Here is a 56588-nt window from a genome sequence, read left to right as displayed (position 1 = left end):
TCAACAACCTTCAAGCGGCCATGGCGTCCGCCGAGCGCATCTTCGGGGTACTCGACACCGACGAGAAGATCAAGGACAAGCCCGACGCGAAGAAGCTCGAACACTTCCAGGGCCGCGTGGACCTCGAGCACGTGTGGTTCGCGTACGACCAGGACGTGACGGCGGACACGCCCGACAAGGACGACCGCTGGATTCTACGCGGCATCGATTTGCACATTCAGCCCGGTGAAAGCGTCGCCCTCGTCGGAGCGACGGGCGCGGGCAAGACGAGCATCACGAGTCTCGTGTCACGCTTCTACGACGTGCAGCGTGGAATCGTGAGGGTCGACGGCGTCGACGTGCGCGACCTCGCGCAGCACGACTTGCGCCGCCATATCGGCGTGGTGCTGCAAGACGTCTTCTTGTTCGCCGGGACCATGGAAAGCAACTTGACGCTCGGCAACGCCGCCATTGCGCACGAGCGCGTCGTGCAGGCGTGCAAGTACGTCGGCGTGCACGACTTCATCATGAGCTTGCCCGACGGCTACCAAACGGAGGTGCGCGAGCGCGGCGCGACGCTTTCCACCGGCCAAAAGCAACTCATCGCCTTCGCGCGGGCCCTCATTCAAAATCCCGACATCCTGCTCGTCCTCGACGAAGCCACCGCCTCCATCGACACGGAGACGGAACTGCAAATTCAAGACGCCCTCGCCAAGGTCATGCACGGCCGCACGAGCATCATCATCGCGCACCGCCTGTCCACCATCGAGCACTGCGACCGCATCGTCGTGATGCGCAAGGGCAAGATCGTCGAGATGGGTCGGCATGCCGAACTCCTGGCGAAGAACGGCTACTACGCCAAGCTGTACAACCTGCAGTACGCGGGCAGCATGGCCGCCGACTGAGTGCCTTCGAAAGCACAGCAACCACGAGGGGGCCGGGTTCGATACCCGGCCCCCCTCGCGCTTTCACTTCACGTCCGACCCCAACTCCCGCTCGACCGCCTTGCGCATCTGATTTTGCGTCGTCTCGACCTCGACGGAAAGCCGACTGCCGTCCTCGAGATCCATCACGAAGTGGTCGCCCTCGAGGCGCACCTTCGACAAGATGCGCTCCTCGTCGCCGTCGCGCATGCGGGCGCGCAGCGTCACGTACCTCCCGAGGGGGGAGCGAATGACCTTCGGCGCGAGGATCTCCTCGACTTGAAAGATGCCCGCCGTGTTGTTCATCGTGACGTGAATCGCGACCGGCTTGTCGTCGCCCTTCTGGATCGTCACGAAGTCCACGGCGAGCGCGCTGATGGAATGAATGTCGACACTGCCAAGGGCGAACGCTTTACGCCCGCGTCCCTTCGTGATGTCGATGCCGTCCGCGACGGCGGTCACGCCCCCTTCGATCGTGAGCGGCACGGGATTCAGATCGTGGCAGTCGATGCAGTGCAAGATGAACGCACGAATCTTCGTGCGCTTGAAGCCGTCCGAGTAGATCGGTCCGAGAATTCGCTCCAGGATCGGCAAGGCGAGCGACACGCCGATCTGCTCGTGGGCGACGCGGTGAACGCCGTTGCCGATGTCGTGCAGCATCGTTCCGAGGATCACGGCGAGGTACGCGTCGTCGAGGTCGCCCAGACCGCTCTCGACGAGGTCGGGGCGCACGCCGCCCGCGACGAGCAAGTCGAGGATCGCCATGCTCGCCGCGCCCGTGACGAACGCGTGCACGCGCCCGTGATCGTTGTAGCCGAGCTTGCGCATCGTGATGTAATTGGCCATGTCCCAGCTCGCGAGCGCCTCGGGGTCGTGCGTGAGCGCGTCGTACGCGGCGAGCGCTTTGGGAAAGCTCACGAGATCGCGGCGAATCGCGCCGTCGGCTTCTTCGATGAGCTTTTGCCTTGGCGTCGCGAACTCGACGGGACGGTCCACCGAGGCGCGTTCTTGAGATTGAGACGGCCGCTCGCCTTCGACGTCGAGGATGACGCCTCCGGCGACGGTCACCGTGAGTTTCTCGTTGGATGCGTCCATACCGTCATTACGCACCTTTCGGTGGGCGCGTTGCCACGCATTCCTTCACGCGAAGTTTGTTCTTAAGCGTCACTCGCCTTGAAAGCTGGCAGGACGCTTCTCCAAGAAGGCGCGCGTGCCTTCCTTGAAGTCCTTCGTGGTGACGGTCATTCCGAACAAGTCCGCCTCGATTTCCAACGCGTGGTCGAGCGGTGCGTCGAGGCCGCGCCGCACCGCTTCCTTCACGAGCCCGAGGCTCATCGGGGCGTTCTTGAGCATTTGCTGCGCGAGTTCGCGCGAGCGCGACAAGACGTCCTCGGCAACGTAGTTCACGAGGCCCATCACAAGCGCTTCTTGAGCCCCCACCTGCCGTCCCGTCAGCATGAGGTCGAGAGCGCGGCCCGCGCCGATCAGCCGGGGAAGCCGTTGCGTGCCGCCGAAGCCGGGAATGAGGCCGAGGCCGACTTCGGGCAAGCCGAGCTTCGCCGTGGGAGACGCCACGCGCACGTCGCACGCCAAAGCGAGTTCGAGTCCGCCGCCGAGCGCGAAGCCGTTGATCGCCGCGATCGTGGGGAACGGCAAGTTGGCGACCGTCGCCATGACGTCTTGCCCGGCGAGGCTGAGTTCTCGTCCCGCGAACGTCGAGTCGAGATCGGCGAGCTCCGAGATGTCCGCGCCCGCCACGAAGGCGCGCTCGCCCGATCCCGTGACGATCATGGCGCCGATCTCCGCTTCATCGATGATGAGCTCTACCGCTTGGGCGATTTCGCTGAGAGTGTCGCCGTTGAGGGCGTTGAGCGCCTTGGGCCGGTTGATCGTCAGAACAGCGATGGGACCGTGCTGATCGAGTTGCAAATGGTCGAATTCCGCTTCGAGCAAAGTCATGGCCGATCTCCTTGACGGGGTGTTGCACCGTCGTGAATGCGAACGAAGGTTTCGAGGGCGGTGCGGGTCATGGAATCGACGCCATGGGCGAGCACCTCGTCGGGCACGAGTTGCGGATCGCCGATGTCGTTGCTGACCGTGACGAGGCATCCCGCTTTGATGCCGCGCATCGCGGCGACGAGAAAGAGCGCCGAGGCTTCCATCTCGAAGCCGAGCACGCCATACGACGCCCAGTGCCTCGCGTGCTGCGGCGTGGAAGCGTAGAAGGCGTCCTCGGTCATCAGCAGGCCGACGTGGTGAGGCACGCTGAGCGTGCGAGCGGCCGACACGCTCGCCTCGACGAGTTCGAAGCTCGCCGTCGGCGCGTACGGAGCGCCCCCGAGAAATTGGCGGGTGGTGCCGTCGTTCGGAACGCTCGCCATGGCGATCACGAGGTCGGCGGGCGCGAGGTGTGGCGTGGCCGCGCCGCACGTGCCGACGCGAAGCAGGTGCGTGGCGCCGAGGCGAGCGAGTTCCTCGGCGACGATCGACGCGCTCGGGCACCCCATCCCGGTCGTCTGAACGCTGATGGGCACGCTTTGATACGTGCCGGTGAAGCCAAGCAGGCCGCGGTGGCCGGCGTATTGACGTACGTCTTCCAAGTACGTCTCGGCAATGAAGCGCGCTCGCCCCGGATCGCCCGGCAGCAGGACGTACGGCGCGACGTCCCCGGAGTTCGCTCGAACATGGATCTGACTCATGGAGAGCAGTATAAGGTGACCCTTTCCGCTCTCACCTACCCGCCGCTGTTTTGAGCATTCCGAGGAGCTTCTCATCCGAGCTCTCATTAGTCATGTCGTCGACAAATGTAAAAACGCGGTCTAGCGCGTAAAGAACGCTTCGGAACGGTTCCAATCTGATGACAGGGCGTGAAGGCGACGGGTCGCCTCGAAACTGTCGATTTTTTGCTTCACGGCGCCCTCACGGCATCTTCCTACGGTGTGGTCATGCGCCGGACGGGTGTCCGCCGCAAATCCGCTTTCTCATTCGGAAGGAGATCAATGCGTCATCTATCGCTCGCCCTCACGGTGGCCCTCGGACTCGGCGTGGCCGGCGCTCAAACGAGCACCAACACGACCACCCAAACGCAGACCACGACCCAGACGACTTCAACGACCACCCAGGCTCCCGTGCAATTCACGGACGTGCCTGCCGGTCACTGGGCGCGTGACGCCGTGAACTTCATCGTGCAGCGAGGGCTGATTCAAGGATTCCCCGACGGCACCTTCCGCGGCAGCCAAAACCTCACGCGCTACGAGGCGGCCCTGATTTTCTTCCGGCTGCTGCAAAGCGGCAACCTGAATCAGCTCAATCCCGACGAGCTTGCCACCATCACGCGGGGCATGCAGGAAGTGTCGACGGAGCTCGCCGCCGTCTCGGCGCGCGTGACCGACCTGGAGCGCGCCTCCACCGAGCAGCAAGCGCGCATCGCCGCCTTGGAGCAACAAATCCAGGCGCTGTCGCAGTCGTCCAACACCGCCGCGCTGCAAGACCGAATCGCGGCGCTCGAAGCTCAAGTGCGCGCCTTGCCGACGACCGCTCCAGCCGGTCCCGCGGGCGCTCAAGGACCGGCGGGCCCCGCCGGTGCTCAAGGTCCGGCCGGCCCTGCCGGGGATGTCGGCCCCGCGGGCGCTCAAGGTCCTGCCGGTCCCGCTGGTCCCGCGGGCGCTCAAGGTCCGGCTGGCCCCGCCGGTCCCGCGGGCGCTCAAGGTCCGGCTGGCCCGGCGGGCGCCGCGGCGAATACCACGGCGCTCGAAGCGCGCATCGCCGCCCTCGAAGCGCGCGTGAACCAGACGGCCACCACGCCTGCCGCTCCCAGCACGTCGACGACCACGGCCACGACGCCTCCCGCGCCGAGCACGTCGACCACCATGGCCACCACGCCGAGCACGACGACCACGACGACGACACCCGCGACTCCCAGCACCGCGACGACTCCCACGACGCCGTCCACGGGCGTCGCCGTGAATCCCGGGACGGGCACCACGGTCGTCGTCACCGAGGCCCCCGGTCGAGACTTCGGTGTCGCCGCTCGGCCGACCACGTTCGTCGGCATCAACGCCTCTTCGGGCGGCCTCCTCGCGGGCAACGTGCCGATCGGGTACGGCATCCTCGTCGGGAACACGCAAGTGTTCGGCGGTCTCGGCTTGCGTCTCGGCGTGAACTACCAACCGGACACGAACGCTCTCGAAGGAGAGCTCGGCACCACCTTCACCCTCGGCAGCGGCTTTTTGTCACCGTACGTCGGCGCGGGCGCCGGAATCTCCTACTCCAGCGCGCGTTCCAACGCGAACAACGCGGGCGCGACCGATCAAGCGACCGACATTTTCGTGCAGGGCATCGCGGGCGTCGACTTGCGCTTCACGGACACCATCGGCGCTTTCGCCGAAGCGACGCCCCGCTACTACCTCAGCAACGCGGGCGTCGGCACGAACCTCGCTTCGACCGCCACGGGCGGCTTCGGTCTCGGCGCGAAGGCGGGCCTCAAGATCTTCTTCTAAGTGGAATTGCGCGCAAAAGGGCTCCCGGTTCCGACCGGGAGCCCTTTTACCGAGGAGATTTTCGAGCTTCTTGAGCGGGCCTTGAAGCTCCGCCGTCGGTTCCTGAACGCGTGCGATCCTACCTTTGTGACGGACGTCGTCAGCCCCCTGTTCACCGACCTCTATCAACTTACGATGCTCGCCGGGTACTTGCGTCACGGTCTGCACGAGCAGGAAGCGACCTTCGACTTGTACATCCGCCGCGCCCCCTTCGAAGGCGGCTACGCCGTGTGGGCCGGGTTGGAGACGGCGTTGTCGATGCTGGAGAGCTGGCGCTTCGAGGACGTACACCTCGCCTACCTGCGCGGCTTGGGCTTGTTCGACGAGACGTTTTTGGCGTACCTGCGCGATTGGCGCTTTCGCGCGACCGTCACGACCTTTCCCGAAGGCCGCGTGGTCTTTCCGAACGAGCCGTTGCTGACCGTCACGGGCGCTCTCGGTGAAGGGCAACTCGTGGAGACGGCGTTGTTGAACGTCTTGAACTTCCAGACACTCGTCGCGACGAAAGCGAGCCGAGCCGTCCTCACCGCCGCGAACGGAGAGCGGGCGGGAAGCGTCGTGGAGTTCGGTGCTCGCCGCGCTCAGGGACCCGATGGCGCGGACTCGGCGACGCGGGCCGCCTTCGTGGGAGGCGCGACGGGCACTTCGAACGTCGAGGCGGGCATGGCCTTCGGAATTCCCGTGGTGGGCACGCACGCGCACGCTTGGGTGGAAGCCTTCGCGTCCGAACTCGACGCCTTTCGCGCTTACGCCGCCGCTTTTCCGAACGATTGCACCTTGCTGATCGACACCTTCGACACCTTGGCGAGCGGCCTGCCCAACGCCATTCGCGTCGGGCTGGAGATGAAGGCCAGGGGACAGCGACTTCGAGGGGTACGGCTCGACTCGGGCGACCTCGCGTACCTCAGTCGCAAGTGCCGCGAAGCGCTCGACGCGGCAGGCTTGGCGGACGTACGCGTCGTCGCGTCGAACGACCTCGACGAGTTCGTCATCGACTCGGTCATTCGCGAAGGTGGACGCGTGGACGTGTTCGGAGTCGGCACTCGCCTCGTGACGGGCGGCGGGCCGGGCGGAGGCGCGCTCGGAGGCGTGTACAAGCTCGTGGACCTCGCCGGAACGCCGAAGATGAAACTTACGGCGGACCGAGCGAAGAGTACCGTGCCGGGCCGCAAGCGCGTCTTGCGCGTGCGGCGCGACGGCCGCGCCTTGCTGGACGTCGTCGCCCTCGAAGGTGAGGATGTGCGTCCGAGCCAGCTCGTCACGGATCCGCAAAATCCTCTCAATCGCACGCGCATTCCCTCGAACGTCGAAGTCGAGGACGCACGCCAAGTCGTGATGAGAGACGGGCAGCGCACGCACGACCGTGAGGAGCTCGCCGTCCTACGTGACCGCGCGGCGAACGACCTCGCCAATCTTCCCGAGGGAACCACGCGTCTGCTCAATCCGCACGTCTACCGCGTCGGGCTCAGCGAGAAGCTGCAAGACTTGCGTTCGCGCAAAATCGCCGAGCTCGAGGCCTCCTTGCACTCGTGACGTCCGCGTTCTCGCACGGCGTGTTCGTCGGGCGCTTTCAACCGCCGCACACCACGCACCTCGCCGTGATGCTTGAAGCCCTCGCGCGCGTCGACGTCCTCGTGATCGTCTTGGGGTCCACGAGGAGCGCGCGAACCCCGAAGAACCCCTTCACCGACGAGGAACGACGGGAAATGATCGCGGTGGCGCTGGACTACGCGGGGGTGCCGCGCGAGCGTTTCGTGTTCGGCGGGGTGCGCGACTTGTACGACATGCGGCTCTGGGCACGCGCCGTGCGTGAAGAGGTCGCGCGTCGGGCGCTCGGCGCGACGCGCGTCGCCTTGATCGGGCACGAGAAGGACGCGAGCAGCACGTACCTGCGGGAATTCCCCGACTGGCCGTACTTGCCGACGCGGGTGAAGTCGGACCTCAGCGCGACGCGCGTGCGCCGAGCCCTGTTCGATCTCGACTTCGGCACGATCGAACGGCTCGTCCCGCCGCCCGTCGCGACGTTCCTTAAAGTCTTTAGCGAGCAAAGCGCCTTCGCGGAGTTGCGTGACGACGACGCCTTTGTGCGCCGTTGGCACGCCGCGTTCGTGAACGCGCCGGTTCCGCCGACGTTCCTGAGTGTGCACGCCCTCGTACGCCGAGGGGACCGCGTGTGGTTGAAACGCCGTGACGAACGCCCGAACTCGGGGCTGTGGACTTTGCCGGGAGGTCGGCTGTTCGAACGCCTGGGCGCCGAGGCGTCCTTACGGCGGTACTTGAACGTGGACGTCGATGTGTCGCTTTGCCGCATCTTCGATCATCCCGACCGGAGCCTGCTCGGCCGGGAGGTGATGCTCGCGTACGAAGTCGACGCCGAGCCGACGAACGGCGGCGAGTGGTGGAACTTGTCGGACGCTCTCGCCGCGCCCGAGTCGTTCTACGCCGATCACCACCGCGCGTTGGAGGTGCTGACGAACACCTCGCGGGGGACGTAGCGAAGGATCGTGGCGTCGAAACAAAAAAGCTCCCCGGGAGGGGAGCTTTCGCGCATCGGCGCGTCACTCTTGCAAGTAGTCGTACAGCTTTTGGGATTCTTGCTCCAGCGCGCGCAACTTCTTGATCGCCTTCGCTTCGAGTTGGCGAACGCGTTCACGCGTGAGGCCCAGCTGGTTGCCGACTTCCTCCAACGTGTGCTCGTGTCCGTCCATGAGGCCCGAGCGCAACTTGAGGATGAGCGCTTCGCGTTCGGACAAGGTGCCGAGGGCGGCTTCGAGCTCCTCGGAGAGCATCGCGCGGTCGCTGCGTTCGGCGGGCGTGCCGAAATTATCGTCCGCGATGAAGTCCCCGACGAAGGTGTCGCCTTCACTGCCGACGGGCGCTTCGAGCGAGACGGGATCCCACGCGATGCGCTGAACTTCTTGCACCTTCGCGGCGTCCCAGCCCGGACCGAGCGCCTCGGCGACTTCCTCGGTGCTGGGCTCGCGCGACAGTTCCTGCTCCAGCATCCGCGTGATACGCGCGGCGCGCGTCATCGTCTCGACCATGTGCACGGGCACGCGGATGGTGCGCGACTGGTCGGCGAGGGCGCGGTTGACGGATTGGCGAATCCACCACGTGGCGTACGTGGAGAACTTGAAGCCGCGACGGTACTCGTACTTCTCCACAGCGCGAATGAGGCCGGAGTTGCCTTCTTGAATAAGGTCCGAGAGGCTCAAGCCGCGGTTGGCGGACTTCTTGGCGATGGACACGACGAGGCGCAAGTTCGCCTCCACGAGGCCCGCCTTGGCCGCTTCGCCGTCGATGACGAGGGCGCGCAGACGGCGACGCTCGCGGTCGTCAAGGTCGGGCGTCACGTCGAGTTGCTTGCGGGCGAGCTCGCCTTCCTCGTAACGACGCGCGAGGTTGATTTCCTCCTCGTACGTGAGCAGGGGCACGCGGGCGATGTCGGCGAAGTACTGACGCAGCGGGTCGTCGCTCAGGACGGCGCTCGCCGCGACTTCCTCCTCTTCCTCGGACGTGTCGGCGTCGAGCTCGGCGGCTTCGAGTTCGAGAAAGTCGAGGTCGGGCTCGGTGGCAGGGTCCACGACCGCCGCGAACGAGGATTCACCCGCGCGGGTCGTCTTGGTGGAGCGGGCGGCCGTCTTCGCGGCCGTGCTCTTGGCCGTCGAGGTTTTCGTTCCCGTGCTCTTCGCCGCCGCCTTCTTGGCGGTCGTCGTGGAGCTTTTCGAGGTGGTGCGCTTCGGCGTGGGAACGGCGCCCGTGCTGGGCGGAGTCGCGGCGGGCGCCTCGGTGACGGAGGCGGGCGCCGGAAGGGTCGTCGGAGAGGTTTGAACGCGTTCGGACGCCACGGGAGCGCCGGCGCGAACTCGTTTTCGAATCGCGGGTTGGGTCATGGATGCACTCGCTTGTCAGGACAATTGAGAAAGGACGACTTCGACGGTCTTGCGGGGCGTCCAGGACGTTTGCTGTTGGGAGTTCGTGTCGGTGATGAAGGCGCCCACCGAATCGGGGACGCCTTCAGACAGGATGTTCAGTTTACTCGTTTCCCCGTGAGTTTCAAGGGTCTGCCGTCACTTGTAATTCCCATGTGAAGACGCTCCACGGTGAAGATGCGACTTACTCCACCTTCGTCTGGGTGGCGGCGGGAGTACAACGTCGGCATGCACAAACGCACCCTCGGACGAACGGGTTTGCAAGTCTCGGAAATCGGATTCGGTGCCTGGGGCATCGGCGGAGCGCAATGGATCGGCGCCAAGGACGACGAAAGCTTGCGCGCCCTGGACCGCTTTTTGGAGCTTGGCGGTACCTTCATCGACACGGCGCTCGCTTACAATGAGGGGCATTCGGAGACGCTCGTGGGACAGGCGGCGAGCAGGCATCCCGGAACGATCGTCGCCACGAAGGTGCCGCCGAAAAACCGCGTGTGGCCTGCGCGCGAGGGCTCGAAGGTCGAGGACGTCTTTCCGGGCGAGTACGTGATCGAGTGTACCGAGCGGAGTTTGCGCCACCTTGGTCTCGACTCGATCGACGTGCAGCAGTTTCACGTGTGGAACGACGATTGGGTCGGGCAAGGCGATTGGCAGGACGCCGTCGCGCAGCTCAAGCGCGACGGCAAGATCAAGTTTTGGGGCGTGTCCATCAACGACCATCAACCTGAAAACGCCATTCGACTTCTCGAGACGGGGCTGTGCGATACCGTGCAGGTCATCTACAACGTCTTCGATCAAGGGCCGAGGAATCGTCTGCTGGACGCGTGCCGTGAACTCGACGTCGGTGTGATCGTACGCGTGGCGCTCGACGAGGGAAGCCTCACCGGGACGATCACGCCGGAAACGTCGTTTCCCGAGGGTGACTTTCGCCGTTCGTACTTCGGAGGCAACCGTAAAGCGGAGCTTCAAGAGCACTTGCGTGCCATCGAGGCCGACCTCGGAATCACGACCGAGCAACTGCCCGAGACGGCGCTTCGGTTCACCCTCGCCCATCCTGCCGTCAGCACGGTGATCGTCGGAATGCGAAGCGTGCGAAACGTGGAGCGCAACGTGAAGCTCGCCGACGGGCAAGCGTTGCCCGCCGAGCAAGTCGAGAAGCTGTACGCGCACGGCTGGGACAAGAACTGGTACCTACCGGCCGACTGAAATCCGAACCGACCCTCTCAGTGTCTGACCGACGTCGAGGCGCTGGAATCCGACGCCTTCGACGCCGCGCTCGTGAAGGTTGAAGGCGTTCGAGGCGTGGGTCATGGGCTCCACGGCGGTCGAGCCGTCGGGCGCGGCGAACACGACGAGGTGCGTGAAGACAGGATCGGCGGCGATCTCGACCGTGTGCGCCGGATACGAGAGCGTCGCCGTCCCGCCAAAGCTCGCGAAGACGTGATTGACGCCGTCCAGAACGGGTCGGGAGGAGGAAAAGTCGAGTTCGGGCGGAACGGGCGCCATGCCCTTCGTGGGAATGAGCTCGTCGTAGAAGCCTTGGGCATCGAAGCGCAAGTCCGCTCCGCCCACGAAGTACGGATGCAGGCCGAGTCCGGCGGGCATGGCTCGGTCGCCGACGTTCGTGAGTTCCAACGTCTGGACGAGGGCGTTGTCGTCCACCTCGAAGGTCGTGCGAAGGAAGATCGGGAAGGGGAAGTTGAAGTCGGGGACGGAGCGCGAGTCGAATTGGCACAAGAGACGCGTCTCCGATGCCTCCACGACCGTATGCGGTCGGTTGCGGACGTCGCCGTGCTGCGTCGTGCCGTCGGATGACGTCGCGCGAAGCTGGAATGTCTCGCCTTCGAAGGTGAACCGCGCATTCTCGAGGCGATTGCCGAAGGGCGCGAGGGTGAAGCTCGACAGGGGAGAGGCCGTGTGCCCGGTCAAGGCGTCGCGAGGTGCGTCTCTCAGGACGGGGAGGGTCTCGTCGCCGATCGTGGCGTGAAAGGACGCGAGGCTCGCGCCGATTTCGGGAGCGACGGTGACTCGAAGGCGGTCGGTTCGCAAAACGTGCGGCATGAGTTCTTATACACTGCTTTATGGAAGCTATGGACGTCGCCGCTCGTCAGCGCCTCGTGCGCGTCGCCAGCGGCCGGGAGGAAGCGGACGTCGTGGTGCGCGGCGCGCGGGTCGTGCTGGTGCAGACGGGGGAGATCGTGGAAGGCGACGTCGCGATCGCCGAGGGGCGGTTCGCGGGAATCGGACGCTTTCACGGGCGTGAGACGCTGCAGGCCAAGGGGCGCTTTCTCGTCCCGGGCTTCGTGGACGCGCACGTGCACATCGAGAGTTCGATGTTGACGCCGCGCCGCTTCGCGCAGGTGGTGCGACCGCACGGAACGACGAGCGTCGTGTGCGAGCCGCACGAGATCGTCAACGTCCTCGGCGAGGCGGGCCTCGCGTGGATGCTGTCGGCAGGCGAGCGCAGCGGCATTCGGGTCTTCGCGAGCGTACCTTCCAGCGTGCCCGCGAGCGACTTCGAGGACGGCGCGCATGTCATGGACGCGGCGGCCGTGCGGCGCGGCTTGCAGCGGGCGGGCGCGCTGGGGCTCGCCGAGGTGATGAACGCGAAGGGCGTGCTGAGCGGCGACCCTCGCGTGTGGTCGATCTTGGAGGCGGCGCGCGGGCGGCGGATCGACGGGCACGGCGCGGGACTGGCGGGCTCGGCCCTGGCGGGATTCGCGGCGGCGGGCGTGCACAGCGACCACGAGGCGGTGACGCCGAGCGAAGCGCGTGAGCGTCTGCGGGCGGGCTTGTGGCTGATGGTTCGCGACGGCTCCGGCGCGCGCAACCTCGCCGACCTCGCCGAGGTGCTGCTCGAAAAGCCGCGCCGCGTGATGTTCGTGACGGACGACGCGGACGCCCGCGAACTGTTGGAGGACGGGCACGTGGACCGCTTGCTGCGGCTCGCCGTTTCGTGCGGCGTGGATCCGATCTACGCCCTCTCGTGCGTGACGATGCATCCGTGCGAGTACTGGGGACTGCACGACCTCGGCCTCGTCGCGCCCGGCTACCGCGCGGACTTCGCGCTCGTGGAGGATCTCACGTCGTGGCGCGTGACGGAGGCGGTCGTTTCGACGCCGCCTTCCGAAGTCGTCGAACTGCCGACGGGAGGCGGGGTGATCCTCGGGAGAGGCTGGGAGACGTTGCCCTTGACGGTCTCGGAGAACGCGCCCGTGATCGGCGTGCAGGCCACGCAAATCACGACGCATCGCTTGTCCTTCGACGCGGCGGGCACGGTGAAGCTCGCGTCGTTCGAACGTCACTGCGACGATGCCCGCGTGGGCGTCGCGCGCGCGCAGGGCCTGGGGTTGACGCGCGGCGCGGTAGGTTCGAGCGTGTCGCACGACGCGCACCACGTCATCGTGGCGGGCGTGTCCGATGACGACGTGCGAGCGTGCGCGGCGACCATCGAGCGGATGGGTGGAGGCGTGGCGGTCGTGGCGGACGGAGAGGTACTCGCGACGTTGCCGCTGGAAGTCGCGGGCCTCATGAGCGACGCGCCGCCCGGGGAGGTCGTGCGAGGTCAGCGAGCGGTCGAGGAGGCGGCCCGTTTCTTGGGCTGCCGATTGCCGAATCCGCTCGTGACGCTGAGCTTTCTGGGCCTCACGGTGATTCCGAGTTTGAAGGTGACGCCGAGCGGTCTGTTCGATGTGGATGCTTGGCAGGTGTGGACGCCGCCTCTTACCTCGAACGAACCCGAAATTGTCTAGAAAGCAATGAAGGTCGCTATTTGTCACGCGTCGAAACGCGTGGTACGATTCGCCCAATTTCAAAGCGGTCAGGAGAACGTCCCGAAATGGGGCTTTCGACGTCGTGTCGCACCTTCTGGAACGAACGTTCGTTCCAGAAGGTGCTGAGACGTCCAAGACCGTCTTGAAAGATCGAAAGGTGAATACATGCGCAAACTATGGTCTCTCGTCGGTCTCGGTCTCCTGCTGGCTTCTTGCAACCAACACACGGCCGTCGCTCCCTCCGATGCCTCCGCCGACGTCAACGTCGGCCAACGTCCCCTTCAAAGCGCTCGGCAAGTGCAAGTCGTTCCCGGCGAATTGATCGTGAAGCTTCAAGACGGCGCGACCCTCGAAGGCGTGTCGGCGGCGAGCGGACTGGCGTTGCAGGCCGTGCGTACCCTCTCGGGAGGCGAATACCTCGCCAACTTCACCTCGCTGCGCGCTCAAAGCGGTGACCTGACCGCCCAGACGCTCGCCGCCGTCGTCGCGCTCTCGAAGACCTCGGGCGTCGAGTACGCCCAGCCGAATTTCATCTACGAAGCGCAAGCCGTACCGAACGACACCTACTACAACCTCCAGTGGCACTACCGAAACATGAACCTGCCCGCCGCGTGGGACGTGACGAAGGGCGCGGGCAGCCCCGTCGTGGCCGTCATCGACACGGGCAAGACGAACCACCCCGACCTCTCGGGCCGCTGGGTCGGCGGATACGACTTCATCTCCAGCAGCACGGTCGCCGCGGACGGCGGCGGTCGCGACTCGGACGCGACGGACGTCGGCGACGCCTCGAACGGCCAGCCGAACTCCTGGCACGGCACGCACGTCGCCGGAACGATCGGAGCCAACACCAACAACGGCTCGGGCGTCGCGGGCGTCAATTGGAGCGCGCGCGTCCTGCCCGTCCGCGTGCTCGGCAAGGGTGGCGGCTCGACCGCCGACATCATCGACGCCATTCGCTGGTCGGCGGGCATCGCCGTGGCGAACGTTCCCTCGAACGCCTATCCCGCCAAGGTCATCAACATGAGCCTCGGCGGTTACCTCGGGCAGTCGTGCGCCACGGGCGACCCCGCCACCCAGTCGGCCATCAACGACGCCGTCGCGCGCGGCACCACCGTCGTCGTGGCGGCGGGCAACTCGAACGACAACACCTCGCTGTACACGCCCGCGTCGTGCAACAACACCGTCACGGTCGCCGCGACGGACACGCGCAACTACCGCGCGCCCTACTCGAACTATGGCACGGCGGTCGATCTGGCCGCTCCCGGCGGCGACACCTCAGTCGACCGCAACGGCGACGGGTACGCCGACGGCGTGCTGTCCACCTTGCCCAACTCCACGGGCTCGAGCTACTCGTACTCGTTCTACCAAGGCACCAGCATGGCCACTCCGCACGTGGCGGGTCTCGTGAGCCTCATGTACGCCGTGAAGTCCACCATCACGCCCGCGCAAGTGCTCACAGCCCTCAAGAACGCCTCCACGCCGCTGTCCTCCACGGCCTGCTCGGGCGGTTGCGGCGCGGGCCTCGTCGACGCCTTGAAGGCCGTCAACAACGCCAAAGCGTTGCCGTAATCCTCGTCTTCCAAGAAGACCGCACCTCGTTTCGAGGTGCGGTCTTCAACGCCTCTTGTAGAAGATCAACGCGAGCGGCAGCGACGACGCGTTGGAGGGCACGAAGCTCAGGCGAAACACGTCCGAGCGAACGTTCCAAAGGACCTCCGGTACGGCCGAATCCTTCAAGGCCTGCCCGTCGCCGACGAGCAATTGAGAGCGGCGTTCGCCGTCCACGACGAACACGCTTCCTCGGTACGCTCCGCCCCTCGCCGACGCGGCCAGCACGAGGTCGCTCGCGCCCGCAAATTCGAACTCGTACGACAGGCCGTAATTCCCGGCGAGCCGCTGGACTTCGCCCGTCAAAGCGTCCACGCCGACGAGCACCGGATCGGGACCGCCGCCGATCACGAGACGCGACGGCACGCTGGAGACATTCACCCGAAGCGTCCTCACCGCGTTCGGAAACGTTCCTCGTTGATGGTTGGCGTCCCGTGGCAACACCGGAAGGGTCGGCAGAAGCGCGGCGGCGTTTCGAGCGTCTCTCGCCGAAAGCAGGACGACGCTGAGCTCCAGCGGCGCTTGCGTCTCGACGTCCAGCATAACGCTCGCCACGCCGCTCGGAGCGACGATGCCAGAGTCGAACAACACCGCCGTCGCGCTCGGCGGCACGACGCGGCTCGGAAGCGGACCGGACGCGAAAAAGCGAAGCAAAGTCTGCTGCCCGATGACGGGATCGGCTCCCCGCGTGATCGCGCTGCCTCGCCGCAGCGTCGTGAACGTCACGTCCTGCGCGCCCGAAGGACGCGCGAGGATCAGCACGCGGGCGTCCTCCCGCAGTCCGTTCGCGTGGTACGCGACGACGCGCGCCTTTCCCGTCACGACGTCTCGGTACAACACGCCGGGCGACCTCGGCGTTTCCGGAGAATCCGAGAACAGCAGGGGAAACGACTCGCTCGCTTGCGGCTCGGGCGTCAGGAGGGGATACGACAAGATCCCCGGCGCGCGCGGCGACGTCTGCGCGAGCGAAACTCCACCGAACGCGAGCGTGCCGAGCGACGCGGCCACGAGGACGAAACGGCGAAGCATACGCCGGAAGGATACGCCGTTTGCACGAGCGCGCCCTTCATGACGTCTTGCTAGACTTGGGCGTTATGCTGCTCGCCCTGCAAGACGTCCACAAGGAGTACGGCCATCACGTCGTTCTGAACGGCGCGACCCTCACGATTCGAGCGGGAGACCGCGTCGCCCTCGTCGGTCGCAACGGGGCGGGCAAGACGACGCTGTTGCGCCTGCTCACGGGCGAGGACCACCCGGACTCGGGAGACGTGCGGCGAGCGGCGGACGTGCGCGTCGCTTCCTTGCGCCAAGACCCCGTCTTCCCGGCGGGCGCCATCGTGCAAGACGTCTTGGAGGCGGCTTTTCACGAACTCGACGCCCTCGAAGCCGAGTTGAACGAAGCGTCCGCCGCCATGGCGACGGGCAGTGACGAGGCCATTCACCGACACGAGGAGCTGCTGGAGCACTTCATGCGCCGCGGCGGCTTCGAGCGTCGCTCGCGGCGAGACGCCGCCGCCCTCGCGTTCGGCTTTCGCGGACGCGAGCACGAGAAGGTCGACGGACTCAGTGGCGGCGAGCGAACGCGCCTCGGTCTCGCCGCGCTCGTCATCACGAGTCCCGACGTTCTGCTGCTCGACGAGCCGACCAACCACCTCGACATCGTGATGATCGAGTGGCTCGAAGGCTTCTTGAGTCGCTACCAAGGCGCGGTGCTGCTCGTGTCGCACGATCGCGCCTTCCTCGATGCCGTCGCGACGAGCACCGCTTACCTGCGTGGCGGCGAACTCAAGCTCTATCCCGGCAATTACTCGAAGTTTCGCGAGCTCGTCGAGGCGGAAGCCGAGCAGCAAGCGGCGCGTTACGAGCAAGAGCAGGCGGCGATCGGCGACCTCGAGAAGTCGGCGGCGAGAATGAAGATTTGGGGTCTGGGCATGGCGAAGCTCGCTCGCCGCGCCCGCGCCATGGAGTCGCGCTTGGAGCGGATGAAGGCCGCCGCCACGGGGGCCCCGCCCCCCGAGGAGCGGACCGCGCGCATCACCTTCTATGCCCCTGAAAGCGGCGAACTGGTCCTCGACGCGTCGCACCTCACGAAGTCCCTCGGCGGACGCACCCTTTTCCGCGACGTTCGCGCGACGATTCGGCGCGGTGAGCGCGTCGCTCTCATCGGACGAAATGGAGCGGGCAAGACGACCTTCTTGCGCGGTCTGCTCGGCTTGACCGCCTCCGACGATCCGAGAAGCGAGGTTCGCACCGGAGCGCGCGTCAAAGTCGGGTACTACGATCAGCAACTGCGCGGCGTCGATCCTGACCGGACGCTGTACGAGGAGGCGCGCGAGTACACCCACAAGGACACCGAGGCGCACAACCTCCTGGGAACCTTCCTGTTTCCGTACGACGCGCACGACAAGAAAGTGCGCGTCTTGTCGGGCGGTGAGCGGGCGCGACTCGCGCTTCTGAAACTCGCGCAGGAAGACAACAACCTGCTCGTGCTGGACGAGCCGAGCAACCACCTCGACATGGAGATGCTCGAAAGCCTCGAAGCGGCCCTCGACGACTACAGCGGCACCCTCCTGATGGTCAGTCACGACCGCCGTCTCATCGAGAATCTCGCCGATCGCATTTGGCTGCTCGAAGACGGGCGCTTCTACGAGTACCCCGGCGGGTACGGATACTACAAGCAAAAGCACGTCGTGGCAGGTCAGGGAGACGTGAAGGCGAAGGTGGACACGCGCGAGAAGCGCAGCGGTCCGAGCTTGTGGCACCTCAAGCGCAAAGCCGAGACGCTGGAGGCGGAAGTGAACGCCGCCGAGCACAAGCTCTCGGCGGCGCAAGCGGCGTTGGATTCGGCGGGAGAAGGAGCGGACTGGGCGGCGCTCGGGGAAAACGTCGCTGCGGCCGAGGCGGCCTTGCTCGCGAAGATGGAAGAGTGGGAAGCGGCCGTGGGGGACATCGAGCAGCGCGAACGGTCGAACGCTTGAAGTTCGGCTCAGTTCACGATGCGCAGCAGCAGGACTTGTTGATCCTCGACGATGTCCGAGGCACCGTGCAAGGCGAATTGGTACGCGTGTCCGTCGTGGCGAACCCAGATGCTTCCGTTTTGCGCCACTTGGCATGAAATGGGATCGCCCGCCTTCATCCATCCCAGCGAGCCCCCGGCGACGTGACCGACAACACCCTGCTCGAAATTGCCCGCTTCGCACAGAATCACAACTTCCATGGGCGAAGTTTACGAAGCGCCCGTGCCGATCCGACGAGACTTTTCTAAAGTTGGGCGCCCGCGGCGTCCATTATTCATTCGCATAATTTTGAGGAACAAAGCGGGAGGATCGCGCCTGTGCTACCCTCCCGCCTTCAAGCACCTCAGGCGCCGAGTTCGCGCGTCAGGACGACGTCGAGCACGCCCGGGTTGGCCGCGCCTCCGCTCGCCTTCATCACCTGCCCCACGAAAAAGCCCTTCAGGCCCAACCTTCCGCCACGAAACGCCTCGACCTTGTCGGGATTCGCCGCCAGCACCTCGCGCACGAGGCGGACGAGCTCGCCTTCGTCGCTCACTTGACGCAGACCCTCGCGCTCCACGATGACGCCGGGATCCTCGCCGCTTTCTTGGGCTTTGGCGAGGACGTCCTTGGCGATGCGGGCCGTGATGACGCCTTCCTCGATCAACTTCACGAGGCCCGCGAGGCCCTCGGGCGTCACGCGGTTGGTGTCCTCGCGAATGGCCGACCCGAGGTCGTTCACGACCCAACTCGCGAACTTGTCGAGCTCCCCGACGTTCGCGGCGAGCTCCAGAAACGCGGCGAGCTTCGGTTCGCGGGCCAACACGCGCGCTTCCGCCTCGCCGACGCCGCCCGCCACGAAGCGCTCGAACTCCGCTTGCTGCTCGGCGCCGAGCGCCACCTCGACCTTCGCGGGTTTGACTTCCTTGGCCTTCTTGGCGTCGGGCTTCTTGGCTTCCGCCTTTGCCGCCCTGGCTTCGACTTCCTTGCTCCACGTGTCCTTGAGCGTCACGATGCGGTCGAACACGAGCGCGTCCTCACGGCTGTCCACGGGGTCGCGCCAAAAGTAGCCTTGCCGCTCGAACTGGTACCGCGTGTCGGCGGGATGCCAACGAACGCTCGGCTCCACGAAACCTCGCGTCACGACGAGACTGTCGGGATTCACGAGCGTCAGGAAGTCGATCTCCTCGCCTTCCTCGTCCTCTTCGTTCTCGGGATGCGCCACGGTGAACAGGCGGTCGTACAAGCGGAACTCGGCGGGCACACCGTGCTCGGCGCTCACCCAATGGATGACGCCCTTGGCCGACGCGTCCTTTCCGAGCAGGGTGCAGCGCAAGGCGACCACTTCGCCGCTTTCGTCACGCTCCACGTCGTCGCAGCGAATCACGCCCGCCTCGCGCAAGCGTACCGTTCCGCCGAGCGTGAGACGCTTGAAGCCCTTCGGCGGGTCGAGAGAGAAGTCGTCGCGTTCAATGTAGACCTCGCGTCCGAACGGTACGTCGCGCACGGCGCTTTCCGGCGCGGCCCGCTCGCCGCTCGGCGTGGGCACGAGTCCGTCGGGCGAGTCGCGCACGACGTCGAACGGCCAGAAGGGGACGCTCAGGACTGTCGTCTCCTCGACGTTCGACAGCACGACCTTCAACGGCTTTGCGACCGCCATGACGCGCGGCGCGCGGTGGTTGAGGTCGTCACGAACCGCGTGCTCCAGCAGCGCGATGTCCACCGTGCGGTTCGTGCGGCTCACCCCGATTTGCGAAGCGAAGGTGCGAATGGCGTCGGGGGTCACGCCCCTGCGGCGCTGAGCGGCGATGGTGGGCATGCGAGGATCGTCCCAACCGCTCACGAGGCCGCCTTCCACGAGGCGTCGCAACTTTCGCTTGCTCACCACCGTGTACTCGAGGCTGCGACGCCCGAACTCGTACTGATGCGGCCTCGGCTTGCCCGCGAACAACTGCTCCATAAGCCAGTCGTAAATCGCGCGGTTGTCGACGTACTCCAAGCTGCACAGCGAGTGCGTCACGCCTTCCAGCGCGTCTTGCAGCGGATGCTGAAAGTCGTACATCGGGTAGATGCACCACGCGTTTCCCGCGCGGTAGTGCTCGGCGTACATGATGCGGTACAGCACGGGGTCGCGCAGCTTCATGTTGGGCGAGCTCAAGTCGATCTTCGCCCGCAAGACGTGCTCGCCTTCCTTGAACTCTCCGGCGCGCATGCGCGCGAAAAGGCCGAGGTTCTCCTCGACGGAGCGCTCTCGGTACGGACTCGCCGTGCCCGGCGTGTCCACCGTACCGCGCAAACGCTGCATCTCCTCTTGAGGCACCGAGTCGACGTACGCCAAGCCACGGCGAATGAGTTCGCGCGCGTACTCGTAGTACGTCTCGAAGTAATCCGAGGCGAAGAAGAGCTTGTCGTTCCAGTCCCATCCCAACCACTTCACGTCGCGCTGCAAACCCTCGGCGAACTCCATGCTTTCCGCCTCGGGGTTGGTGTCGTCCATGCGCAAGTGACAACGACCGCCGAAATCGACGGCCATGCCGAAATCCAGCGAGCACGCGAAGGCGTGCCCGAGGTGCATGTACCCGTTCGGTTCGGGTGGAAACCGCGTGACGATGCTCTTGACCTTGCCGCTGGCGAGATCGTCGTGCATGACGTCCGTGATGAAGTTCGGACTCACGAGGTGACGGGGAAGGGTCGGGGAAGTCATGACGGGAGGATACCGCATCCCCCCGACGTCAAATCTCGAAGTCCTTGCCCTTCGGTCCTTCGAAGCGGTCCTTCAAGAAGCGGCCGTTCGCGAGCAGATCTTGGCCTTCGGCTTTCGCGGCGGCGGCGAGGATGTCGGTCACGCCGCGCTCCAGCAAGTCGAGTTGCTCCAGCAGGAGGTCTTTGCCCGTCTTGCCTTCGTCGAGGGGCGTGGTGTCGGCGAGCGAACGCGGCAGGCGCGCGTAGGCGGCCACCACGCCCGGCAGATAGTCGTCGATCGTTTGGCGCAACAAGAAGGCGTGCTCGCCCTCGGTACGGCCTCGGGCCTTGAGATAAGCGTTCGTCTCGTCGACGCGGGCGCCGAGCGTACGAATCTTGGCGGCCGCTTCGGGAGGCAGAAGCGCGCCGTGGGCGCGTAGAACGCCTTCCACGCTGGGCGAGACGGGCACGGACACCGCGCCGACTTCGCCGGAGTGCGGCGCGAAATCCGGCAGAACGGCCGCCGTGGACGCGCGCTTGCCCGGTCGCTCGGTCGGTTGTTCGACGCGGACGGGCGCGCCTTCGCGCGTGGCGCTGCGAACGTCACGCAAAAACGATTCGAGTTGCGCGGAGAATTCGCGCGACGCCTGCCCGAACTCCATGCGCGGCTCGACGGCGTGGGGCAATCCGGGAACTTGCGGCGCTCGGGGCGGCAGGGACGGCGGCTTGGGAATTTGAACGGTGGCGCGGCGAATGCTGCGGGCGGTGGTACGTCCCACAAGGCGCACGAGGAAGAACGCGAGCACCAAGGCGAAGATGCCCGCCTTCGAAAAGGTCAGCAAGATCATGAAGGGGACGCTGAGGGCGATGACGGCAGGGTGCCAGGGTCGTCCTCGCTTGGCATCCTTGTCGACGAGGGACATCAGGATGATGAAGACGATCAGCAGGGTGATGAGCATCAACATTCTCGGCGAACTCCTTGAAGCGAGTACCCGAGTCGAAGGAAAAAAAAGCGTCGCTCGGGAAACGGCGCGGGACGGTCCCGCTTGTCTCTACGATACGACGTGGCACTGCGAGAAGTTTCAGCCGAAAGGACGAGACGAGCAGACCTTCAGGACGCGGCGGCTTCGGGAAGCCACGCCGAGCGCTCGGGCGCCGCGATCGGTTCCCACAGCAAGCCGAGCACCTCGGCGCGTTCGTGCAGCAAGGCGTTCAAGAACGTGTCGAAGCCGCGCGCGCCCCCGTCGATCACGCGCCGCACCTCGTCACCCGTGAGGTCGCGGCCCGCGAGCTGGACGCACACGCCTTGCAAGGCCGCTCGCACCGCCGACGTGTCGACATGGCGAGCGGTCAAGAGAGGTTCGAGGGTCGTCTTCGCTTCTTCGCACACCGTCCGTAGCCACATATATAAACGCTACTCGCCGAGCGGGCTTCTTCTGCAAGAAATCGCTTGCAGTTCATATACATGACGTTCTGGAAGACTTGAAACGTAAAGATCGCTCGAAGCTCGGCCTGACGAGCTTGACTTTCAAGGTGTCTCGAGGACGGCGGGAACGTGAGGGTCGTGGTGGTGGCGACGCGTCGATCCCGCTACCGTGTCGCCATGACGACATCGACGCGTTCCTCGCAGGAGACGCCCGACGTCACGGTTCGCCGCGTCACGAGCGCGTCGGACGCGGCGATCGAGGCGTTCGGCGAGCTGCAAAACCGCGTGTACTTCGAGCCTGACGCCCTCATTCCCGCACGCTACATCGGCTTCATGCTGCAAGGGCGAGGAGGCGAGCGAGAGAACTTCTTGATCGTGGCGGAACGCGCGGGCCGCGTGGTCGGCGGAACGCTCTTCCACTTTCTCGGCGCGGCGGACACCGGGTTTTCGAGCTTCATGGCCGTCGCGCCCGAAGCGCGCGGCGCCGGCGTCGCGCGCGCGCTTCACGACGCGCGCTTCGCCGCTTTGCGCGAGGCGTCCGCGACGATTCGCGGCGTGTTCATCGACGTCGTCGCGCCCGAGCGCCTCGGCGACGAGGAGCGAGCGGCGGAAGCGCGCGTCGGCATGGACCCGCGTGCGCGACGTGCGATTTTCGCTCGGCTGGGCTTTCGGCGAGTGGACGTGCGTTACGAACAGCCCGTCGGCGGAGAGGACGGCGGACCCGTGACGAACATGGACTTGCTGTTCTGCCCGGCCGAGCCAGCCGAGGAGGTCGACGTGGAGCTCGTGGTGGCCACCATGCGCGCCTACTGGTCGCCTTGGCTGGGCGCGCCTGCCGCAGAGCGGCACGCGGACGAGCTGCGGCGGCGCGCCGAGGGGCGTTCGCGCTTCATGCTGTCCACGCCGTGACGCTTCAAGCTTTCAGTGGCCGACGCCAACGCGTCCCCGCCCTGCCCGCTTGGCCTCGTACAACGCCTCGTCGGCCCGCGCGAACAGGGACTCCGCCGTGTCGCCGGGACGCGACACCGCGATGCCGAAACTCGCCGTGACGACGCCGATGCCGGGATGTGCGTGCGCCGCGAGCGCGCGTCTGAGCGCCTCGGCGGCTTGCATAGCGCTTCGCTCGTCGCCGTGAGGCAGTAGCACCATGAACTCCTCGCCGCCCCAGCGGCCCAGGCGTGCGCCGTACGAGAGGGTGACGCTCATGACGTCGGCCGTTTGGCGCAAGACCGCGTCACCCGCCGCGTGGCCGTGGCGGTCGTTGACGTCCTTGAAGTGATCGAGGTCGAGCAGCAGGGCCGCGACGCGGTCGCCCTCCGAGAGGTGTTGCGACAGCCACACGGCGAGCTGGCGGCGGTTGGGCAACTCGGTGAGGGCGTCGCGAAAGGCGTCTTGCGCCGCCAGGGACGCGGCGCGCATGGCGACGAGGTACTCGCGGTGCAGGCGCCCGAGAAGCGCGAACAGCGTGACGTACGTCGCGTGCGAAAGCAGAATCTGCACGAGCGGGCTGAGGGCGGCGGCCCGCTCGCTCGGAGAGGACACGGCGACGTACACGCCGCACACGACGATGGTCGCGGCGTACACGCCGAGCGAGGCGAGCAAGGCCTTGCGGCCCGTGAAGACCAGAAAAGCCGCGACGTACGCCAACGGCAGCCACGGTACGTACGATCCCATGCCGAACACCGGATCACGGTCGAGCAGCAGACCGTCGGCGAGCGTGGCGATGCTGCTCGTCGAACTCAAGGCGAAGTACGTGATGGCGACGGCCGTCGTGTGCCGCGGGCGACTTCTCAACCACAGGCACAGCCCGGTCGTCCACGAGCTCAAGAAGGCCAGGCCCGTCAAATCGGACGTTTCCCATTGCTGGACGATGCCCACCAGCAAGGTGGCGAGGGCGGCGACGACCGATACCGAGAGGATGCCGAGCAGGGTCGCGCGCCGGAAACGCGCTTCCAAGGTGAGGCTGTCCTCGTGAAAGGTCACACTCCAAACTAGCTGCCCTTCTCTTACAGTTTTCTCACATCAGCGAGGAATGCCCGCCTCCGCGAACGTTCGCATTTCACGAAGAGTCGCTGCGGCCGCCCGCAACAACGGCACGGCCAAGGCCCCGCCCGTTCCTTCGCCGAGCCGCAGTCCGAGGTCGAACATCGGCGAGAGGGTCAGGGCGTTCAGTTGAGCGCGGTGGCCGCGCTCCGCGCACAGCCCAGCCGCGAACAAGAACGCCTGGAAGTTCGGCGCGAGCCGAGCGGCGACGAGGGCCGCCGCGCCCTCCACGAATCCGTCGAGGATCACCGCCTTGCGGCACGCCGCGCCTTGCAACATCACGCCGACCATCGCCGCGATCTCGAAACCGCCGAGGTCCGCCAGCACTTCCATCGGATCGTCCGCCGAACTCGCGCCACGCGACAACGCCGCCTCCACCACCTCGACCTTGCGTGTCCAGCGCTCGTCGTCGATGCCCGTGCCGCGTCCCGTCACGGCTTCCGGCGAAAGACGCAGCAAGCGCGCCGTCACCGCCGCGGCGGGCGTCGTGTTCCCGATGCCCATTTCGCCCGCTACGAGAAGGTCCGCGCCTCCTTCGACCGCGCTTCGCGCGACGTCCGCTCCCAAAAGGACGGCGCGCAACGTCTCGCTTCGCGTCATCGCGCTTTCCACGCGAATGTTGCGCGCACCGAGCCGCACGGGCGCGTTCACGAGCGACGGATGAGGCGCGAGCGTTGTGGCGACCCCGACGTTCAAGATCGTCACGGAGGCGTTCACGCTGCGAGCGATCGCGTTGACGGCCGCGTGACCGCTCAGGAACGCGTTGACCATGGCGGGAGTGACCTCGCTGGGATAAGCGCTCACGCCTTCACGCGTCACTTCGTGGTCGCCCACGCACACGATGACCGCCGCGCCTCTCGGATCGGGCGTCGGTTCGCCGAAGACGCCCGCCAAGCGCGCGGAAATGTCCTCCAACTGCCCGAGCGCCCCGGCGGGCTTCGTCAGTTCGGCTTGCCGAGCGTACGCGGCCCGCGACGCGGCTTCGTCGAAGGCGGGAATGGAGGAGAGGAGACGCTCGAACGACGATTCGAGCGCGTCGGAAGCAACATCGATCACCTCGGCATGGTCGTGCATCGCCCGTGCCCGCTTCAAGAGGCGGCCACGAGGGCGAGCAACACGGAGATCTCCGTCACCTCGACGATCGCCCCGTACACGTCTCCGCCGATGCCGCCACCGAGACGACCGGCGCAAAACCGCGCGACGACGAGGGCGGCGCCGAGGGCCACGCTCGCCGCCGTGATCGCCTGCCACCAACCGCCCGCCAACAACGCGGCGGGCGCGGCGACGATCACCGCGACGGGCCACCACCCCTCACGTGACCGCGCTCCCAGCGACTCGGCGCGCGCCGCCGGAAAAAAGTTCATCGGAGCGAGCAGCGCGGCCCGCGCGAACACGGCCGCCACGACGATCCACCCTGGATGCGGCGACGCTCCCAGCAAGCTCCACTTCATCAACAGCGAGGTGACGCCCGCCGCGAGTCCGAACGCGCCGACGTGCACGTCCGACAGGATTTCTACGCGCCGACGCGGCGTCTTCATCGCGAACACCGCATCGGAGGCGTCCACGAGTCCGTCGAAGTGCAACATGCCCGTGACGGTCAGCCACGCGATCAGCGCGAGCGCCGCGCCGACGCCGCTCGGCAGCGTCGACGTGACGAGCAGCGCGAGCGCCACGCCGCCCCCCACGACGTACCCCGCCAGCGGATAAAAGCCGCTCGCCCGCGCGAACTCGCCGTCGCGCACCTCGCCGACGTGCGGCAAGGGCAACGTCGTCAGGAACGTCAAGGCGAGGTGCGCGGCGCGCGACACGGTCCGCAAAGTAGAAAGCACGCCCAGCATCCTAGACGATCGATTCGTCTCGTCTGCACTTTTCACCCACGTCGCCCGCGAGCCGAGTACACTCGAAGTGTCCGTTCGACTTCAATTCGCGGCCCTTTCGACGTCCCGAGGGACGACGTGCTCGTTTCGTGTTCGCGGCTCGGTGGCTCTTTTTTTGGGAGGTGACGATGATGCGGTGGGTTCGACATCAAATGAAGGCATTTCTGCATTGGCTGTTGCGAGACGGTTCCTTGGGCGACTCCGAAGGCTTTTGGGACTTCGACCAACCTGACCTCGACCCGGCGCTCGTAGAACGCGTGCGCCGCGAACAGACGATGCGTCACGCCTGAACGCGAATCAAAGCTCCAAGTCGAGCAAGAGGGGCGGCGGCGCGTCCGTCTCGCGCCGCGTCTCTTCCTCGGGTGCGAGCACCGCCCGCGCCTCTTCGCGCACGGCGTTGGAAGTCGAGCTCGCCACGGCGCTGCGGCGCGCCGCCCCGATGATCACGGCGACGTCCTGCTCGCTCAGGATATTCTTGTCTTGAAGAACGCTCATCAAGGCGAGGGCGAGCTTGCGGGCGAACACGGCGTCTTGCAAAATCGCCTCGAGGTCGGGAGTGGGCGTCGTCATGCGATCACCCTAAGGGATGCGGGCGCCTCCGAACGTGAGGGGCGCCCGTGGGCGTCACTTCTTTTGAGCCAACCCCGGAATGCGCAGGCCGCCCTTGCCGTCCCAACCTTTGAAGGCGTAGAAGCGGCCCGGCTGACTCGTCGCGAGGTAATCCGAGAGAGGGTCGCGCATCGGCGGCGACTCGAGGCGCGCGAGGATCTCGTCTTGCGTGAAGAAGCGCGCGTCCACGATGAACCCATCGGGGTCCGCCGGATTCAGCAAGCCTTCCCAGCGCGCCTCGAAGACGATCGCGATCGCCCGCTCGCTGCGGCGCTCGTCCTCGATGTGCACGCAGTACGCCATGTGCTGAATCGCCGTGACGCGCAAGCCCGTCTCCTCGAAGATTTCGCGAATCATCGCTTCCGGCGCCGTCTCGCCCGCCTCGACCATGCCGCCCGGCAACGTGTACCGCACGCGGCCCGCGCCTTGCCAATCGTTGCCCACGAGCAGCACGCGTCCCGCGCGGTCGCGCAAAATGGCTGCGGCGACGAGCAGGTCACGGCGAGGCACTACCGCCCCCTCGGTGACGACTCGCCCGTCGCCTCGCCGCTCGCCAACTCGACGAGCATTCGCTCGCGCTCGGCGCGCAGGAGCGCGTCCACGATCGGCGCGAGTTCACCCGCCATGACACGCGCCAGCGGAAAGTTCTTGTCGTCCCCGGCAAGACGGTGGTCCGTCACGCGGTCCTGCGGATAGTTGTACGTGCGGATCTTCTCGCTGCGCTCGCCGGTCCCGACTTGGGCTTGTCGGATCGCCCGCTCGCTCGCCTCGCGCGCGATACGGGCACGCTCGGCCAAGCGCGCCCGTAAGATCGCCAAGGCCTTCTCGCGGTTCTTGATCTGGCTGCGCGACTCCTGGCACACCACGATGATCTCTTCGGGCGTACCCACGCGGTACGCGGCGCGCACGGCCGAATCCGTCGTGTTCACACCCTGGCCGCCCGCACCTTGCGAGCGGAACACGTCGATGCGCACCTCCGACGCATCGAGCTCCACCTCGGCGTCCTCGACTTCCGCCAGAACCGCGACCGTCACGGTGGACGTGTGAATGCGTCCTTGCGCTTCCGTGGCGGGAACGCGCTGCACGCGGTGAACGCCACGCTCGAACTTGAACGCCCGAAAAGCGTATTCGCCCGTGACTTCCGCCACGAGCGATTTCAGCCCGCCCAAGTCGGATTCGTGCGCGTCGAGCACCGTCACCTTCAAATTCGCGTTTTCCGCGTACCGACCGTACATACGCAGCAAGTCCGCCGCGAACAGCGCCGCCTCGTCGCCGCCGGCGCCCGCCCGCAACTCCAAGATCGCGCCGCTCGCGTCGTGCGGATCCGACGGAAGCAGCAGCACCTCCAACTCCGCCTCGACGTCTCGCAGGCGAGCCTCCACGGTATGCAAGTCCGAGGCGGCGAGCTCGCTCATCTCCGGGTCGGTCAAAAGCTCCAAGTTCTCCAAGCGAGCGCGAGACAAGCGTTCGCGCTCGTCGTGTAGGGAAACGATGCGCCCGAGCTCGCTGTGACGCCGAGACAAGGACAGCAACCGGGCGGGATCCGTAAGGACGTCCGGATTGGAAAGGTCACGTTCGACGCGTTGGTATTCGTGGACGAGGTCGGCAAGTCGGTCGCTTAACACGAACCCCGACCCTCGAGGAACCACTCGGCGAGAAGAACGAAAGAAACACCGTGCAACATGCTGTCTAGTGTAGCCGACCCTTTCGCGTGACCTCGCGGCGAAGGGCACGAAGCTTCCCCGCCCGTCGGGACTCGGGAAAGCTCCGCCGAAAGCAATGAGGGTCTTATACTCGCTGCATGCCCAACACTCTTCATCTCGGCATGCTCGGGGGCGGCACGGTCGGCGCGGGCGTGCTGCGTTTGCTCCGCGAACGTGAAAACCGTCTCGCCGCCCTCGGCACCCGCTTTCATTTGCGCGGCGTCCTTGTGCGTGACGTCGTCAAACCGCGCGACGTGCCCGAGGGAACGCCGATCACGACGAATCCCGAGTTTCTGCGTGACTGTGACGTCATCGTGGAGCTCATGGGCGGCGTGGACCGACCGCTGGAGTTGATCCTGCCGCACTTGCAAGCGGGCAAGCCGGTCGTGACGGCGAACAAGGCGATGCTCGCCGAACGTTGGGAAGTTCTGCGTTCCTTCGTGGAGGCGGGCCTCGTACACTACGAAGCGTCGGTCATGGCGGGCACGCCCGTTCTGACGCCGCTCGCGACGGTGCTGCGCGGCAGCCGCGTCACGCACTTGCAAGCCATCCTCAACGGAACGTGCAACTTCATCTTGTCGCGCATGGAGGAAGGCGGCTCGTACGAGGACGCCTTGAAAGAAGCGCAACGCCTCGGTTACGCCGAGGAAGACCCCACGCTAGACGTCGGCGGATTCGACGCGGCGCACAAGCTGACGGTCCTCGCGCGCCTCGTCGGCGATCCCGGCTTTCGCTTCGAGGACGTGTCCGTGACGGGCATCGACACGCTCACGCTCGACGACGTTCGCACGGCCGCCGCGAAAGGTGAACGAATCAAGCTCGTCGGGGAGTTCGTGCGCAAAGGCGAGACGTGGAGCGCCGCCGTCGCGCCGCGACGCCTGCCTGCCGACCACCCGCTGTGCTCGGCGGGCGCGAGCCGCAACGCTCTGTGGCTCTCGGGCGAAGGATGCGGCGAACTCTTCTTCTCGGGGGGCGGCGCGGGCGGTCTCGTCACGGCGAGCGCCGTCGTCGGCGACCTGTTCAGCGTCGTGTCGAACGTGCCCGGTCAGCGGCCCCTGCCTCGTCCCAGCGCGGCCGAGTGGTGAGCCTCTCGGCGCCGAGTCGCTCAAGACTGTCTCAGCTTCCTGCTTGAAGCGTCCTCGCGCTCCTCATGGCGACCTCCACGACCCTGGTTCGTGGAGGTCGTACATGCGCAACCCCCTCGCTGCTTTGTCGCTCGCCTTGCTGCTCGGCGTGCCGAGCTTCGCTCAATCGAACACGCAAACTCCGGCGCCGCCCAGCACGGTTCAATCCGCCGCGCCCCTGCCTGCCGCCGAACAGGCGCTCGTCGGCGTCATCGACCAAGCCCTCGCCGGCGTGCTGTACATCGAGACGTACTCCAACCAGACGGCGGCCACGACGCGGCAAGCGCCCTTCTCCAGCCCGCTGTTCAACGATCCCAACGGCCCCGACGCGCCTCAAGCGAGCGGCAGCGGCTTTTTCGTGAATGCTGCGGGCTACGCGCTCACGAACTACCACGTCGTCGAAGGAGCGTCACGCCTCACCGTGCGCCTGCGCGACGGCAACCAGACCTTCGACGCCCGTGTCGTCGGAACGGCGCCCGATTACGACTTGGCGCTCCTCCAAGTGCAAGGCGTGCCCGCCGCGCAGATTCGGCCGCTCACCCTCGCTTCGGGCGAGAACTTGCGCGTCGGTCAGACGACGATCGCGCTCGGCGCTCCCTTCGGCTTTCAGTTCACGGCGACTTCGGGCATCGTCTCGGCGGTCGAACGCACGATTCCGACCGGCGTGCGCAGCATCGCTCAGCGCGCCATCCAAACGGACGCGGCCATCAACCCCGGCAACTCGGGCGGGCCGCTCGTCAACTCGGCGGGACAAGTGATCGGCATCAACACGCAAATCATCAATCCCAACGGCGGACCCTCGGACATCGGCACGAACATCGGCCTTGGCTTCGCGATTCCGATCGACACGGCCGCCCGCCTCCTGCCGCGTCTGCAAGCCGGTGAAACGATCGTCGGGCCGATCATCGGCGTGGCCCTCGCGCCCTTCGAGCTCGGCGAACTCACGCAGCAAGCGCGCACCCAGTACAACTTGCCGAGCGAAGGCGCGCTTATCTCGCAAGTCACCCCGAACTCGCCGGCGTCCACGGCGGGGTTGCGCGGCGGGACCCAGCGGCAAAGCACCCCGTACGGAGCGGTCTTCTTCGGCGGAGACGTCATCACGGCGGTAGACGGCCGCGCGGTTCGAACCCCCGACGAGCTTCGCGAGTACCTGTTCGGCCGTCGCGCGGGCGACATCGTGCAGCTCACCATCCGGCGCGGCAGCGAAACCCTCACGGTTCCCGTGACCCTCGCGGCGGGAACACCGCCGGCCACGAACCGCTAACCTTCGCCATCTTCACGGTTCCTTCCGCCGAAACTCGCTAGCGTGCTCGGCGGGAGGGCACCTATGAAGGCCATCTGGAACGGAGCGATCATCGCGAGCAGCCCCGACACGATCGTCGTGGAAGGCAACCATTACTTTCCGCGCGAAGCCGTGAACGAGGCGTACCTCAAGCCCAGCTCGACGCACACGATTTGCCCGTGGAAGGGCACGGCGAGCTACTACAGCCTGGATGTCGAGGGGCAGCGCAATCCTGACGCGGCGTGGTACTACCCCGAGCCCAAGGACGCCGCGCGCGAGATTCGCGGTCGCGTCGCCTTTTGGCGCGGCGTGCAAGTCGTGCCCGATTGAGCGCCCTCGATCAACGCTCCTTGAAACGACTGGAGTCCGGCGAGCCCTCGTCCTCGTTACCGTGACCTCATGGACGATACGCGCTTGGAAAACATTCCGCCGCTCGGTCGTAGCGTCGAGGACGTCGAGGCCGACACGCAAAACCGCGTCAATCCGCCCGCTCGTGACAACGCGAGCGGCGCGGGTGACACGAACAGCACGAACGTCGTCGCGCCCTTGCCGATCGTGAATCCCTCGGCGACGGGCGTGCAAGGAACGGTGACGAGCCACGGCGCCCCCATCATCGGAACGTACGCGGCGGGCACGAACTTCGCGGCGCTTCAAAGAGACGAAGCGGATCCGACGACGGCGAAAGGCGTCGCGGCGAACGACTCCACGGACGACAGCCAAGCCTGAGGAGCCTCGACGCTCAACGTGTCTTGACGCGACTCGCAGCGACGCCGCTTCAAGGCGGCGTACCCTGCGGTCATGGACGACGATACGCGCTTGGAAAACATTCCGCCACTCGGTCGCAGCGTCGAGGACGTCGAGGCCGACACGCAAAACCGCGTCAATCCGCCCGCTCAGGACAACGCGAGCGGCGCGGGTGACACGAATTTCGTCGCGCCCATTCCCGTCGTGAACCCCAGCGCGCAAGGCGTGCAAGGCACCGTCGCCGGAACGGGCGCTCCGATCATCGGGGCGTACGGCGTCGTGGACGACTTCGCGGACGGTCAATTGCGCGGCGAGCGCGACGGACGCGGCGGCGTCAACGAGAGCCGCACGAACGACGAGGTGACCGACAACTCGCAAGGGTGAACGCTCGGCGCTTTCACGGCGCACCAACCTCGCCGCACGACACGCGCAGCACGCTTCCAATCGGTACGACGCCGAGCAGGGACTGCTGCGCGCGCACGTTCACGCCCGCGTGTCCGTTCGCGCACGGCGGTCCGTCCTCCACGCTCAGCAACCGCACCTCGTACAAAGAGGCGAGGGCCCCCTGGCGTGCTTCGAGCGCCCGCACCGCCTCCGCGACGCCTCGCCGCTGATCCGCCGTGAGGTTCAGCAGGAAGCGCGTTTGCGCCGAGGTGTTGAGGAAGCGAACGGCGCCCGCGAAGGCGAGGACGACGAGGATCGCCACGAAGATCGTGCGGACGCGGGACGACGAAAGCATGGCCGCGTTATAGCGCTTGAGCGAGATCGCGCGGGCGGTACGCGATCGCCTCCGCGAGGTGCGCTTCCGTGAGGCGATCGTCTCCCGCAAGATCCGCGATCGTACGCGCGACGCGCAGCACGCGGTCGAAGCCACGTCCGGTGAGCGCCAGGCTACGGGCGGCGGCCCGAGCGAACGTTTCCGGGCCGCCGTCGAGCGCGGTGTGCTCGCGCAAGGCCGCGCCCGCCAGAAGGCTGTTCCGCTCGCCTTGCCGATCCGTCATGCGCGCCCTGGCGTGCCGCACCCGCTCACGAACGACGACGCTGCGCTCGCCGATGGGCGCGCGCGTGAGATCGTCGACGGTGAGCCTGGGCACGCTCACGACGAGGTCCACGCGGTCGAGCAGCGGTCCGCTGATTCGCGCCGCGTAGCGCGCTCGCTGAGACGGCGTGCAGGTACAGGAGCGCTCGGGATCGCCGAGGTGGCCGCACGGACAAGGATTCATCGCCGCGATGAGCTGGAATCGCGCCGGGTACGTGACGCTCACCCGCGCGCGGCTGATGGTGACGGTTCCGTCCTCGAGCGGTTGGCGCAAAGCTTCGATGGCGTCTCGGTCGAACTCCGGAAACTCGTCGAGGAAGAGCACGCCACGGTGCGCGAGGCTGACTTCGCCGGGCTTGGGAATGCTTCCGCCTCCGATGAGACCTGCGCTCGACACGCTGGCGTGCGGCGCACGGTACGGCGGGTCGAGGCGCATGCCGCTGCGGCTCGTCAAGAGGCCCGCCGCGCTGTGAACGCGCGTCACCTCCAAGGCTTCCGAGCGCGTGAGGAGCGGCAGCAAGGACGATGCTCGCCGCGCGAGCATCGTCTTGCCGCTGCCGGGACTGCCGATCAAGAGCAAGTTGTGCCCGCCCGCCAACGCGATTTCCAAGGCGCGCTTCGCGCCGCCTTGCCCTTTGATGTCGCTCAGGCACAGCACGTCTTCGTCCAATGGCGGCGGTGGCGGCGGGGCCGCGCGGTGCAACGGGAGTTCCCCGATGAGGTGCCGCACGACTTCGAGCAGGGTGGGCGCGCCGAACACTCGCACGTCCTCGATGAGGGCCGCTTCGAGCGCGCTCGCCTCGGGCACGATGACGTCGAGGTCGAGTTCGTCGGCTTTCAAGGCGAGGTTGACGGCGCCCGGAACGGGCCTCAAGCTTCCGTCCAGGGCGAGTTCTCCCGCGATAATGTGACCTTCGAGCGCTTGGATTGGCACGAGGCCTTGCGCGGCAAGCACGCCCAAGGCAATCGGCAAGTCGAACAGCGGGCCTTCCTTGCGCAAGTCCGCCGGAGCGAGGTTGACGGTGATACGGGCGGCCGGAAACGGCAAGGCCGAATTGCGAATGGCGGCGCGAACGCGTTCGCGCGCCTCGCTGACAGCCTGGTCGGGCAAGCCGACGATGTTGAAGGCGGGCAGACCGGACGAGACGTCGACTTCGACGGTGATCGGAACGGCGTCGACTCCGACGAGCGCGACGGATGTGACGGTGGCGAGCATTCAGGCGCTCCGTGAAAGGAAACGGGAAGGAATCGGCATGTCGGGCCACCTTAAGTTTGCTCGGTGAAGGCGCGCTAAATCACGCCTTATAGTTTGATGCGTCCGCGGCGACGAAACAATTCGACGGCGACGGGCACGAAGGACGCGACGAAGATCACGCCGACGACCACCAGAATGTACTTGTCGAGGATGTGCGGCGGCAGCACGCGACCGAGCAGGAAGCCCGCCAGGGGCACGCCGCCTGCCCACAGCACGGCGCCGAGGACGTTGAGGAGCGTGAACGAGGCGAAGTTCATGCCGCTCGCGCCCGCCATGGTGGGCACGAAGGTCCGCACGATGGGCACGAAACGCGAAATCAGCAGCGTTTGCACGCCGTAGCGCTCGAAGTAGCCGCGCGCCAAATCGACGTAGTCGGGCTTGAAGAAGCGAGACCCGGGACGCGAGAAGAGCGGCGGGCCGAATCGGCGACCGAGCAGGTAGCCCACGGTGTTCCCGACGACCGCGCCGACGAAGCACACGAGCATGACCGCGACGATGTGCAAATCGCCGCGGGCCGCGAACAGCCCCGCCGTGAGCAGCAGCGTATCGCCCGGCAAGAAGAAGCCCGCGAGCAACCCCGTCTCCGCGAACAAAATGGCCCCGAGGCCGACGTAAGAAAACGTTTGGATAAGGTACGTCGGGTCGAGAAAGGAGCCGTTCACCCGCCCAGTGTACCCGAGGATCTCGAGGGGCGGAAACGTCGGGGGAGAGCCCACGAAAAGAACGAAGGGAAGCAAAAGAACGCCTCGAAAGGCGTTCTGTGGTCGCATGGCTTGAACAGCTCAGGCTTGTGGGCGCTTGTCTTCGTTGCCCGCGAGTTCCGGAGTGGGCGCGATGACCGTTCGCTCGATGGGTTGCGTGCGAACGGGCTCATGTACGGGCTCGTCCTTGAAGGACGACTCCAACTCTTCCTTCAGGCCCGACGTGCCCCGACGAAACTCGCGGATGCCTTGACCGAGGCTCTTACCGAGTTCGGGCAGCTTCTTCGGACCGAAGATGACGAGGGCGACGACCAGAATGACGATGATTTCCATAGGACCAAGTCCGAACATAGGGACCTCCAGGGTCATTGATTCGAGCGGGCGAGCCGGGGAAAAGTTCCAAGACCTTTCGATTGTACTCGCGATGCCGCCCGACAAAAGTCATCTCACCCGAAGGCTCGCAAGATTCCGTTCATGAAAGCCACGTAGAGCGTTCCGTCCATGACGAGCGGCGTCGCCTGCACGCCCTCGGGGCAGTCGGCTCGCCACAGGACGTCTCCCGTCCTCGCGTCGAGCGCGAGGACGTCGCCCGCCTCGCTCGCCACGTAAACGGCGCCCTCGGCGAGCACGGGACTGGCCGTGACGCGCCCCGCGAGCTTGCGCGACCACAACTCGTCCGCGTCGCGCAGCGAGAGGGCGTGCAACGTGCCGCTCCACGTCGCGAGGTACACCCGTCCGTTCGCGACGGCTGCGGACGCCCACACTTCGTCCTCCAAGTCGTAGGTCCACAAAAGCGGTTCGGGCGCGAGGGCGGGACGGCCTCCTTGCAGCACGAGGTGCAGCGCGTGCGTCTCGCCCTTCCACGTTGGAACGATCAGGGCGGCTTCGCGCGGTCCGAGCGACGCGAGCGCGGGCGTGGCGTGCGTCGTGGAGAGCTGCACCTTCCATAACGGCGCGCCGAGCGTCGCGTCGACGGCGTGCACCCACCCTTCCTCATCGGCCACGAAGGCCGCGCCCGCCCATAGCACCGGGGACGCAGCGATGGGCGCGCCGCCTCGATACGCCCACCGCAACTCGCCTTTGTCGGCCGAGACGCAGTGCAGATGCCCGTCACGCGAAGTCACGAGGTACAAGCCGTTCCAAGGCGTGGGCGCCCCGGTGATCTCGGCGCGCGTACGGTGCCGCCAGCGTTCCAGGCCGCTGCGCGTCTCGACTTCGCGCAAGGTGCCGTCCCACGCTCCGTACACCACGCTGTCGCGCAGCAGCGTGACGGGCGCGGTGACCTCGTCGGCGGCGGGCAACTCCGCGAAGCGCCGCCCCGCGTGGTCCACGAGGCACAGCTTGCCTTTGCGCGTCCCGACGGCGACGAGCGAGCGCGATCCGGTGACGGCGGACGGCCAAGTGACGTCGCCGCCGAGTTGCAGACTCCAGCGCTCCGTCACACCGCGCGGATCGCTCGGTCCGCCTCGGTGCGCGCCCGTGCGCGTTCGTCCGCCGCGAAAGTGGCCGCTCGACACGTCGCGCGCCTCCTCGTCGCGCGCGAGTTCCAAAAGCCGGGCGACTTCCTCGCCGCGTTCGGGACGCCGAGCAGGCGTCTTGTGCAAAAGCCGCAGCAGCACGCGCGCCACGGTGTCGGGCACGGCGGGATTGACGTCCTGCGGAGGGGGCGGCGCCTCGTACACGTGTTGAAAGAGAATGCCCGAGTCGTTTTCGCCGTCGAAGGGCGGGCGACCGGTCGCGACGCGGTACAGCACCGCTCCGAGCGCGTACAGGTCGCTGTGCGGCCCGACCGCGCCGCCCTTGGCTTGTTCGGGCGCCATGTAATGCGGCGTGCCGAGCGTGTACCCCGCCCGGGTGAGGTCGCGCGTGCCCTCGGAGACGTACACGAGGCCGAAGTCCATGACGCGCGGCACGCCGTCCTCGCCGAGCAGGATGTTGTGTGGTGTGAGGTCGCGGTGTACGACGCCGAGGGCGTGCACGAAGTCGAGGGTGCGCGCCACGAGAATCGCCGCGTCGAAGAAGCGCGCCAGGGTTTCGGGCGTGTCGTCGAGCGGCCCGAGGACGCTGAGCGGCCCGCCGAGCAGCAACTGCATCGCGAAGAAGAGACGTCCGTCCGCGTCGTGCCCGAGGTCGTGGATGGCGACGATGCCGGGATGCGAAATGCGCGCCAGCGTGCGGATTTCGCGCTCGAAGCGGTGGCGGTCGCTGTCCGAGACGCGGTCGCGCAAGAGCTTCACGGCGACGTCGCGTCCGAGGACGGTGTCGCGCGCGCGGTAAACGCGGGCGCTGCCACCTTCGCCGATCAGGCCGCCGAGCTCGTAACGCCCGGCGAGCAGCGCCTTGGCGTTCGTTGTCTGCTCCATGAAGGCAGTGTACCGAAGGCGCGGGTGAGTCGAAACGAGAAAAGGCGCACTGCCGACGTGCGCCTCGTTCCAAGCCGACTTTCAGTCGTCCTTGATGTCCTCGTCTTCCAGCAAAGCTCGGTACTCTTCGGTGGACTCGCCGCCCGCTTCCAAGTCCTTGGCGATCTTCTCGATCGCGAGCCGCACGACTTCGCTCTTTGAAATGAGACGCTCGGGGCTCGACAGTTCGTAAGCGGTTTTCGTCAGAAGAGCGTCTTGCTCTTCTGAAATCACCACTTGTAGGCGTTTGCGTTCTTTCTTCGGCATGACCGACCCCCAAAGCACTCGCGGCGAGGAGGAAACGAGGTAGCGAGCCGCGCGGTGTCGTTCGCTGACGCTGAAAATCACGACTGCATCTTCAGCTTGAGCGTTCCTAGCCTAGCACGCTCTTTACGCACGCTCAACACGATGCACCAAGAAAGCCATAGACGCACGTGAGTACGATGTGTAACATACGTGGGAGCGCTCTTGGCGCTTTCAACTCGAAACCTCAGGGTCGCCTCATTCAGTGGGACCGACCCTTCCCGAAAGGAATGCCAGTGTCTCAACTCGCGCCCCTCGTGATCCTCGGCGGCTCACCCTTAGAAGGCGAAATCGCCGTTCAACCCAGCAAGAACGCCGCGCTTCCCATCATCGTCGCCTCCCTGCTCTCGAGCGAACCGATCACCTTGCACGGCATTCCGCGCCTCTCGGATATCCACACCATTCTCGACATCGTCGCGTCGCTCGGGACCCGCTTCGAGTGGATCGGCCCGAACTCGGTCGTCCTGCACACGCCGCACCTGACGTCCGTCGAAACGCCGTACGCTCTCGTCAGCAAGATGCGCGCTTCGTTCATCGTGATGGGAGCGCTTCTTTCGCGCGCGGGCGAAGCCAAGGTCAGCTTGCCGGGCGGCTGCGCCTTCGGTTACCGTCCCGTCGATCAGCACCTCAAGGCCTTCCGCGCGATCGGCGTCACCCTCACCGAGGACGCGGGCTCCTTCTCGGCCACGCGGCCCCAGCCTCTCACGGGCGGCTACGTCTTCGAGATGCTGACGGTGGGCGGCACGCAAAACGCCATTCTCGCCGCCGTGCTCGGCGAAGGCACGGTTCGCCTCGAAAACGCCTCGATCGACACGGACGTCGCCGACATGGTGAACTTCCTCAACTCGCTTGGAGCGCGCATCACGGGCGCGGGCACGCACACCATCGTCGTCGAAGGCGTCGAGAAGCTTTCGGGCGGCGAGTACACCGTCATTCCCGACCGCATCGAAGCGGGCACGTGGATGATCGCGGCGGCCGCGACGCGCTCGAAACTCGCCCTCACGAACGTTCACCCTGCCCACCTGCGCGCGCTGAGCGGCAAGTTGCAGGAGATGGGCGCGCAAGTCCTCGAAGGCGAGCGGACCCTGCTCGTCGACGCGCGAGCGAGCTTGGTGCCGACGAACGTCACCACCGCTGCCTTTCCCGGCTTCCCGACGGACATCCAGCCTCAAATGGCCGCGCTGCTCGCCACGGTCGAGGGAACGAGCGCCGTCACCGATCCCGTGTACCCCGATCGTCTCACGCACGTCGCGCCGCTCGTACGCATGGGCGCCGACATCAGCGTGATGGACCACACGCAAGTCATTCGCGGCGGCACGTTGCTGCACGGCGCCCACGTCCGCGCCGCCGACATTCGCGCGGGCGCCGCGCTCTTCGTGGCCGCCCTCGCCGCTCAAGGAGAGACCGTCATCGACGGAATGCAGTACATCAACCGCGGGTACGAGCGGATCGCGGAGCGCTTGAAAAGCATCGGCGCGAACGTGCGGCAAGACGAAGCGGTGTTCGCCACGGCGATGGACTGAGGCGTTCGAGGCGGACACGCGCCCAGCTGGGCGCGTGCCCGCCTCGCCGTTCGGAAATGCTCTAGACTGCCCTCATGCTTTCAGGCAATCTCGCGGACTTCGCCCTGCTCGACGTGATGCAACTGCTGCTCACGAGCGGACGGTCGGGGAAGTTGCACATCGATCATCCTCGCGGTGGTGACGTGTGGTTGACGAGCGGCGACGTCGTGCATGCGAGCGCCCTCGGCCGCACCGGCGATGAAGCGCTCAGCCTCATCGCCAGCCTCATCGAAGGGCGCTTCAACTTCGACCAGAACGCCGTGGCGCCCGCACGCACCGTGAACATACGTCGCGAAGCCCTGCTCACCCGCTTGCTCACGGAGAGCGACGCGTGGCAACCGCTCGACAAGGCCTTTCCCGATTGGACGACCCCGCTGCGGTTCACGGGCGGTTGGAGCGACCAGACGCGCGTGACACGCAAGCAGTACAAAGCGCTTTCGCTGGTTGGACGCGGAGGGCTCGACGTCATGGTGGGCGCTTCGCCGCTGCCACCCCGCGAATTGCTGGAGACGCTCCTGCCCTTCTGGCAGGCGGGCAAATTGGAATACGTCGCTTGAACGGCGCACTCCTGGCCGCGTCGCTCTGACTCGACGGGCTCCGTGCGCTCCACCGCTTTGACGAAGGCGCTCGCTCGGCCAGTGCCCCGAAGGTCTTTGCGCACTTGATACGTGGAAAGCCTCGCCATTCTCGAACACCGGGAAAGCTTCTTCACCAAGCTCGTGAATCAGGATTAGAACGAATGGGGCGCCCACCAAGGTGGGCACCCCATCCTTGCCGTCAAACGATGCTCAGCGGTCCTCACGGCGTGTGAACCATGTCGCTGCAGCCAGCAAGAACAACACGCTCGACACGACCGCGAGTCCGATCAACAGGGTCGCCTCGCTCGGCACGCTGCCTTGGAGCAAGCTCGGCACGAGGCCGCGTGCGTGTGTCGGCCATTCCCACGGCAGCACCATCCAAACGTCCCTCCAACGCAAGACGCTCGGCAGGAGTTGCCCTGCCATCAAGCCGACGACGCCCACGAGAACGGACGCGCCGACGCCTCGCCACCCGCCGATCCACAAGTGCAGGGCGACGAGCGGCAAGCTGACCAGCCACAGCAACCCGGCGATCCCCGCGAAGGCGACGAGCGGAATGTCTCCCGCTCCCAGGACGACCAAGCCGCCCAACACGGTCGCGACGAACAGCAGGACGTGGGCGAGCAGCGTCACGAGCGCGACGAAGGTGAATTTCGCGAGCCACAGCGACGCGGGCGACGTCGGGCGAGCGCGAAGCGCTCTCCACGTACCCATACGATTTTCGAGGTCGGCGGCCATGCCGCTCACGACGGCGGTTCCGAAGACGCTCCACATCGACGACCACACGGCGGCCAGGAGGAAGACCGCGAACGCCCAGCGCCCGCCGAGTCGCGTGGCGTCGTCGCCCGTCGCTTGACGCGCCGCGAAGAGTGCCAGGGCCGCGAAGCCGAGCGCGGCGATCAGCGGAATGACGACGACGGCGGTACGGCGAAACTTCAGCCACTCCACGTTCACGAGCGACCCGAACGAGCCGCGCGAAGCGATCGACAGCGAAGGAGGCGTCATGCCAAGACCTCGGGTCGAGAGACGAAATTCGGCGAGGGCGCGTCGATGAGGTCGAGGAAGGCGCTTTCGAGGTCGTCACCGAAGTACGCTAGGCCCCGCACATCGAAACCGGCGTTCACGACGGCGGCGATGACGCTCGCCGCCGCGTGCGCCTCGACGGGAATCAGCAGCCGCTCTCCTTCGACGCGGCCCCCCGAGAGATCGGGCCGTGAGGCCGCCAAGGCCGTCCACACTCGGGCCGCGTTCGCCACGGTCAGTTCCAAACGGCCGCCCTTGCGCGCCAAAAGAGCGTCGAGCGGCCCCTCGTACTTCACGCGGCCCTTGTCGATCACCCCGACGTGCGTCGCCATCTGCGACACCTCGGCGAGCAAGTGGCTCGAGACGAGCACGGTGATGCCTTGCTGCGGCAAGTCGCGGATGAGTTCGCGCATCTCCACGATGCCGACCGGGTCGAGTCCGTTGGTGGGCTCGTCGAGAATCAGGAACTCCGGCGCGTTCAGGAGCGCGATGCCCAGCCCGAGCCGTTGCTTCATGCCGAGGCTGTACTGGCCTGCCCGCTTGTTCGCCGCGTCTGCGAGGCCGACTTGCCGCAAGACGTCGTGCACGCGCGCGGCGGGCAAGCCGAGCATCCCGGCATGCACGAGCAAGTTCTCCGTGCCCGAGAGATGCGCGTACAAGGCGGGCGCTTCGATGAGGGCGCCGACACGAGTCAGAGCGCCGCGCGACCACGGCCGTTCGAACAAGTCCACGCGACCGCCCGACGGGCTCAGCAAGCCGAGCAGCAACTTGAGGGTCGTGGTTTTTCCTGCGCCGTTCGGCCCGAGCAGGCCGTACACGGTGCCGCGCTCCACGGCGAGGTTCACGTGATCCACGGACACCTGCGCGCCGAAGCGCTTCGTGAGGTCGCGAGTTTGTGCAACGAACGTCGTCATGCTTTCATTGTGCGGCCCTCGCTGCCTCGGAACATCCGCCTAAAGGTGCAGTTCGTCGGGCGCTACACTGCCGTCATGTCCCGACCTCAAGGCGTGATCTTCTTCGTCGTCGCGTTTCTGGTGCTGCTCGTCGTCGTGCTGCTGCCGCGCCCTTGGAACGACATCGCGAGCTTTCTGCTGATGATCTCGTTGTTCGTCTTCGCGATCGTGCAAGAGCGGCGCACGGGCGTTTCTGCGGGCATCGTGAAGTGGGTGGCGCTCGGCCTCGCCGCCTTCGATCTCTACCAGCTCGTGACCTTCCTCGGTCGTACCTGAAGCCCGCCGGTAGGCACGATTGTAGGCAAGCGCGCCCAAAAGCGTGCGAACGCTGCTACGCTATGAAAGACAATTGGGGGAGTAGCCGCCCACACCATCCGCCGATGCGGCCCGTGGGTGCGAGCATCGTCAATACGGAAGGCAGTGCCTTCCCGGTGCGCGCGCGAAACTGGCGAGACCCAAGAGGAGGTCCCTCGTGGATTTGCCCCTTTGGGTCTGGTTTGCTTTCATTGGCGGCGTGCTGACGATGCTCGCCCTCGACCTCGGCGTGTTCAACCGAAAAGCGCACGTCATCTCCGTGAAGGAGGCGGGCATCTGGACGACCGTCTGGGTGAGCTTGTCGCTCATCTTCGCCGCCGTCATCTGGAATTGGCTCGGTCCGCAAAAAGGCGTCGATTGGCTCACGGGCTACGTCGTCGAGTACTCCCTTGCCGTCGACAACATCTTCGTGTTCGTCCTCGTGTTCGCCGCGTTCGGCGTGCCCGCGCAGTACCGCCACCGCGTGCTGTTCTGGGGCGTCATCGGCGCGCTTCTCATGCGGGGCGCCATGATCCTCGTCGGCGCGCAGCTCATCGACCGCTTTCACTGGATTTTGTACTTCTTCGGAGCGTTCCTCGTCTACGCGGGCATCAAGATGTTTAAAGGCGGCCACGGGGAGGAAGTCGACTTGGAGAAAAACGTGGCCGTACGAATCGCGCGCCGCTTCTTCAAGATCAGCCCGACGTACGACGGCCAGAAGTTCTTCACCGTACAAAACGGCGTGAGGATGGCGACGCCGCTGTTCTTGGTGCTGCTCGTCGTGGAGTTCACCGACTTGATCTTCGCCGTGGATTCCATTCCCGCCATCTTCGCCATCACGACCGATCCGTTCATCGTGTTCACGTCGAACGTCATGGCCATCTTGGGCCTTCGCAGCATGTACTTTCTGCTGGCGCACGTCGTCGACCGCTTCATCTACCTCAAGACGGGCCTGGCCGTCATCTTGTCGTTCATCGGCGTGAAATTGCTTCTCATCGACGTGTACAAGATTCCGACGTCCGTTTCCCTCGCGGTGATCGTCACCGTCTTGACGCTTAGCGTCGTCACGTCGCTCTACGCGACGCGTCATCAAGCGCCGAAGCCTGTTTTACAAGACTCGCACGATTGATCTCGCCTCGCTTCATAGATTTTCTCAGAATGGCATGTTAAGGTGCGCGAAATGCGCGCCTTCATGCTTTTTTTATGTTCCTTCGGTTCGGTCGGCGCTTTCGCCGTGCCCTTCGAAAATTGGGACGCCCTGCCCGACGGCACGTGGCAAGGCGGAAACGGCGCGTGTCTTCTCAAAGAGGAGCGGCATCAGCAGCCCTTGCCGACGTTCAAGACCGGCGACGACGCGCGCACCTTCGCGGCGCGTTTGCAGCAAGCCTTGTTCGCGCAAAAGCTCGTCAACGTGGTCACGCAACCCGTCGAGCGTGAAGGGAGCTGGGGCGTTTTGGCGAGCTACCGCTTCGCTTCGGGCGGCGCCGAATACAACGTCTCGCAACTTTACCTGTCCTCCAACGGCTTGCTGCGCACCTTCACCGGCAGCGTGAAAGTCGGCGAGTTCAATCAGTGCGTGACCGACATGCAAACGTTCGTCCGTACGATGGCGAAATAAGCGCTGAGGCCAAACCCGAAACATGAAGGACGGGCGGCGAAGCTTCGCCGCCCGCATGAAGGTGAAAGTCAAGCGCTCAGGGGACGTGGCGGATCGGTGCGCAGACGGCGCAAGCCGAGAAAGAACGCGATCAGCAGCGAGGCGACGCCGACGAGGATGACGGCGGTGATGACGTCGGCGTTCGGGCGCGCTGCGTACACTCCGTAAAAGCTCCACGCGAGAACGACCGCGAACACCCAGTCGCGCTTGCGCCACAGCAAGAACGCGCCGACCAACGACGCGACCCCGATCAGGATCGCCGACCAAGCTTGCGCCCCGATTCCGAGCAAGCCGTCCGTGACGCCCCGGCTCACCAGCCACGCGGTGACGTTGGCGATGGTCGCGACGCTGATCCAGCCGAAGTACAAGCTGATCGGCGCGCCCAACCAGAACTTTTCGGCGCCCTGAAGGTTCATGATGTCCAGGCGCAGGTACAGCCACACGAGGCTCGCGAGGAGCGCCAGCATGATGACGACGCTCAGGCCGTAGTTCAGCGAGTGCCAAGCGAGCAACCACGTGATGTTGAAGAGGTTGGCGAGCAGAAACGGTACCGCCAACTTGTCGAGCCGTTCGCCTCGTTGATCGGCCCTCGCTTGCCATGCAGCGAACGCGATGAGTGCCAAGAAGATGAGGCCCCAAATACTGAACGTGAATCCGGCGGGTGTGAAGGCGTTCGGCAAGCGATCCGAGATGCTGCCAGGATCGCGCCCGAACAACAAGCCGATCCCAGCGATCGTGTTCATTGCGAGCGTCACGACGACGGCCACGACCAGGATGATTTGTCTCGAAAGTCCTGTCATACCTCGACGGTACTTCGATCCCCGAAGGAAAGCTGTTGGACTTCTTCCTCTCTCGAACGTTCCCGGAGGTCAGGGTGGCGAGGCGAGGCGCGCCTCGCCTCGCCTCACGTCGTGTACTCGGCGTTGATCCGCACGTACTCGGCGCTGAGGTCGCATCCCCACGCCTCGCCGCTCGCCGTGCCGACGCCGAGGTCGATGTCGAACACGACCTCCTCGGCGCGCATCTCGCCCGAGACGGCCTTGGCGTCGTAGGGAAGAGGTTCGCCCGCGAAGACGCGGTGGCCTTGCACGCTCACCTTCAAGCGCTCGAGGTCGAGGCGAGCGCCGGATCGTCCCAGCGCGGCGATCGTGCGGCCCCAGTTCGGGTCGTTGCCGTGCACGGCGCTCTTGAGAAGAGGGCTGCCCGCGCACGTCCGTGCGGCGAGCAACGCGTCCTCCTCGCTCGCCGCGCCCGCGACCTTGACGGTGAGAAGCTTCGTCGCGCCCTCACCGTCGCGCGCGATCTGCCGAGCGAGGTCACGCATGACGACCTCGAGCGCCGTCAGGAACTCGGTTTCGTCGCACGCTCCTCCCGCACCGTTCGCGAGGACGACCGCCATGTCGTTCGTGGACGTGTCGCCGTCGACGGTAACGGCGTTGAAGGTCCGGTTCACGACGCCTGGAAAGGCGGCGCGTAGGCGCGCTTGATTCACGTCCGCGTCGGTGTAGACGAAGGCGAACATCGTCGCCATGTTGGGATGGATCATCCCGCTGCCCTTCGCCACGCCGACGAGCCGTTGCCCCGTAGAAAGGGTCGCCTCGGCGGTCTTCGCGACGAGGTCCGTCGTCATGATCGCGTGCGCGTGCGGCGAGAGGTCGCTCTCGAAGCGATTCGTGAGCGCAGCGACTCCCGACCGAACGCGGTCCATGGGAAGACGATGCCCGATGACGCCCGTGGACGCCGTGAGGACCTCCTCGGCGGCGGTCCCCATTAACGCGGCGAGCGAGGCGGCCATCTCGGCGTTGTCGCGCGCCCCGCCTTCTCCTGTCGCGGCGTTCGCGTTGCCCGCGTTCACGAGCAACGCCCGCACGGCCGCGCCCGTCGCGTACCGCTCGCGGCCCCACGTCACGCACGCGGCGGCGGCGGCGCTCGTCGTTCCCGCGAAGGCCCAGGCACAAGGACGGTCGCTCACGACCGCCGTGAGGTCGACCTTTCCGCTCGGCTTGATTCCGGCCGCGAGGGCGGCGGCTTGAAAGCCCGTCGGAAAGGTCGTCACGCCGTCACCTCCTCGCGAACCGCGTAGTCACGCTCGGCGTCCAAGCCCAGCATGAGGTCGAGGTTTTGCACGGCGGCGCCGGACGCGCCCTTGCCGAGGTTGTCGAAGCGAGCCATCAGCAGGACGTGGCCTTGCGCCGGATTCTCGAACACGAAGAGTTCCATGCGGTTGGTGCCCGCCAGGGTCTCGGGATCGAGAACGTCGGGCGAGCCGTCGCCGAATTCCATGACGTCCACGAAGCGGCTCGCCTCGTAATGCGCGCGCAACGCCTCGTGCAGATCTCGGCCTGTCGCGCCGCCGAGCAGTCGGGTGTGCAGCGGCACTTCCACGAGCATGCCTTGACGCCACGCGCCGACGGACGGCGTGAAGAGCGGGGCGTGCGCGAGGCCGCCGTACGTGCGCATCTCGGGCACGTGCTTGTGGTCGAGCGTGAGGCCGTACGCGCGGTAAGGCCCGGCGAGCTTGTGCGCGCCGCCGCGCCCTTCCATGGCGTCCACGAGCGTCCGTCCGCCTCCGCTGTAGCCGCTCGCGCCGTGGACGCTCACCGGGTAGTCGGACGCGAGAAGCCTCGCGTCCACGAGGGGCCGCACGAGGCCGATCATGCCGGTGGGATAGCAGCCGGGCACGGATACGCGCGTCGACGTGCGAATCGCCGCTTCCTGAGCGGTCGACAATTCGGGAAAGCCGTACGTCCAGCCGGGCTCGACGCGATGCGCGCTGCTCGCGTCGAGCACGCGCACGCGGTCGTTCTCGATCATGGCGACGGCTTGACGTGACGCTTCATCGGGCAGACACAAGATGGCGACGTCCACCGAGTTCAAGAGGCGAGCGCGTTCCGCGTCGTCCTTGCGCTTCTCGGCGTCGATCGATACGAGCTCGAGGTCAGTGCGCTCCGCGAGTCTCGCGCGGATCTGCAAACCGGTCGTACCCGCCTCCCCGTCGATGAAGATTCGCGGTTTCGCTGGCAAAGTCACCAGCGCACCTCGCTGTTTCCCAACAGGTGGAACAAGAGCGCCTTCTGGGCGTGCAGTCGGTTCTCGGCTTGATCGAAGACGCGGCTCTTGGCGTGCTCGGTGGCTTCGGGCACGACTTCCTCGCCGTAGTGCGCGGGCAGGCAGTGCAAGAAGATGCCGTCCTCGGCGATGGCGTCGAGCATGGCCGCGTCGACTTGGAAGCCGCCCTTGTAGAACACTTCCTTCTTGCGGGCCGCCTCGGCTTCTTGTCCCATGGAAATCCAGACGTCGGTGTACAACACTTGCGCGCCCTCCAGGGCTTCGCGGACGTCGTGGGTGAGGCGCACGTCGGCACCCGCGCGCATGGCTTCCATGAGGACGCGCCCGTTCGGTTCGTGCCCGATCGGGGTGCAGACCGTGAGGCTCGCGCCCGTCAATCTCGCCATTTCGATGTGCGAGTTGGCGAGGTTGTTGCCGTCTCCGAGGAACGTGATTTTCACGCCGCGCGTGTCCGGAAAGGTCTCCTCGATCGTTTGATAATCGGCGAGGAGTTGCACGGGGTGCAGGGCGTCGCTGAGGCCGTTGATGACCGGAATGTCGGCGTGACGCGCGAGTTCGATGAGCGTCGTCTGCTCGTAGACGCGCGCCATGATGCCGTCCACCCAGCGTTCGAGGTTGCGGGCGACGTCGTTGACACGCTCGCGTGTCCCGAGCCCGACTTCGGCGTTCGTGAGGGTGATGGCGTGCCCGCCGAGTTGATACATCCCGACGTCGAAGGTCGTGCGGGTGCGCAAGCTGGCTTTTTCGAAGATGAGGGCGAGGGTGAGGCCCGCGAGGGGCTTGACGCCGCGCCACTCGCCGCGCTTCATGGAGGCGGCGGTGTCGAGGACGGTGCGCAATTCGCTCGGCGTCAGGTCGAGGCTGCCGAGGAAGTCGCGGCCCTGCAAGACGGGCGTGCTGGAAGGTCGAGGAGAGGAGACCGTCATAAGGTCATAAGAATACACGAAGACGCATAGTCATGCGTTCGTGGGTCACGTCAAGTCGCCTTCCACAAGAAGTGCTCGATGATGGCGTGGTGGTCCTCGAAGAACAGCTCGGGCGTGCCGAGCGCCTCGCCGAGGGGCATCCACAGCGCGTCGCCTGCGTTGCCTCCGACCTTCAAACGCGGCAAGCCGCCCGTTCCGAGGTCGAAGTGAAAGGCGTGCGTGACCGTCCGGCCGCGCAAACTGCGCGTCGGATAATCGAACACCGCGCGGCCTCGCAGCGTCGCTTCCAAATCGAGCGTGTCGGCGAGACCCGTTTCCTCGCGCAACGTCTTGAGGCACGACGCGAGCAGCGTCGACTTGACGTCCAGAAAGCCGCCGGGCATGGCGAGCTTGCCGCGTCCCGGCTGACCGCCGCGCCGTACCAGCAGCACGTGGCCGCTTCGAATGACGACGCTGTCGGTCGTGACGAACACGGGCGGCGACGGCGCGTTTTCCCAGGCGTGACGAAGGCGCCGCAGATACTCGTGCTCCTCCTTGAGCTCGGCGAACTCTTTCGTGGCGCGAAACGACTCCATGAAGCGCGAGACGTTCGCGGGCACGTATTCCTCGGCGATCCACGCCTCGCCGCCGAAGTACAGGCCGCGGATGTCGGTGGCGTTGAGCGGCGACTCGACGTGGGTCGGCAGGTACTCCCACGAGGGAAAGGAGCGCAAGTAGTACGAAGAGTCGTCCTTGATGTGCCCGACGAGCGCGATGTCGCCCGAGCCGCGCGCGAACTGCGAGGCGGTTCGCTGCACTTCCGACAGCCACAGCGACTCGTTGTAGAAGTAGTCGCGCACGAAGCCGAACGCGACGCGGGCGCGCGGCACCCCGGCGTCCTTCAGCATGCCGAGAATCAAGTCTTGGCGCTCCTCGGCGGTGAAGGGATTCTTGACGCTTCTCGCCGAGCGCGCCGATCCGATCACGACGACGAGCTTGTTGACGCGTTCGAGCGCTTCGAGCATGACGGCTAGGTGAGCTCGATGCGGCGGTTCGAACCGCCCTATGTACACCCCGAACGCGAACTTCGTCTTTCGCACGCCGACCTCCACCTCATACTTACCTCATCGAGAGGTGTCGTCGGATGAGGACGGTGAGGAAGTCCGCGCCGAACTCACGAGAAGCGTGCCTCGACGCCCCAACCGACGCCGCTCGGACGCTCCACGCACCCCGCGTTCCAAGCGAGCCCCTCGAACGGATCGTCGGCGAGCAACAACGCCCCGTCGAGGTCCACGAAGTCCGCGAGGCCCGCGAGGTGCACGGCCGCGGCGATTCCGAGGCTCGATTCGATCATGCAACCCAGCATCACGCTCATGCCGAGCGCCCTCGCCGTGCGCAAGGCATGCAGGGCCTGCAGCGGACCGCCGAGCTTGGCGAGCTTGAGGTTCAGGCCGTCGAACGCCTCGGCGAGCTTCGGAACGTCCGAGCGCGCGTGCAAGCTTTCGTCCGCCACGATCGGCACCGTCGAGGATCGGCGAAGCTCCGCGTGCCCTTCGAGGTCGTGCGCGTTCAGCGGTTGCTCGACGAACTCCACGTCCGCTGCCGCGAGCACGCTCAGCATGCGCTTGGCGCCCGTCCTCGTCCACGCCGCGTTCGCGTCCACGCGAATCCGCGCGCTCGGCGCTTCCGCACGCAACGCCTCCAAGATCACCTCGTCACGCTCGGTTCCGAGCTTCACCTTCAACACGCCGTGCCCACGCACGACGGCCTCACGCGCTTGGCGGCGCATGTCGTCGAGCTCGGCGATGCTCACCGTGAAGCTGCTTTCGGGAACCGGGGAGGGGGAGAGTCCCAACAGACGCCACACGGGCACGTTCGCCGCGCGCGCGCACCACTCCAACGCGGCGCTTTCGATCGCGCACTTGACGCTGGGATGGTCGTGCGGAAAGCGGGCGTCGAGGCCGCGCTCCAAGCCTTCCCAGTCCCACGGGTCCGTCAAGGCGTCCTTGAGAATCGGCAAGACCGCCTCGACCGTGCCGCGCGTCTCTCCGTAAAAGGCGTTCGGCGCCGCCTCGCCGCGACCCGAGAGGCCGTCGTGTTCCAACGTCACGAACGTGCGGGGATACAAGCTGTGCGTCCAGCGGGCGATGCCGAACGGCTGCGCGGTATGCAGGTCCCGCGTCTTCCAAGTGACGTTCACTTCGCCTCCCGGTACGCGCGGCCGTCCCATCGGCCGAACGCCCGAACGCTCTGCGCGAGGCGCGTTCCGTGCTCTCCCTCGCCGAAGGTCTCGATCGTGACGCGCATGTGAGTGGCGTTCGCGTGCAGCATGTCGCGGTCGGACAGCATGATCCCGACGTGGCCCGCGAAGAAGGCGAGATCGCCCGCCCTGGGTTCGCTCACCTTGGGCACGAAGTCCTCTTGCTGCGACGCGTCCCTCGGCAAGTTGCCCAAGCCGAACACGAGTTGCGTCAAGCCCGAGCAGTCGAGGCCCCACGCGCTTCGCCCCCCCCACTCGTAAGGCACGTCCAGAAAGCGACGCGCGAACCCGAGATCGCCCGAGACGGCGACCGACTGCTCGAACACGCCCTCGCCGACGTACGCCTCGCCGCCCCGGTACGCGACGCGCCACCACGAGCGGCCGCGCTCCACGATCGGCTCGCCGCCGAGCTTCGAGAGGCGCGATCCGTAGCTCACGACGTCGAGGATCGGCGCGCTCACCCTCGGCGCGGCGTACAAGTGACCGCGGAGCGTCGTCACGAGCGTCGTCTCGCCGCCTTGCTCGCCGAGATCGTTCCAGCGCGCGAAGCCCTCGTAATCGTCATGGGTCGTGCGCACGCGAACCCAGCCGTGCCCCGCGTCCTCCAAGACGTGCAGAGGTTCGCCCAAAAGGGCCTGCGTCACCTGCTCGTTGCCGTTCGCCTCCGCCAAGAGGCTCACGCGGCCTCGCGCCGCGATCGTTTGGTCACTTCGAAGAGTCACGGGGCGTAGTGTAGTCCTTGACGGGAACGTTCCGCGACTCGCGCGAAGTCGACCACGTCCGGGCCAGACAGGGGTTGCACGCCCTCAGGTGACAAGTTGTATTCTTTCTGGCGTGGGATTCGCCGAAAGACCTCGCTGAACGAGGCGTTCGAGTAGAATTTCGTGCAAACTGTCCTTCTCGCGATGCACAAAATGTCAAAAGAAGGCTTACGAGGGGTGGAAATGAATCACGATACGGATGTTCTTTCGGCCGCGCGCAACTGGCGTCTCGACGACGTCGAGGTGCGTTCCGTCTCCGACGTCCTCGAAACGGGCTTCGCCTCGGACGTCCTGACGCCCGAACAACTCAAGTCGCGTCTCAGCAAGTCCGTGTGGAAGAGCCTCAAGGCGACGCTCGAAGGCAGCGCCCCGCTCGACTCCGCCGTCGCCGACACCGTCGCTCTCGCCATGAAGTCGTGGGCACTGGAGAAGGGCGCGACGCACTACACGCACTGGTTCCATCCCCTCACGGGCATCACGGCCGAGAAGCACGACTCGTTCATCTCCCCGACGTCCGACGGCGGCGCCATCGCGACTTTCAGCGGCAAGGAACTCATCCAAGCCGAGCCCGACGCCTCCTCCTTCCCCTCGGGAGGTCTGCGCGCCACCTTCGAAGCGCGTGGCTACACCGCCTGGGACCCCACCAGCCCCGCGTTCATCATGCGGCACGCCAACGGCGCGACCTTGTGCATTCCCACCGCCTTCGCCTCGTGGACGGGCGAAGCGCTCGACCTCAAGACGCCCCTGCTGCGCTCTATCGAAGCGCTCAACAAGAGCGTCATGAGCGCCTTGTCGCTTTTCGGCCACTTCGAGAGCAAGCGTGTATCGTCCACCCTCGGCGCCGAGCAGGAGTACTTCCTAATCGCCGAGGAGTACTACTACCGTCGGCCTGACCTCGTCATGTCGGGCCGCACCCTCTTCGGCGCCAAGCCGCCCAAGGGCCAAGAACTCGAAGACCACTACTTCGGCGCCATTCCCGACCGCGTCCTCTCGTTCATGACCGACGCCGAACATCAGATGTACGCCCTCGGCATCCCCGTCAAGACGCGTCACAACGAAGTCGCGCCCGGCCAGTTCGAAATCGCCCCGATCTTCGAGCACTCCAACCTCGCCGCCGACCATCAGCAACTCATCATGCAAGTGCTGTCCAATACGGCGCGCAAGTACGGCCTGGTGTGCCTGCTGCACGAAAAGCCCTTCGCGGGCGTCAACGGCTCGGGCAAGCACTGCAACTGGTCCATGGGCACCGACATCGGCCTCAACCTCCTCGAGCCCGGTGACACGCCTCACGAGAACATGCAGTTCCTGTTCTTCTGCTCGGCCGTCATCAAGGCGGTCGACGAGCACCAAGACCTCCTGCGCGTCTCCGTCGCCGCCGCGGGCAACGACCACCGTCTCGGCGCGAACGAGGCGCCCCCGGCGATCATCTCGATCTTCCTGGGCGACGAACTCACCGACATCTACGACCGCCTCTCGAGCGGTCAAGGCGGGCGCGGCACCGAAGCGGGCCTGCTCGGCCTCGGCTCGCCCGTCCTGCCGCCCTTGCCGCGTCACGCGGGTGACCGCAACCGCACGTCCCCCTTCGCGTTCACGGGCAACAAGTTCGAATTCCGCGCGGTCGGCTCGTCGCAAAGCATCTCCTTCCCGATCACCGTTCTCAACACCATCGCCGCCGACGCCGTCGAGAAGCTCACGGCGCAACTGCAGGAGAAGGTCGACGCGGGCCAGTCCTTCGAAGATGCCATCGCCGAGGTCGTGAAGAGCACCTACGAGCAGCACCGCCGCATCGTGTTCAACGGAGACGGCTACAGCGCCGAGTGGCACGAAGAAGCCGAGCGCCGCGGCCTGCTGAACCTTCGCACGTCACTCGACGCGTTCGGCAAGCTCGCCGACGAGAAGAACGTGCACCTCTTCGAGAAGTTCGGTGTCTTGACGCCCCGTGAAGTCGAGGCGCGCCAGGAAGTGATGTACGAGCAGTACTTCAAGACGGTCAACATCGAAGGCGAGACCACCGAGTACATCGCCCAGACGATGATCGTGCCCGCCGCCGCCAAGTACCTCGGCGACCTCAGCGCCGTGAAGACGCCCAGCCGAGCCCTGGACGGCGTCGCGACGGAAGTCGCGAGCGTCACGGACGAACTCTACGACGCTTTGCAAATCCTGCGCGCCCAGAACCAGGAACTCGGCGGGGAAAGCGCCCACGAAAAGGCCTTCCACATGCGCGACAAGGTCTTGCCCGCCATGATCGCCGTGCGCACCGCCGCCGACAAACTCGAACGTCTCGTCGCCGACGAGCACTGGCCGCTTCCGAGCTACCGTCAGATGCTGTTCGTGAAGTAACGCGGCCAGCGACCAGTGAAGCGGCAGAGCGCCCCACGCGCTCTGCCGCTTCTTCGTGCGAAGCTCTACGCCACAAGAGAAGGAGGGAGGCTCAATGCCTCCCCCTCCTTCAAGAAAGACCCGAGATCAGGGCGCCGTGAACGTGACGGGAACCGAGACGTTGCCGGCCGTGTCCGTCGCGCGGACTTCCACCGTGACGCTCGTCGCGTTCTTGATGCGCGCCGAGAAGGAGTACCTGTTGTTGCCGATGGAGGTGGCGTTCGTCCACGTGGAGGCGCCGAGGAGGCGGTACTGCACGCTCGCCACCCCGTTGGCGTCGGTCGCTTGGACGACGAAGCGTCCGCGGGCGTTCACGCCGTTCTTGACGAACGTGCTGCTGACGAGCGTGACCGTTGGAGGCGTCTGATCCACCACGAACGTCGAGGACTGGCTGGTCGTTCCGAGGGCGTTCGTCGCGCTCACCGTGAAGGTGTACGTGCCGACCGCCAAGCCGGAGTACGAGATGCTGAAGGGATTCGTGCTCGTCAAGGTGCCCGACCTGACGACCGTGCTGCTCGCGTCGGTGATTTGGTACGAAGTTGCCGTGAGCGGCGAGTTGTTGTCCGAGATCGTTCCTGTGATGGTTCCCGATCCGGCGCTCGTCGCGATGGAGTTGATCAAGACCGAGGGCGCTCCCGTCTGCACGTTGACGCTGACGGTGCTGGCCGTGGACGAATTGCCGCTGAGGTCCACTGCGGCGAGCGTCACGACGTACGATCCGTTGGCGAGTCCGGTCAACGGGATGCTGAAGAAGCCCGCCGAATCCACCGTCACGTTCGTGGCGGTGATGAACGGCGCTCCGTCCTTCGTGACGCTGTAAGTGACGTGGTCGACGCCGCTTCCCGCGATATCGGAGGCCGTGCCGGTCACCGTGACGTTGTTGCTGGAGATGCTGGAGGCGATGTTGGTCAGCGTCGGCGGCGTGGCGTCCACGAACGTCGTGATCGTCTGCGGATCGCTGGTGCGACCAAAGATGTCGGTCGTCGTGACCACGATCGAGTGCGCGCCTTCCGCCAAGTCGAGGAGCGTCAAGGTGAAGTTGCCGTTGCCGTCGACGGTCGTGGTGATCGTCTGGGTCGTGTCGCCGTCCGGCGTGGCTGTCACGAACGCGATGCCCGTTCCACTGTCCGTCGCCGTGCCAGTGATGTTGAGGTCCGGTGACGACACGTAAGCGGCGATCGGCGTGACGCTGAGGTTGGGCAGCTGCGTGTCGGACGTGATTTGAATGGTTTGCGTGGAGGTGTTGCCGAGGCTGTCACTCACCGTGATGGCGACCGAGTTGGCGCCCTCTTGCAAGTTCGTGACCGTGAAGGCGTTGCTCGAAAGCGTCGCCGCTTGCGCACTTCCACCGTTCACCGTGTACGACACCGTCGAGTTCACGCTGCTCAGCGCGTCTTGCAGACCGTTGAGGGTGACGGTGGTGCTGCTCGTCCCGACGGGCGAGGTGGCGCTGGGAGTGAAGGTCGGGCCGGTCTTGTCGAGCGTGAACGCCGCGGAGGTGAAGGGCGCCGAGGTGCTGGTACCGTCGGACGCCGTGAAGGCGATCTTGTACGAACCGTCGGCGAGGCTCGACAAGTCGAGGCTGAACAGCTCGCTGACGCTGGCACCCGCCGTGATGCTGAGCGTACCGCTCAGGACAGAGGCACCCCCGGCGCTAGGGGCGACGGTGTAGGACAGGCTGGTGACGGCGACGTTGTCGGTGGCGGTGACGGAGCCTTGCAGCGTTCCCGTGGTCGCCGTGCTTCCCAAGGAGACGTTCGTGACGACCGGTGCTTGCGTGTCGGGCGCGTTGTACGTCACTTGGATGGTCTTGGTCGTGGCGTTGCCGAGACTGTCCTTGACGGTGATGGCGATCGAGTTGACGCCGCTCTGCAAGTTCGTGGCGGTGAAGGCGTTGCCCGAAAGCGTCGCCGTCTGGGTGGCCCCGCCGTTGATCTTGTAGGTGACGCTGGAGCTCACCGTGCTGAGCGCGTCTTGCAGACCGTTGAGGGTGACGTTGACGCTGTTGACGTTGACCGAGGCGGCAGCGCTGGGGGTGAAGGTCGGACCCGTCTTGTCGAGCGTGAACGCTGTGGAGGTGGAGGGCGCCGAGGTGCTGGTGCCGTCGGACGCGGTGAAGGTGACTTTGTACGAGCCGTCGGCGAGGCTCGACAAGTCGAGGCTGAACGCCTTCGTGACGCTCGTCCCGGCGGTGATGCTGAGCGTACCGCTTGCCACGACCGCTCCGCCGGCGCTAGGGGCGACGGTGTAGGACAGGCCGGTGACGGCGACGTTGTCGGTGGCGGTGACGGAGCCTTGCAGCGTTCCCGTGGTCGCCGTGCTTCCCAAGGAGACGTTCGTGACGACCGGCGCTTGCGTGTCGGTCATGTCGTACGTCACCTGGATGGTCTTGGTCGTGGCGTTGCCGAGACTGTCCTTGACGGTGATGGCGATCGAGTTGACGCCACTCTGCAAGTTCATGGCGGTGAAGGCGTTGCCCGAAAGCGTCGCTGTCTGGGTGACTCCGCCGTTGATCTTGTAGGTGACGCTGGAGCTCACCGTGCTGAGCGCGTCTTGCAGACCGTTGAGGGTGACGTTGACGCTGTTGACGTTGACCGAGGCGGCGGCGCTGGGGGTGAAGGTCGGGCCGGTCTTGTCGAGCGTGAACGCTGCGGAGGTGAAGGGCGCCGAGGTGTTGACGCCGTCGGACGCGGTGAAGGTGATTTTATACGAGCCGTCGGCGAGGCTCGACAAGTCGAGGCTGAACGTTTGATCGATACTCGTGCCCGGCGTCTGGACGGGCACCGTTCCGCTCTTCACGACCGCTCCGCCGGCGCTGGGAGCGACGGTGTAGGACAGGCCGGTGACGGCGACGTTGTCGGTGGCGGTCACGAACCCTTGGAATACGCCTGTCGTCGCGTTGTTGTAGCCAAAGCTCGTGATGACCGGCGCTTGTGTATCACCGGGACCCGGAGGCGGGGGCGGCGTGACGGCCGTGAAGACGATTTGGATCGGCTTGGTGGTGGCGTTCCCGAGCGCGTCCTTCGCCGTGATGGTGATGGAGTTGGTGCCCTCTTGCAAGCCCGTGATGGTGAAGGCGTTGTTCGAAAGCGTCGCCGTCTGCGCGGCTGCGCCGTTCAGCGTGTACGAGACCGTCGAGCTGACGTTGCTCAACGCGTCTTGCAGGTTGCCGAGCGTCACGCTCGCCGTGCTGGCGGTCACGGGTGATATGTAGATGGGGGTGAAGGTCGGGCCGGTCTTGTCGACGATGAAGCTCGCGCTTTCCTTCGCCGCCGAGGTGTTGGTGCCGTCGGACGCCGTGAAGGCGATCTTGTACGTACCGTCGGCGAGGCTCGACAAGTCGATGGTGAACGCTTGGTTGATGGTCGAGCCCGGGGTGGAAACCGTGACCGCACCCGTCTTGACGGCGGCGCCTCCGGCGGCGGGCGTGACGGTGTAAGCGAGCGTGGTGACGGCGACGTTGTCCGTCGCCGTCACCGATCCTTGCACCGAGCCCGTCGTGGCCGTGTTGGTGAGGGCAACGTTTGACACGAGCGGAGCCTGCGTGTCGGTTGAGGCAGGCGTGTAGACCACGGTCGCGGTCCGCGTCGTCTGCAGACCGCTCGTGTCGGTGGCGACCACCGTGATGACGTTGTTGCCGGGCGTCAAGTTGTTCACGGTGTACGTGAACGCGCCTCCCGTACCGACCGTCACGGTCGCTCCGTTCACCTTCAGGCTTTGCAGCGCCACGTTGTCGCCGACGGTGCCGGTCACGGTGATCGAAGGCGTGGTGACGCTCGTCGCGATGTTGCCGAGTTGAAGGACGGGGCGGTTGGCCTCGGTGTTCGCTTCGGGCGCGCAGGTCACGGTGACCGGCACCGTCTTCGAGAGATTGGGGTTTTGACTGGTGATCGTCACGTTGGCCGTGTAAGGGCCGGGGACGACCGGGCAGGTGACGTTGACCGTCAAGCTCGTCGCGGTGTTGGCAGGCACGGTCGCGCTCGACGGACTCGCCGTCAGCCAGGCGACGTCGGAGCTGACGGCGTACGAGAGACTGCTTCCCCCGCCGTTCGTGAAGGCAATGGTGCTCGACGCCGTGGCCCCGACTTGAATGGGTTCGAGGGCGACGCTGGCCGGCAGGTTGTTGATGGCGCCGGGCGCCGCGATTTGAGGACCGCAAGCGGCCAAGGTAACGGTCAGAGCTACAACTGCAAGCGCCGGATTACTCTTTC

The 56588-nt window shown here is 66.0% G+C and carries 53 protein-coding genes (2 of these 53 running past the window's edge); 21 read left to right on the top strand and 32 right to left on the bottom strand.

What is annotated here, in order from left to right; genetic code table 11:
• A protein-coding gene (locus DES52_RS12860; protein WP_110887201.1) for an ABC transporter ATP-binding protein crosses the window boundary here: on the top strand, positions 1–884 show its final stretch. 967 nt of this gene lie to the left of the window's left edge; the window shows 884 of its 1851 coding nt (coding positions 968–1851); the start codon falls outside the window, past its left edge; its stop codon occupies positions 882–884.
• A gap of 63 nt (positions 885–947) precedes the next feature.
• On the opposite strand, the gene DES52_RS12855 is transcribed toward DES52_RS12860, so the two are convergent.
• The 3 genes from DES52_RS12855 to DES52_RS12845 all read right to left on the bottom strand — a co-directional run bounded on the left by DES52_RS12855 (position 948) and on the right by DES52_RS12845 (position 3601).
• Positions 948–1997, bottom strand: coding sequence for a phosphohydrolase (locus DES52_RS12855; RefSeq protein ID WP_110887200.1), 1050 nt, complete (start codon positions 1995–1997; stop codon positions 948–950).
• Between the two features lie 69 nt (positions 1998–2066).
• Positions 2067–2861: an enoyl-CoA hydratase/isomerase family protein gene (locus DES52_RS12850; RefSeq protein WP_110887199.1), complete on the bottom strand. Its 795-nt coding sequence runs from the start codon at positions 2859–2861 to the stop codon at positions 2067–2069.
• Positions 2858–3601, bottom strand: coding sequence for a phosphorylase family protein (locus DES52_RS12845; protein WP_110887198.1), 744 nt, complete (start codon positions 3599–3601; stop codon positions 2858–2860). Before DES52_RS12845 ends, DES52_RS12850 begins: the two co-directional genes overlap by 4 nt.
• A 300-nt stretch (positions 3602–3901) precedes the next feature.
• Between DES52_RS12845 and DES52_RS12840 the strand changes: the two genes are divergently transcribed.
• From DES52_RS12840 to DES52_RS12830, 3 genes are all read left to right on the top strand, one after another.
• The gene (locus DES52_RS12840) at positions 3902–5401 is read left to right on the top strand and encodes an S-layer homology domain-containing protein (protein WP_110887197.1); all 1500 of its coding nucleotides are present in this window, start codon (positions 3902–3904) and stop codon (positions 5399–5401) included.
• A gap of 126 nt (positions 5402–5527) precedes the next feature.
• Positions 5528–6973, top strand: coding sequence for a nicotinate phosphoribosyltransferase (locus DES52_RS12835; protein WP_110887233.1), 1446 nt, complete (start codon positions 5528–5530; stop codon positions 6971–6973).
• Positions 6970–7935, top strand: coding sequence for an adenylyltransferase/cytidyltransferase family protein (locus DES52_RS12830; RefSeq protein WP_110887196.1), 966 nt, complete (start codon positions 6970–6972; stop codon positions 7933–7935). The genes DES52_RS12835 and DES52_RS12830 overlap by 4 nt, the downstream gene beginning before the upstream one ends.
• Before the next feature lie 63 nt (positions 7936–7998).
• Here DES52_RS12830 and DES52_RS12825 read toward each other — a convergent pair whose 3' ends face one another.
• On the bottom strand, positions 7999–9333 hold the full coding sequence (locus DES52_RS12825; protein ID WP_110887195.1) for a sigma-70 family RNA polymerase sigma factor: 1335 nt from the start codon (positions 9331–9333) through the stop codon (positions 7999–8001).
• A gap of 267 nt (positions 9334–9600) precedes the next feature.
• On the opposite strand from DES52_RS12825, the gene DES52_RS12820 reads away from it, so the two are divergent.
• Positions 9601–10575, top strand: coding sequence for an aldo/keto reductase (locus tag DES52_RS12820; protein WP_110887194.1), 975 nt, complete (start codon positions 9601–9603; stop codon positions 10573–10575).
• Here the strand turns inward: DES52_RS12820 and DES52_RS12815 are convergent.
• Complete coding sequence (locus DES52_RS12815) at positions 10561–11430, bottom strand: aldose epimerase family protein (RefSeq protein ID WP_110887193.1); 870 nt, start codon at positions 11428–11430, stop codon at positions 10561–10563. The two genes, DES52_RS12820 and DES52_RS12815, sit on opposite strands and share 15 nt — an antisense overlap.
• Positions 11431–11450: 20 nt before the next feature.
• On the opposite strand from DES52_RS12815, the gene DES52_RS12810 reads away from it, so the two are divergent.
• Both DES52_RS12810 and DES52_RS12805 read left to right on the top strand, forming a co-directional pair.
• On the top strand, positions 11451–13121 hold the full coding sequence (locus DES52_RS12810) for an adenine deaminase (RefSeq protein ID WP_110887192.1): 1671 nt from the start codon (positions 11451–11453) through the stop codon (positions 13119–13121).
• A 186-nt stretch (positions 13122–13307) separates the two neighbouring features.
• The gene (locus DES52_RS12805) at positions 13308–14711 is read left to right on the top strand and encodes a S8 family peptidase (protein WP_110887191.1); all 1404 of its coding nucleotides are present in this window, start codon (positions 13308–13310) and stop codon (positions 14709–14711) included.
• 45 nt (positions 14712–14756) lie between these two features.
• Here the strand turns inward: DES52_RS12805 and DES52_RS12800 are convergent, their stop codons facing one another.
• Positions 14757–15779, bottom strand: a complete 1023-nt coding sequence (locus DES52_RS12800) for a hypothetical protein (RefSeq protein WP_110887190.1) — start codon at positions 15777–15779, stop codon at positions 14757–14759.
• Between the two features lie 65 nt (positions 15780–15844).
• Here DES52_RS12800 and abc-f point away from each other — a divergent pair, with 65 nt between their 5' ends.
• Positions 15845–17728 carry a ribosomal protection-like ABC-F family protein gene (gene abc-f, locus DES52_RS12795; RefSeq protein ID WP_110887189.1) on the top strand — a complete coding sequence of 628 codons (1884 nt, stop codon included), beginning with the start codon at positions 15845–15847 and terminating at the stop codon, positions 17726–17728.
• 8 nt (positions 17729–17736) lie between these two features.
• Here the strand turns inward: abc-f and DES52_RS12790 are convergent, their stop codons facing one another.
• The 4 genes from DES52_RS12790 to DES52_RS12775 form a co-directional block, all read right to left on the bottom strand.
• Positions 17737–17967 carry a hypothetical protein gene (locus tag DES52_RS12790; RefSeq protein ID WP_146237281.1) on the bottom strand — a complete coding sequence of 77 codons (231 nt, stop codon included), beginning with the start codon at positions 17965–17967 and terminating at the stop codon, positions 17737–17739.
• A gap of 143 nt (positions 17968–18110) precedes the next feature.
• Positions 18111–20450, bottom strand: a complete 2340-nt coding sequence (locus DES52_RS12785; protein ID WP_110887187.1) for a glutamine--tRNA ligase/YqeY domain fusion protein — start codon at positions 20448–20450, stop codon at positions 18111–18113.
• Between the two features lie 28 nt (positions 20451–20478).
• On the bottom strand, positions 20479–21393 hold the full coding sequence (locus tag DES52_RS12780; RefSeq protein ID WP_110887186.1) for a hypothetical protein: 915 nt from the start codon (positions 21391–21393) through the stop codon (positions 20479–20481).
• A 146-nt stretch (positions 21394–21539) separates the two neighbouring features.
• Complete coding sequence (locus tag DES52_RS12775) at positions 21540–21833, bottom strand: hypothetical protein (protein WP_110887185.1); 294 nt, start codon at positions 21831–21833, stop codon at positions 21540–21542.
• Positions 21834–22031: 198 nt separating this feature from the next.
• Between DES52_RS12775 and DES52_RS12770 the strand changes: the two genes are divergently transcribed.
• Positions 22032–22763, top strand: coding sequence for a GNAT family N-acetyltransferase (locus tag DES52_RS12770; protein WP_110887232.1), 732 nt, complete (start codon positions 22032–22034; stop codon positions 22761–22763).
• A gap of 12 nt (positions 22764–22775) precedes the next feature.
• Here DES52_RS12770 and DES52_RS12765 read toward each other — a convergent pair whose 3' ends face one another.
• From DES52_RS12765 to DES52_RS12755, 3 genes are read right to left on the bottom strand one after another with little or no spacing between them, the layout of a single operon-like run.
• Positions 22776–23837 carry a GGDEF domain-containing protein gene (locus DES52_RS12765; protein WP_110887184.1) on the bottom strand — a complete coding sequence of 354 codons (1062 nt, stop codon included), beginning with the start codon at positions 23835–23837 and terminating at the stop codon, positions 22776–22778.
• Positions 23838–23876: 39 nt separating this feature from the next.
• Positions 23877–24953, bottom strand: coding sequence for a nicotinate-nucleotide--dimethylbenzimidazole phosphoribosyltransferase (cobT, locus tag DES52_RS12760; RefSeq protein ID WP_245900977.1), 1077 nt, complete (start codon positions 24951–24953; stop codon positions 23877–23879).
• 32 nt (positions 24954–24985) lie between these two features.
• Positions 24986–25735 carry an adenosylcobinamide-GDP ribazoletransferase gene (locus DES52_RS12755; protein ID WP_110887182.1) on the bottom strand — a complete coding sequence of 250 codons (750 nt, stop codon included), beginning with the start codon at positions 25733–25735 and terminating at the stop codon, positions 24986–24988.
• A 191-nt stretch (positions 25736–25926) separates the two neighbouring features.
• Here DES52_RS12755 and DES52_RS22980 point away from each other — a divergent pair, with 191 nt between their 5' ends.
• A complete protein-coding gene (locus DES52_RS22980) occupies positions 25927–26064 on the top strand; it encodes a hypothetical protein (protein ID WP_170131041.1) in 138 nt (45 codons plus the stop codon).
• Positions 26065–26071: 7 nt separating this feature from the next.
• Here the strand turns inward: DES52_RS22980 and DES52_RS12745 are convergent, their stop codons facing one another.
• Genes DES52_RS12745 through prfA form a run of 3 tightly spaced genes read right to left on the bottom strand, consistent with a single transcriptional unit; the run spans position 26072 to position 28008 of the window.
• Positions 26072–26344 (bottom strand): hypothetical protein, encoded by a 273-nt coding sequence (locus DES52_RS12745; protein ID WP_110887180.1) that lies wholly within the window; start codon positions 26342–26344, stop codon positions 26072–26074.
• Between the two features lie 54 nt (positions 26345–26398).
• Positions 26399–26893 carry an NUDIX hydrolase gene (locus DES52_RS12740; RefSeq protein WP_110887179.1) on the bottom strand — a complete coding sequence of 165 codons (495 nt, stop codon included), beginning with the start codon at positions 26891–26893 and terminating at the stop codon, positions 26399–26401.
• Positions 26893–28008: a peptide chain release factor 1 gene (gene prfA / locus DES52_RS12735; RefSeq protein ID WP_110887178.1), complete on the bottom strand. Its 1116-nt coding sequence runs from the start codon at positions 28006–28008 to the stop codon at positions 26893–26895. Before prfA ends, DES52_RS12740 begins: the two co-directional genes overlap by 1 nt.
• Positions 28009–28184: 176 nt before the next feature.
• Here prfA and DES52_RS12730 point away from each other — a divergent pair, with 176 nt between their 5' ends.
• The 5 genes from DES52_RS12730 (at position 28185) to DES52_RS12710 (ending at position 31620) form a co-directional block, all read left to right on the top strand.
• Positions 28185–29171 carry a homoserine dehydrogenase gene (locus DES52_RS12730; protein WP_110887177.1) on the top strand — a complete coding sequence of 329 codons (987 nt, stop codon included), beginning with the start codon at positions 28185–28187 and terminating at the stop codon, positions 29169–29171.
• Between the two features lie 103 nt (positions 29172–29274).
• The gene (locus DES52_RS12725; protein ID WP_110887176.1) at positions 29275–30474 is read left to right on the top strand and encodes a S1C family serine protease; all 1200 of its coding nucleotides are present in this window, start codon (positions 29275–29277) and stop codon (positions 30472–30474) included.
• A 63-nt stretch (positions 30475–30537) separates the two neighbouring features.
• Positions 30538–30822, top strand: coding sequence for a DUF427 domain-containing protein (locus DES52_RS12720; protein WP_110887175.1), 285 nt, complete (start codon positions 30538–30540; stop codon positions 30820–30822).
• Positions 30823–30891: 69 nt separating this feature from the next.
• The gene (locus DES52_RS12715; protein ID WP_110887174.1) at positions 30892–31218 is read left to right on the top strand and encodes a hypothetical protein; all 327 of its coding nucleotides are present in this window, start codon (positions 30892–30894) and stop codon (positions 31216–31218) included.
• 72 nt (positions 31219–31290) lie between these two features.
• Positions 31291–31620 carry a hypothetical protein gene (locus tag DES52_RS12710; RefSeq protein WP_110887173.1) on the top strand — a complete coding sequence of 110 codons (330 nt, stop codon included), beginning with the start codon at positions 31291–31293 and terminating at the stop codon, positions 31618–31620.
• Between the two features lie 13 nt (positions 31621–31633).
• Here DES52_RS12710 and DES52_RS12705 read toward each other — a convergent pair whose 3' ends face one another.
• The 6 genes from DES52_RS12705 to DES52_RS12680 all read right to left on the bottom strand — a co-directional run bounded on the left by DES52_RS12705 (position 31634) and on the right by DES52_RS12680 (position 36900).
• A complete protein-coding gene (locus tag DES52_RS12705) occupies positions 31634–31975 on the bottom strand; it encodes a hypothetical protein (RefSeq protein ID WP_110887172.1) in 342 nt (113 codons plus the stop codon).
• Between the two features lie 7 nt (positions 31976–31982).
• Entirely contained in the window at positions 31983–33491 is a 1509-nt protein-coding gene (locus DES52_RS12700) for a YifB family Mg chelatase-like AAA ATPase (protein ID WP_110887171.1), read from the bottom strand.
• A gap of 86 nt (positions 33492–33577) precedes the next feature.
• Complete coding sequence (locus DES52_RS12695; protein WP_245900972.1) at positions 33578–34192, bottom strand: DedA family protein; 615 nt, start codon at positions 34190–34192, stop codon at positions 33578–33580.
• Between the two features lie 120 nt (positions 34193–34312).
• Complete coding sequence (locus tag DES52_RS12690; RefSeq protein ID WP_110887169.1) at positions 34313–34582, bottom strand: Sec-independent protein translocase subunit TatA/TatB; 270 nt, start codon at positions 34580–34582, stop codon at positions 34313–34315.
• A 95-nt stretch (positions 34583–34677) separates the two neighbouring features.
• A complete protein-coding gene (locus tag DES52_RS12685) occupies positions 34678–36594 on the bottom strand; it encodes a serine/threonine-protein kinase (RefSeq protein ID WP_110887168.1) in 1917 nt (638 codons plus the stop codon).
• A gap of 81 nt (positions 36595–36675) precedes the next feature.
• Entirely contained in the window at positions 36676–36900 is a 225-nt protein-coding gene (locus DES52_RS12680) for a transcriptional regulator (protein ID WP_110887231.1), read from the bottom strand.
• Between the two features lie 266 nt (positions 36901–37166).
• Between DES52_RS12680 and murA the strand changes: the two genes are divergently transcribed.
• Together murA and DES52_RS12670 are read left to right on the top strand one after the other, a co-directional pair.
• The gene (gene murA / locus DES52_RS12675; RefSeq protein ID WP_110887167.1) at positions 37167–38459 is read left to right on the top strand and encodes a UDP-N-acetylglucosamine 1-carboxyvinyltransferase; all 1293 of its coding nucleotides are present in this window, start codon (positions 37167–37169) and stop codon (positions 38457–38459) included.
• Positions 38460–38533: 74 nt separating this feature from the next.
• Positions 38534–39055, top strand: coding sequence for a DUF4388 domain-containing protein (locus DES52_RS12670; RefSeq protein WP_110887166.1), 522 nt, complete (start codon positions 38534–38536; stop codon positions 39053–39055).
• A gap of 231 nt (positions 39056–39286) precedes the next feature.
• Here the strand turns inward: DES52_RS12670 and DES52_RS12665 are convergent, their stop codons facing one another.
• Both DES52_RS12665 and DES52_RS12660 read right to left on the bottom strand, forming a co-directional pair.
• Positions 39287–40081, bottom strand: a complete 795-nt coding sequence (locus DES52_RS12665) for an ABC transporter permease (RefSeq protein ID WP_110887165.1) — start codon at positions 40079–40081, stop codon at positions 39287–39289.
• Positions 40078–41013: an ATP-binding cassette domain-containing protein gene (locus DES52_RS12660; protein ID WP_110887164.1), complete on the bottom strand. Its 936-nt coding sequence runs from the start codon at positions 41011–41013 to the stop codon at positions 40078–40080. Before DES52_RS12660 ends, DES52_RS12665 begins: the two co-directional genes overlap by 4 nt.
• A gap of 75 nt (positions 41014–41088) precedes the next feature.
• Between DES52_RS12660 and DES52_RS22975 the strand changes: the two genes are divergently transcribed.
• The 3 genes from DES52_RS22975 (at position 41089) to DES52_RS12645 (ending at position 42964) form a co-directional block, all read left to right on the top strand.
• The gene (locus DES52_RS22975; RefSeq protein ID WP_170131040.1) at positions 41089–41328 is read left to right on the top strand and encodes a hypothetical protein; all 240 of its coding nucleotides are present in this window, start codon (positions 41089–41091) and stop codon (positions 41326–41328) included.
• Positions 41329–41524: 196 nt separating this feature from the next.
• The gene (locus tag DES52_RS12650) at positions 41525–42475 is read left to right on the top strand and encodes a TerC family protein (protein WP_245900970.1); all 951 of its coding nucleotides are present in this window, start codon (positions 41525–41527) and stop codon (positions 42473–42475) included.
• Positions 42476–42580: 105 nt separating this feature from the next.
• Positions 42581–42964, top strand: coding sequence for a hypothetical protein (locus tag DES52_RS12645; protein ID WP_146237280.1), 384 nt, complete (start codon positions 42581–42583; stop codon positions 42962–42964).
• Between the two features lie 68 nt (positions 42965–43032).
• Here the strand turns inward: DES52_RS12645 and DES52_RS12640 are convergent, their stop codons facing one another.
• From DES52_RS12640 to DES52_RS12610, 7 genes are all read right to left on the bottom strand, one after another.
• Positions 43033–43803, bottom strand: coding sequence for a tryptophan-rich sensory protein (locus DES52_RS12640; protein WP_110887162.1), 771 nt, complete (start codon positions 43801–43803; stop codon positions 43033–43035).
• Between the two features lie 104 nt (positions 43804–43907).
• A complete protein-coding gene (gene argJ, locus DES52_RS12635; RefSeq protein ID WP_110887161.1) occupies positions 43908–45059 on the bottom strand; it encodes a bifunctional glutamate N-acetyltransferase/amino-acid acetyltransferase ArgJ in 1152 nt (383 codons plus the stop codon).
• Positions 45056–46033, bottom strand: coding sequence for an N-acetyl-gamma-glutamyl-phosphate reductase (argC, locus tag DES52_RS12630; RefSeq protein WP_211317924.1), 978 nt, complete (start codon positions 46031–46033; stop codon positions 45056–45058). Before argC ends, argJ begins: the two co-directional genes overlap by 4 nt.
• Positions 46030–46998: an ornithine carbamoyltransferase gene (gene argF, locus DES52_RS12625; RefSeq protein WP_110887160.1), complete on the bottom strand. Its 969-nt coding sequence runs from the start codon at positions 46996–46998 to the stop codon at positions 46030–46032. The genes argC and argF overlap by 4 nt, the downstream gene beginning before the upstream one ends.
• A 50-nt stretch (positions 46999–47048) precedes the next feature.
• Positions 47049–48077, bottom strand: a complete 1029-nt coding sequence (locus DES52_RS12620) for a bifunctional nicotinamide-nucleotide adenylyltransferase/Nudix hydroxylase (protein ID WP_110887228.1) — start codon at positions 48075–48077, stop codon at positions 47049–47051.
• 74 nt (positions 48078–48151) lie between these two features.
• A complete protein-coding gene (locus DES52_RS12615; RefSeq protein WP_245900968.1) occupies positions 48152–49177 on the bottom strand; it encodes a dipeptide epimerase in 1026 nt (341 codons plus the stop codon).
• Positions 49174–49959 carry a C40 family peptidase gene (locus tag DES52_RS12610; RefSeq protein ID WP_110887158.1) on the bottom strand — a complete coding sequence of 262 codons (786 nt, stop codon included), beginning with the start codon at positions 49957–49959 and terminating at the stop codon, positions 49174–49176. Before DES52_RS12610 ends, DES52_RS12615 begins: the two co-directional genes overlap by 4 nt.
• 222 nt (positions 49960–50181) lie before the next feature.
• Between DES52_RS12610 and DES52_RS12605 the strand changes: the two genes are divergently transcribed.
• Positions 50182–52338 (top strand): glutamine synthetase III family protein, encoded by a 2157-nt coding sequence (locus DES52_RS12605; protein ID WP_110887157.1) that lies wholly within the window; start codon positions 50182–50184, stop codon positions 52336–52338.
• A 126-nt stretch (positions 52339–52464) separates the two neighbouring features.
• On the opposite strand, the gene DES52_RS12600 is transcribed toward DES52_RS12605, so the two are convergent.
• A protein-coding gene (locus tag DES52_RS12600; protein ID WP_110887156.1) for a beta strand repeat-containing protein crosses the window boundary here: on the bottom strand, positions 52465–56588 show its 3' portion. 7 nt of this gene lie beyond the right edge of the window; 4124 of the gene's 4131 nt are visible here — the last part of the coding sequence; its start codon lies beyond the right edge, outside the window; its stop codon occupies positions 52465–52467.

The sequence above is a fragment of the Deinococcus yavapaiensis KR-236 genome, from assembly GCF_003217515.1.
GTDB lineage: Bacteria > Deinococcota > Deinococci > Deinococcales > Deinococcaceae > Deinococcus_A > Deinococcus_A yavapaiensis.
This window is presented reverse-complemented; position numbering and strand designations above follow the sequence as displayed.

What these genes read in the sequence shown, in the direction of transcription:
- DES52_RS12855 (WP_110887200.1), bottom strand. Translation starts at nt 1,997, where the DNA reads ATGGACGCATCCAACGAGAAACTCACGGTGACCGTCGCCGGAGGCGTC.
- DES52_RS12850 (WP_110887199.1), bottom strand. Translation starts at nt 2,861, where the DNA reads ATGACTTTGCTCGAAGCGGAATTCGACCATTTGCAACTCGATCAGCAC.
- DES52_RS12845 (WP_110887198.1), bottom strand. Translation starts at nt 3,601, where the DNA reads ATGAGTCAGATCCATGTTCGAGCGAACTCCGGGGACGTCGCGCCGTAC.
- DES52_RS12840 (WP_110887197.1), top strand. Translation starts at nt 3,902, where the DNA reads ATGCGTCATCTATCGCTCGCCCTCACGGTGGCCCTCGGACTCGGCGTG.
- DES52_RS12825 (WP_110887195.1), bottom strand. Translation starts at nt 9,333, where the DNA reads ATGACCCAACCCGCGATTCGAAAACGAGTTCGCGCCGGCGCTCCCGTG.
- DES52_RS12820 (WP_110887194.1), top strand. Translation starts at nt 9,601, where the DNA reads ATGCACAAACGCACCCTCGGACGAACGGGTTTGCAAGTCTCGGAAATC.
- DES52_RS12815 (WP_110887193.1), bottom strand. Translation starts at nt 11,430, where the DNA reads ATGCCGCACGTTTTGCGAACCGACCGCCTTCGAGTCACCGTCGCTCCC.
- DES52_RS12810 (WP_110887192.1), top strand. Translation starts at nt 11,451, where the DNA reads ATGGAAGCTATGGACGTCGCCGCTCGTCAGCGCCTCGTGCGCGTCGCC.
- DES52_RS12805 (WP_110887191.1), top strand. Translation starts at nt 13,308, where the DNA reads ATGCGCAAACTATGGTCTCTCGTCGGTCTCGGTCTCCTGCTGGCTTCT.
- DES52_RS12800 (WP_110887190.1), bottom strand. Translation starts at nt 15,779, where the DNA reads ATGCTTCGCCGTTTCGTCCTCGTGGCCGCGTCGCTCGGCACGCTCGCG.
- abc-f (WP_110887189.1), top strand. Translation starts at nt 15,845, where the DNA reads ATGCTGCTCGCCCTGCAAGACGTCCACAAGGAGTACGGCCATCACGTC.
- DES52_RS12790 (WP_146237281.1), bottom strand. Translation starts at nt 17,967, where the DNA reads ATGGAAGTTGTGATTCTGTGCGAAGCGGGCAATTTCGAGCAGGGTGTT.
- DES52_RS12785 (WP_110887187.1), bottom strand. Translation starts at nt 20,450, where the DNA reads ATGACTTCCCCGACCCTTCCCCGTCACCTCGTGAGTCCGAACTTCATC.
- DES52_RS12780 (WP_110887186.1), bottom strand. Translation starts at nt 21,393, where the DNA reads ATGTTGATGCTCATCACCCTGCTGATCGTCTTCATCATCCTGATGTCC.
- DES52_RS12775 (WP_110887185.1), bottom strand. Translation starts at nt 21,833, where the DNA reads ATGTGGCTACGGACGGTGTGCGAAGAAGCGAAGACGACCCTCGAACCT.
- DES52_RS12770 (WP_110887232.1), top strand. Translation starts at nt 22,032, where the DNA reads ATGACGACATCGACGCGTTCCTCGCAGGAGACGCCCGACGTCACGGTT.
- DES52_RS12755 (WP_110887182.1), bottom strand. Translation starts at nt 25,735, where the DNA reads ATGCTGGGCGTGCTTTCTACTTTGCGGACCGTGTCGCGCGCCGCGCAC.
- DES52_RS22980 (WP_170131041.1), top strand. Translation starts at nt 25,927, where the DNA reads ATGAAGGCATTTCTGCATTGGCTGTTGCGAGACGGTTCCTTGGGCGAC.
- DES52_RS12745 (WP_110887180.1), bottom strand. Translation starts at nt 26,344, where the DNA reads ATGACGACGCCCACTCCCGACCTCGAGGCGATTTTGCAAGACGCCGTG.
- DES52_RS12730 (WP_110887177.1), top strand. Translation starts at nt 28,185, where the DNA reads ATGCCCAACACTCTTCATCTCGGCATGCTCGGGGGCGGCACGGTCGGC.
- DES52_RS12725 (WP_110887176.1), top strand. Translation starts at nt 29,275, where the DNA reads ATGCGCAACCCCCTCGCTGCTTTGTCGCTCGCCTTGCTGCTCGGCGTG.
- DES52_RS12720 (WP_110887175.1), top strand. Translation starts at nt 30,538, where the DNA reads ATGAAGGCCATCTGGAACGGAGCGATCATCGCGAGCAGCCCCGACACG.
- DES52_RS12715 (WP_110887174.1), top strand. Translation starts at nt 30,892, where the DNA reads ATGGACGATACGCGCTTGGAAAACATTCCGCCGCTCGGTCGTAGCGTC.
- DES52_RS12710 (WP_110887173.1), top strand. Translation starts at nt 31,291, where the DNA reads ATGGACGACGATACGCGCTTGGAAAACATTCCGCCACTCGGTCGCAGC.
- DES52_RS12705 (WP_110887172.1), bottom strand. Translation starts at nt 31,975, where the DNA reads ATGCTTTCGTCGTCCCGCGTCCGCACGATCTTCGTGGCGATCCTCGTC.
- DES52_RS12700 (WP_110887171.1), bottom strand. Translation starts at nt 33,491, where the DNA reads ATGCTCGCCACCGTCACATCCGTCGCGCTCGTCGGAGTCGACGCCGTT.
- DES52_RS12690 (WP_110887169.1), bottom strand. Translation starts at nt 34,582, where the DNA reads ATGTTCGGACTTGGTCCTATGGAAATCATCGTCATTCTGGTCGTCGCC.
- DES52_RS12685 (WP_110887168.1), bottom strand. Translation starts at nt 36,594, where the DNA reads ATGGAGCAGACAACGAACGCCAAGGCGCTGCTCGCCGGGCGTTACGAG.
- DES52_RS12680 (WP_110887231.1), bottom strand. Translation starts at nt 36,900, where the DNA reads ATGCCGAAGAAAGAACGCAAACGCCTACAAGTGGTGATTTCAGAAGAG.
- murA (WP_110887167.1), top strand. Translation starts at nt 37,167, where the DNA reads ATGCCAGTGTCTCAACTCGCGCCCCTCGTGATCCTCGGCGGCTCACCC.
- DES52_RS12670 (WP_110887166.1), top strand. Translation starts at nt 38,534, where the DNA reads ATGCTTTCAGGCAATCTCGCGGACTTCGCCCTGCTCGACGTGATGCAA.
- DES52_RS12665 (WP_110887165.1), bottom strand. Translation starts at nt 40,081, where the DNA reads ATGACGCCTCCTTCGCTGTCGATCGCTTCGCGCGGCTCGTTCGGGTCG.
- DES52_RS12660 (WP_110887164.1), bottom strand. Translation starts at nt 41,013, where the DNA reads ATGACGACGTTCGTTGCACAAACTCGCGACCTCACGAAGCGCTTCGGC.
- DES52_RS22975 (WP_170131040.1), top strand. Translation starts at nt 41,089, where the DNA reads ATGTCCCGACCTCAAGGCGTGATCTTCTTCGTCGTCGCGTTTCTGGTG.
- DES52_RS12640 (WP_110887162.1), bottom strand. Translation starts at nt 43,803, where the DNA reads ATGACAGGACTTTCGAGACAAATCATCCTGGTCGTGGCCGTCGTCGTG.
- argF (WP_110887160.1), bottom strand. Translation starts at nt 46,998, where the DNA reads ATGACGGTCTCCTCTCCTCGACCTTCCAGCACGCCCGTCTTGCAGGGC.
- DES52_RS12605 (WP_110887157.1), top strand. Translation starts at nt 50,182, where the DNA reads ATGAATCACGATACGGATGTTCTTTCGGCCGCGCGCAACTGGCGTCTC.